General features: G+C 43.0%; 47 protein-coding genes. 21 read left to right on the top strand and 26 right to left on the bottom strand.

The window, feature by feature from the left end:
• Window positions 1-435 precede the first annotated feature (435 nt).
• From FTU90_RS13585 to ftsY, 4 genes are all read right to left on the bottom strand, one after another.
• Entirely contained in the window at window positions 436-1089 is a 654-nt protein-coding gene (locus tag FTU90_RS13585; RefSeq protein ID WP_180072861.1) for a DUF2057 domain-containing protein, read from the bottom strand.
• 199 nt (window positions 1090-1288) lie between these two features.
• Complete coding sequence (locus FTU90_RS13580; protein WP_005097059.1) at window positions 1289-1882, bottom strand: nitroreductase family protein; 594 nt, start codon at window positions 1880-1882, stop codon at window positions 1289-1291.
• Between the two features lie 191 nt (window positions 1883-2073).
• The gene (locus FTU90_RS13575) at window positions 2074-2763 is read right to left on the bottom strand and encodes a nitroreductase family protein (RefSeq protein WP_180072859.1); all 690 of its coding nucleotides are present in this window, start codon (window positions 2761-2763) and stop codon (window positions 2074-2076) included.
• Window positions 2764-2936: 173 nt separating this feature from the next.
• Window positions 2937-4043, bottom strand: a complete 1107-nt coding sequence (gene ftsY, locus FTU90_RS13570; protein WP_005097061.1) for a signal recognition particle-docking protein FtsY — start codon at window positions 4041-4043, stop codon at window positions 2937-2939.
• A 178-nt stretch (window positions 4044-4221) separates the two neighbouring features.
• Between ftsY and FTU90_RS13565 the strand changes: the two genes are divergently transcribed.
• Both FTU90_RS13565 and FTU90_RS13560 read left to right on the top strand, forming a co-directional pair.
• On the top strand, window positions 4222-5616 hold the full coding sequence (locus FTU90_RS13565) for a pitrilysin family protein (RefSeq protein ID WP_180072857.1): 1395 nt from the start codon (window positions 4222-4224) through the stop codon (window positions 5614-5616).
• An 11-nt stretch (window positions 5617-5627) separates the two neighbouring features.
• Entirely contained in the window at window positions 5628-7205 is a 1578-nt protein-coding gene (locus tag FTU90_RS13560) for a pitrilysin family protein (protein ID WP_180072855.1), read from the top strand.
• Here FTU90_RS13560 and FTU90_RS13555 read toward each other — a convergent pair.
• Together FTU90_RS13555 and FTU90_RS13550 are read right to left on the bottom strand one after the other, a co-directional pair.
• Entirely contained in the window at window positions 7129-7452 is a 324-nt protein-coding gene (locus FTU90_RS13555; protein WP_005097067.1) for a hypothetical protein, read from the bottom strand. The genes FTU90_RS13560 and FTU90_RS13555 overlap by 77 nt on opposite strands.
• 97 nt (window positions 7453-7549) lie before the next feature.
• The gene (locus tag FTU90_RS13550; protein WP_035337940.1) at window positions 7550-7909 is read right to left on the bottom strand and encodes a hypothetical protein; all 360 of its coding nucleotides are present in this window, start codon (window positions 7907-7909) and stop codon (window positions 7550-7552) included.
• A 224-nt stretch (window positions 7910-8133) separates the two neighbouring features.
• Between FTU90_RS13550 and FTU90_RS13545 the strand changes: the two genes are divergently transcribed.
• The 3 genes from FTU90_RS13545 to FTU90_RS13535 all read left to right on the top strand — a co-directional run bounded on the left by FTU90_RS13545 (window position 8134) and on the right by FTU90_RS13535 (window position 9435).
• Window positions 8134-8367, top strand: coding sequence for a hypothetical protein (locus FTU90_RS13545; protein ID WP_005097069.1), 234 nt, complete (start codon window positions 8134-8136; stop codon window positions 8365-8367).
• 151 nt (window positions 8368-8518) lie between these two features.
• Entirely contained in the window at window positions 8519-8899 is a 381-nt protein-coding gene (locus tag FTU90_RS13540) for a DUF2750 domain-containing protein (RefSeq protein WP_005170652.1), read from the top strand.
• A 104-nt stretch (window positions 8900-9003) separates the two neighbouring features.
• Entirely contained in the window at window positions 9004-9435 is a 432-nt protein-coding gene (locus tag FTU90_RS13535; protein WP_005170650.1) for a CBS domain-containing protein, read from the top strand.
• A 126-nt stretch (window positions 9436-9561) separates the two neighbouring features.
• Here the strand turns inward: FTU90_RS13535 and trpB are convergent, their stop codons facing one another.
• From trpB to FTU90_RS13490, 9 genes are all read right to left on the bottom strand, one after another.
• Window positions 9562-10770, bottom strand: a complete 1209-nt coding sequence (trpB, locus tag FTU90_RS13530) for a tryptophan synthase subunit beta (protein WP_180072853.1) — start codon at window positions 10768-10770, stop codon at window positions 9562-9564.
• Window positions 10771-10878: 108 nt separating this feature from the next.
• Window positions 10879-12066, bottom strand: coding sequence for a VWA domain-containing protein (locus FTU90_RS13525; RefSeq protein WP_180072851.1), 1188 nt, complete (start codon window positions 12064-12066; stop codon window positions 10879-10881).
• 13 nt (window positions 12067-12079) lie between these two features.
• Complete coding sequence (locus tag FTU90_RS13520; protein WP_005097074.1) at window positions 12080-12931, bottom strand: MoxR family ATPase; 852 nt, start codon at window positions 12929-12931, stop codon at window positions 12080-12082.
• 21 nt (window positions 12932-12952) lie between these two features.
• Complete coding sequence (locus tag FTU90_RS13515; protein ID WP_074383190.1) at window positions 12953-13336, bottom strand: hypothetical protein; 384 nt, start codon at window positions 13334-13336, stop codon at window positions 12953-12955.
• A 21-nt stretch (window positions 13337-13357) separates the two neighbouring features.
• Window positions 13358-13663, bottom strand: coding sequence for a YcgL domain-containing protein (locus FTU90_RS13510; RefSeq protein ID WP_005097076.1), 306 nt, complete (start codon window positions 13661-13663; stop codon window positions 13358-13360).
• 130 nt (window positions 13664-13793) lie between these two features.
• A complete protein-coding gene (locus tag FTU90_RS13505) occupies window positions 13794-14936 on the bottom strand; it encodes an HRDC domain-containing protein (RefSeq protein ID WP_074383191.1) in 1143 nt (380 codons plus the stop codon).
• Window positions 14937-15114: 178 nt separating this feature from the next.
• Window positions 15115-15711 (bottom strand): recombination mediator RecR, encoded by a 597-nt coding sequence (gene recR / locus FTU90_RS13500; protein ID WP_004278698.1) that lies wholly within the window; start codon window positions 15709-15711, stop codon window positions 15115-15117.
• A gap of 13 nt (window positions 15712-15724) precedes the next feature.
• Window positions 15725-16054 carry a YbaB/EbfC family nucleoid-associated protein gene (locus tag FTU90_RS13495; protein WP_004731251.1) on the bottom strand — a complete coding sequence of 110 codons (330 nt, stop codon included), beginning with the start codon at window positions 16052-16054 and terminating at the stop codon, window positions 15725-15727.
• A 28-nt stretch (window positions 16055-16082) separates the two neighbouring features.
• Window positions 16083-17270 carry an O-succinylhomoserine sulfhydrylase gene (locus tag FTU90_RS13490; protein ID WP_100329570.1) on the bottom strand — a complete coding sequence of 396 codons (1188 nt, stop codon included), beginning with the start codon at window positions 17268-17270 and terminating at the stop codon, window positions 16083-16085.
• A gap of 142 nt (window positions 17271-17412) precedes the next feature.
• Between FTU90_RS13490 and FTU90_RS13485 the strand changes: the two genes are divergently transcribed.
• The 10 genes from FTU90_RS13485 to FTU90_RS13440 all read left to right on the top strand — a co-directional run bounded on the left by FTU90_RS13485 (window position 17413) and on the right by FTU90_RS13440 (window position 25467).
• Window positions 17413-18510 (top strand): alpha/beta fold hydrolase, encoded by a 1098-nt coding sequence (locus FTU90_RS13485; RefSeq protein ID WP_180072849.1) that lies wholly within the window; start codon window positions 17413-17415, stop codon window positions 18508-18510.
• 62 nt (window positions 18511-18572) lie between these two features.
• Window positions 18573-19445: an NAD(P)-dependent oxidoreductase gene (locus FTU90_RS13480; RefSeq protein WP_005097081.1), complete on the top strand. Its 873-nt coding sequence runs from the start codon at window positions 18573-18575 to the stop codon at window positions 19443-19445.
• An 86-nt stretch (window positions 19446-19531) separates the two neighbouring features.
• Entirely contained in the window at window positions 19532-19801 is a 270-nt protein-coding gene (locus FTU90_RS13475; RefSeq protein WP_074383196.1) for a YARHG domain-containing protein, read from the top strand.
• Window positions 19802-19832: 31 nt separating this feature from the next.
• A complete protein-coding gene (locus FTU90_RS13470) occupies window positions 19833-20246 on the top strand; it encodes an HIT family protein (protein ID WP_005170623.1) in 414 nt (137 codons plus the stop codon).
• Between the two features lie 303 nt (window positions 20247-20549).
• Entirely contained in the window at window positions 20550-21683 is a 1134-nt protein-coding gene (locus FTU90_RS13465; protein ID WP_180072846.1) for a porin, read from the top strand.
• Between the two features lie 434 nt (window positions 21684-22117).
• A complete protein-coding gene (cydP, locus tag FTU90_RS13460; protein WP_004645265.1) occupies window positions 22118-22309 on the top strand; it encodes a cytochrome oxidase putative small subunit CydP in 192 nt (63 codons plus the stop codon).
• Entirely contained in the window at window positions 22309-23892 is a 1584-nt protein-coding gene (locus FTU90_RS13455) for a cytochrome ubiquinol oxidase subunit I (protein ID WP_100535321.1), read from the top strand. Before cydP ends, FTU90_RS13455 begins: the two co-directional genes overlap by 1 nt.
• Window positions 23889-25034 carry a cytochrome d ubiquinol oxidase subunit II gene (cydB, locus tag FTU90_RS13450; RefSeq protein ID WP_074383199.1) on the top strand — a complete coding sequence of 382 codons (1146 nt, stop codon included), beginning with the start codon at window positions 23889-23891 and terminating at the stop codon, window positions 25032-25034. Before FTU90_RS13455 ends, cydB begins: the two co-directional genes overlap by 4 nt.
• Before the next feature lie 25 nt (window positions 25035-25059).
• Window positions 25060-25161, top strand: coding sequence for a cytochrome bd-I oxidase subunit CydX (cydX, locus tag FTU90_RS13445; protein WP_004278713.1), 102 nt, complete (start codon window positions 25060-25062; stop codon window positions 25159-25161).
• 3 nt (window positions 25162-25164) lie between these two features.
• Entirely contained in the window at window positions 25165-25467 is a 303-nt protein-coding gene (locus tag FTU90_RS13440) for a cyd operon YbgE family protein (protein WP_005170606.1), read from the top strand.
• Between the two features lie 198 nt (window positions 25468-25665).
• On the opposite strand, the gene rodA is transcribed toward FTU90_RS13440, so the two are convergent.
• The 6 genes from rodA to FTU90_RS13410 all read right to left on the bottom strand — a co-directional run bounded on the left by rodA (window position 25666) and on the right by FTU90_RS13410 (window position 31877).
• Complete coding sequence (rodA, locus tag FTU90_RS13435; protein WP_005170604.1) at window positions 25666-26805, bottom strand: rod shape-determining protein RodA; 1140 nt, start codon at window positions 26803-26805, stop codon at window positions 25666-25668.
• Between the two features lie 111 nt (window positions 26806-26916).
• Window positions 26917-27630: a 2-C-methyl-D-erythritol 4-phosphate cytidylyltransferase gene (gene ispD, locus FTU90_RS13430; RefSeq protein WP_180072845.1), complete on the bottom strand. Its 714-nt coding sequence runs from the start codon at window positions 27628-27630 to the stop codon at window positions 26917-26919.
• Complete coding sequence (locus FTU90_RS13425) at window positions 27599-27991, bottom strand: septum formation initiator family protein (RefSeq protein ID WP_005097092.1); 393 nt, start codon at window positions 27989-27991, stop codon at window positions 27599-27601. The genes ispD and FTU90_RS13425 overlap by 32 nt, the downstream gene beginning before the upstream one ends.
• A 7-nt stretch (window positions 27992-27998) precedes the next feature.
• Window positions 27999-29288 (bottom strand): phosphopyruvate hydratase, encoded by a 1290-nt coding sequence (eno, locus tag FTU90_RS13420; RefSeq protein ID WP_100329577.1) that lies wholly within the window; start codon window positions 29286-29288, stop codon window positions 27999-28001.
• Window positions 29289-29347: 59 nt separating this feature from the next.
• Entirely contained in the window at window positions 29348-30205 is an 858-nt protein-coding gene (gene kdsA, locus FTU90_RS13415; RefSeq protein ID WP_180072842.1) for a 3-deoxy-8-phosphooctulonate synthase, read from the bottom strand.
• Window positions 30206-30236: 31 nt separating this feature from the next.
• Complete coding sequence (locus FTU90_RS13410; RefSeq protein ID WP_005097095.1) at window positions 30237-31877, bottom strand: CTP synthase; 1641 nt, start codon at window positions 31875-31877, stop codon at window positions 30237-30239.
• A gap of 226 nt (window positions 31878-32103) precedes the next feature.
• Between FTU90_RS13410 and FTU90_RS13405 the strand changes: the two genes are divergently transcribed.
• Window positions 32104-32538 (top strand): hypothetical protein, encoded by a 435-nt coding sequence (locus FTU90_RS13405; RefSeq protein ID WP_005097096.1) that lies wholly within the window; start codon window positions 32104-32106, stop codon window positions 32536-32538.
• Window positions 32539-32594: 56 nt separating this feature from the next.
• On the opposite strand, the gene FTU90_RS13400 is transcribed toward FTU90_RS13405, so the two are convergent.
• The 3 genes from FTU90_RS13400 to FTU90_RS13390 form a co-directional block, all read right to left on the bottom strand.
• The gene (locus FTU90_RS13400) at window positions 32595-33707 is read right to left on the bottom strand and encodes a YheT family hydrolase (protein ID WP_159138297.1); all 1113 of its coding nucleotides are present in this window, start codon (window positions 33705-33707) and stop codon (window positions 32595-32597) included.
• A gap of 69 nt (window positions 33708-33776) precedes the next feature.
• Window positions 33777-34187: a nuclear transport factor 2 family protein gene (locus FTU90_RS13395; RefSeq protein ID WP_005097098.1), complete on the bottom strand. Its 411-nt coding sequence runs from the start codon at window positions 34185-34187 to the stop codon at window positions 33777-33779.
• A gap of 146 nt (window positions 34188-34333) precedes the next feature.
• The gene (locus tag FTU90_RS13390) at window positions 34334-36358 is read right to left on the bottom strand and encodes an NADPH-dependent 2,4-dienoyl-CoA reductase (protein WP_005097099.1); all 2025 of its coding nucleotides are present in this window, start codon (window positions 36356-36358) and stop codon (window positions 34334-34336) included.
• A 164-nt stretch (window positions 36359-36522) separates the two neighbouring features.
• Between FTU90_RS13390 and FTU90_RS13385 the strand changes: the two genes are divergently transcribed.
• Genes FTU90_RS13385 through FTU90_RS13375 form a run of 3 tightly spaced genes read left to right on the top strand, consistent with a single transcriptional unit; the run spans window position 36523 to window position 38739 of the window.
• Window positions 36523-37059, top strand: a complete 537-nt coding sequence (locus FTU90_RS13385; RefSeq protein WP_005097101.1) for a PadR family transcriptional regulator — start codon at window positions 36523-36525, stop codon at window positions 37057-37059.
• A gap of 30 nt (window positions 37060-37089) precedes the next feature.
• Entirely contained in the window at window positions 37090-38022 is a 933-nt protein-coding gene (locus tag FTU90_RS13380) for an alpha/beta fold hydrolase (RefSeq protein ID WP_005097102.1), read from the top strand.
• 18 nt (window positions 38023-38040) lie between these two features.
• Window positions 38041-38739 carry an NAD-dependent deacylase gene (locus FTU90_RS13375; RefSeq protein WP_074383202.1) on the top strand — a complete coding sequence of 233 codons (699 nt, stop codon included), beginning with the start codon at window positions 38041-38043 and terminating at the stop codon, window positions 38737-38739.
• Between the two features lie 159 nt (window positions 38740-38898).
• On the opposite strand, the gene FTU90_RS13370 is transcribed toward FTU90_RS13375, so the two are convergent.
• On the bottom strand, window positions 38899-39807 hold the full coding sequence (locus tag FTU90_RS13370; RefSeq protein ID WP_180049041.1) for a polysaccharide deacetylase family protein: 909 nt from the start codon (window positions 39805-39807) through the stop codon (window positions 38899-38901).
• A gap of 310 nt (window positions 39808-40117) precedes the next feature.
• On the opposite strand from FTU90_RS13370, the gene FTU90_RS13365 reads away from it, so the two are divergent.
• Window positions 40118-41017 carry a LysR substrate-binding domain-containing protein gene (locus FTU90_RS13365; RefSeq protein ID WP_180072840.1) on the top strand — a complete coding sequence of 300 codons (900 nt, stop codon included), beginning with the start codon at window positions 40118-40120 and terminating at the stop codon, window positions 41015-41017.
• 232 nt (window positions 41018-41249) lie between these two features.
• Here FTU90_RS13365 and map read toward each other — a convergent pair whose 3' ends face one another.
• A complete protein-coding gene (map, locus tag FTU90_RS13360) occupies window positions 41250-42044 on the bottom strand; it encodes a type I methionyl aminopeptidase (protein ID WP_074383204.1) in 795 nt (264 codons plus the stop codon).
• A gap of 350 nt (window positions 42045-42394) precedes the next feature.
• On the opposite strand from map, the gene brnQ reads away from it, so the two are divergent.
• On the top strand, window positions 42395-43681 hold the full coding sequence (gene brnQ / locus FTU90_RS13355) for a branched-chain amino acid transport system II carrier protein (RefSeq protein ID WP_159138303.1): 1287 nt from the start codon (window positions 42395-42397) through the stop codon (window positions 43679-43681).
• Window positions 43682-44007 lie beyond the last annotated feature (326 nt).

The raw sequence follows: 44007 nt of genomic DNA, 5'->3' as shown, positions 1-44007 counted from the left end.
AATTTTCTGACAAATATTTCTCAAATAAACTTCGAGTCATTTCTACCATCAATCAATGAAAATAATTTCGATCGATCAACCAGTAAAAATCCACACAAGTTGTTCTTCATAATCTCTTAATGATCTTCTTGCTCTTCGTCAGAAACAAGTTACTAGGCAACTCACACAACAACCTAACTTAATCAGCTAAGTTCGTTTTGCTGTATCGCCTTGATGCAGCGTATTCTATACACTTTAGAAACAAGCGCAAGGGCTTTTCTCAAAAAGATTCAAAAAAGTGACGTGTACGTTTATTTTTTAATCTAAAATGTTATTTTTAGCCTTTTTGAGAAATTTTCCAGATTTTTTGCATTAAAAGTATAACCAAATATTAATCTCTGCGCTCTACCCTATTAAAAAAGCATCAATACCATTTGATCCTTTATACTTGATCTTTTAATTCGTCTGTTCAGCCAACCAAGTCATAAATTTTTGACGTTCAGCTTTGGATGCCTTTTGCCATAATTGAATGAGTTGTTGATCATTCTGCCCGACGAATTGAGTTTGAGGGGTGGCGACCGTAGCTACACTAGCTGCCTGAGCATATACAGGTGCTGGTTGATTAAGTGATGTTGCTGACTTGCTACTCATCTCGACTGTTTTGGTCAATACATTATTTGCAAACCATGTTCTCGCTGCATCTTTAGCGCCCGCTTGCTGAACAAGCAGCTGATTTTTTGCATCATATAAGCCAATGATGGGCTGATCCTGGTACTTTTTAGCTTCGTCAAAATTCTGAGGTGCATTAATTAACGCTAAACGATAGGTTTCACCATCTTTAAGCTCTGGAGTTTTTACAGTAAGCACTCCCGACTTTAAAATGTCATGTGAATTATCAGAGTGCTGAAAAAACTCATTATAGCGGACGCTGATATTATTCATTCCAGCATCCAGTTTATAAGTTGAATTAGAACGTAATAGATTTGATTTTATTTCCTGATTATTTACCGCAACGATCTTAATTTCTTCAGGTACTGTAATAGTCACCGCTGAAAAAACCGAGGTACTAAACAACAGTGCCCCTACAGTTGCCGCAATACGAAAATCCATATCATCTACTCATTTCAAGTTAATTATTAAAGTTGAGCTGCACTATGCCGCGTCGAAATGACAATTTTATGACAAAAACTTCTCTTATTTCACCTGAACTTTTAGCACCTATTTTACTGGCAATTTTAAATTATCTGCTATTAGCCAGTACAAATAAAAAAAGAAGCACAAAAGTACTTCTTTTTAGCTGAAACCCGATTTATGCAAAGGTTTTAAAACGCTCCGCATCATCCATAAAGGTTTTTTCGCCTGCGGGTGCTTCAATAGAACCAAAAACTAATTGTGCGCGAAGCTTCCAGTGCGATGGGACTTCAAAAGTTTGTGCAACTTCTTCATCAATAATTGGATTGTAATGCTGCAACGAGGCACCGATATTCTTCTCTGCCAAAGCCGTCCAGGTTGCAAACTGCGCAATGGCTGAAGAATGCTCTGACCAGACCGGAAAGTTATCGGCATAGAGTGCAAACTGTTCTTGCATCGATTTCACCACATTCTGGTCTTCATAAAACAATGCGGTGCCATAACCTGCTGCAAAACCATTAATTTTATTATTGGTTGCTTCAAATGCATCTGTCGAAACAAGATCACGCAAGGTTTCACGCACAATATGCCAGAAAGTATCATGTGATTGACCAAATAAAATTACCACACGAGAAGTTTGCGAGTTAAAAGATGATGGGCTGTGTTTAACTGCATCTTTAATGAGATTTTCAATTTCAGCCTGCTCCAGGCTCACATTTTTCCCAATGGTATAAATGCTTCGGCGCTGTTTGATTTGATCTAAAAATGCCATAAATTCACCTCTATGTATTTTGATTATTAAAAACTGATAAAGTCATACTACGTGTTTTGAGCACTTAAAACAGGTGCATTCCCATAACAATGTGTTTTATTTATAGAACAATCAGACTTAGATCTGAATAGAATATTTGTATTAGATTTCATTCGCAGCATCCATGCTGCTATACCGTCCTTCATCGGTTTTTAACTCAATACTTTAAAAAAGTGCTGATCTTGCTGTTCTAATTTTTCTTTTGCTGCCTGCTCAATCGAGCCAAAGCAAAGTTGGGCACGTAACAACCAGCTCTTTTCAATGTCAAAATGCTCGGCGACTAAAGTGTCGATCTGCGGATTATAATGCTGTAAAGATGCACCTAAACCCGAATCTGCCAATGCAGTCCATACGGCAAATTGCGCCATTCCTGATGTCTGTTCAGACCAGATCGGGAAATCTTCTGCATTGAGTGGCATTTTCTTTTGTAGTTGCTGAATCACGGCTTGATCTTCGTAAAATAAAATCGTGCCATATGCCGCGGCACACTGATTCAACTTGATCTCTGCACCTTCGTAAATATGTGTGGGCACATGCTGGCGTTGAACCTGTTTGACAAGCTCCCAAAACTTATAATGAGAATCCGCAAATAACACTACAATCCGCGTACTTTGGGAATTATAGGCTGAAGGACAACTGCGGACTGCTGCCTGAAGCATTTCACTCAGATACGCCTGACTATAATGTACGCGCTTGCCAAGTTCATAAATACTACGGCGCTTTTTCAACTGATCAACAAAAGTCAGTTTCAAATCATCATCGGATTTGTTTTTTTTCGAAAATTTAAAGTCCTTGGTTATATCACTTGTTAATACCTGACCAATTTTATTTAGCAATGCCATTTCTTCCCCCCACAAAACCCAGCTAAAACAGCTCGAATAATCCCATACAAGTATAATGGCTTTATTACGGTAGATAGATCTGGTTCATATTTTCTAGCTGATTTTTAAAGCATTCAAACCCCTCAAAAACAACAAACTCCGCACTTAGCGGAGTTTGTGTGAATTATCACGCATTATTTATTTTCAGTTTCAAACAATGCAGCAACAAAAGATTTGGCAGAGAAAGGACGCAAGTCATCAATTTTCTCACCCACACCAATAAAGCGAATCGGCACATGAGTACGACTGGCAATATTAAACAGTACGCCACCTTTGGCAGTCCCATCGAGTTTGGTAATGGTCAAACCGGTTAGGCCTACCGCCTCATCAAACATTTCGACCTGGTTAATGGCATTCTGACCTGTTCCGGCATCGACAACCAACATCACTTCATGTGGTGCAGTCGCATCAATTTTCTGCATGACACGTTTTACTTTGGTCAACTCTTGCATCAAATGACCTTTGTTATGCAAACGACCAGCTGTATCAGCAATTAATACATCTACGCCTTTGGCACGCGCACTTTCAAAAGCATCGAAAATGACTGAAGCCGAGTCTGCACCATTGCCTTGAGCCACGACCGCAATATTATTACGCTCACCCCAGATCTGTAGCTGCTCCGTTGCAGCTGCACGGAAAGTATCACCTGCCGCCAGCATGACAGTCTTGCCTTCACCTTGCAGACGTTTGGCTAGTTTGCCAATCGTGGTGGTTTTACCTACACCATTTACACCGACCACTAAAATCACATAAGGCGATTTATTCGGATCAATGTGTAGCGGTTTTACCCGGGGTGCCAATAAAGCCACCAGTTCTTCCTGAAGCGCCTTATACAGTGAATGCGAGTAGATCAAGTCACCACGTTCGGTACGCTCGGTCAGGTTAGCAATGATGGTCTTGGTGGCTTCCACACCAATATCGGCCACCAGCAGCTGCTCTTCGACTTCTTCTAATAATTCATCATCAATTTCTTTACCACCGATCAGGATATTGACCATCCCATCGGCAAGGTTTTTACGGGTTTTGGTTAAACCCTCTTTCATACGGCTAAAGAAGCCACCTTTCGCCGCAGAATCTTCATTTTCAGTTTCTGTTACGACAGGTGCAGAAACTACAGCTGCTTCGCTTGGCGTTTCTACGATAGGCACATTGACCGCAGGTAAGCTCGGTAATGTGACATCATCATCTCCGATATCAGCATCAATCAAAAATTTGTTTTGCCCATTAGATTGCTGTTGCATGCCGAATCCTTGAAAAGCATTGCGTTAAAAACCCAGATTCTACCATAACTTGCCTGCTTTGCAGCTAGCAATGCAAATGCTGGACAAACATACCAAAAAGCTACAGCTCTTGGTTGCTTTCATCTCCGCATTTATTAAAAATAACCCTAAATACAAATGCCTATTTTTGGGAGATCTAGTGTCCGCCACCTTTTTGACTGTCTCCTCTTTTTCCAGAATGATTAAACAAACGCTTTATCCACTTGGTGTCCTATTGCTGGGATTAAGTATTAATCAGGCCCAAGCCCAGACTCGCAGTGAATTATCACGCACCACTTTTGAAACGACTTTAAGCAATGGATTAAAAGTCATTATTCGGGAAGACCATCGTGCGCCCATGGTGATGACCCAGATCTGGTATAAAGTCGGCAGCAGTGATGAATCTGGCAATATTCTGGGGGTATCGCATGCACTTGAACATATGATGTTCAAAGGTACGCATAAAGTTCCAAATGACGAATTTACCCGTCTGAGCCGGATTTATGGCGGCAGCATCAACGCCGCCACCTTTACCAATTACACCAATTATTATCAGCTCTATCCTAAAGCCTATTTCCCCATGGCACTGGAACTTGAATCTGACCGCATGAGCAATTTATTACTGCGGCAGCAGGACTTTGCGCCAGAAATTAAAGTGGTGATGGAAGAACGGCGCCAGCGTACCGATGACAACCCGCGCGCTCAGGCATTTGAACGCTTTAAATGGATCAGTTATCCGACCAGCCATTATCGCCAACCGGTGATTGGACATATGAAAACTCTAAATAATATTCAGTTAAATGATATCAAAAAATGGTATCGGGATTGGTATAGCCCCAATAATGCCATTCTGGTAATTGTTGGAAATGTGGAATCGGAAGCGGCTTTAGCGCAAGTGCAAAAATATTTTGGAGATATCCCTGCGCGTCCAACACCGCCACGTAATGATGTGCTGGAGTTTGAGCGCTTAGGCTATCGGCATATGGAAATTAACAGTAATGTTCAGGTGCCCAATCTGTACATGACCTGGAATGTGAAATCCCTCGGCACTGCCAAAAACCCACAAGATGCGTATGCCTTGACCATTATTCGCAGTCTTTTGGACAGCGGCATTTCTTCACGCCTGCAAGACCGTCTGGTGCGTGATCGTAAAATTCTGACCTCTGTCAGCGTTTCTTATGATCCTTATAATCGTGGTGACAGCCTGTTTGGCATTTCTGCCTTACCTGCGTCAGGCGTATCTTTGCAAGAGGCACAACAAGCGATTCAGGATGAAGTGGATGTACTCAAAACCACCGCCATGACCCAGCAGGAAGTAGATCGTATCAGCACCCGCTTTATCTCCAGTTTGATTTATAGTCAGGATGATATTGCCGGCCAGGCCAAAATGATTGGCAATCTGGAAGTCAATGGACTGAGTTATCGGCTGATGGATGAACTACCCAAACATTTTGAAAGTGTTAGTGTTCAGGATATCCAGCGTGTCGCCAATGCCTATTTCGTCCGAGACAATCTCAGCACACTTTATCTCTCACCTGAACAAAAAGCCCAATAATGGGGATTGCAATGCGTCATCATCTTCGTCCTTTTTTACTTATTTTTATTTTAAGTTTTACTTCTGCTGTTCATGCAGAAAATTATCTGGATCCTCAACCCGATCAAAACGATAATCCGAGTCAGTTACAGTCTATCCCTCTGTTGCAAAGCCTGAAAAATCTCAATCCGCAGCGTGAATTTCAGGCACCGTATATTCACGACCTGAACAATCGCTATCAGGTACGTACGCTATTTGTTGAAACCCAAGATCTTCCAATGGTGGATATCCAGCTGACTTTTAATGCCGGCTCGGCGCGTGATCAGGAAATTACTAAAGGACTCTATGGCCTGTCCAGTATGGCAGCCAAGTTGATGCGTGAAGGCACAGACAGATATAGTGCGAATCAGGTCGCGGCAATTTTTGACCAGACTGGAGCACAATTTAGCGTACAGGCCTATCGGGACATGTTTGTGGTTCGGCTGCGTACGCTTTCAGATCCAAATAAATTGGAACCGGCACTCGGAATGATGATGGAAGTTCTAAAGAATGCGTCATTTAAACCCGCCAGTATTAATCTGGCTTTAAGCAATACCCAAGTGGGACAAAAGCAATTACAGGAAAATCCAAGCCGGCTGATGGATATTCGTTTTTATCGTACTCTATATGGTCAGCATCCTTATGCAGAGCCAATTAGTGGCACCCAAGGCAGTACCAAGAAAATTAATGCCGAATTATTAAAACAATTCCGTGATCAGTTTCTGGTGGCGCAAAATATGAATATTGCTATTACCGGTAAACTCAGCCCCAAACAGGCGCTGGAACTGTCAGAACGGATTGCCGGCAATTTAACTCAAGGTCAAAAAGCAGCTGCATTACCACCGCCTGAAATTAAATATGGTTTTGAAGTGGTGCATTTACCTTATAACTCGTCTCAGGCGCATATCACCTTTGGACATATAGGGCCATCACGCTTTACTGAAGACCGACTGGCCCTAGAAGTCGCCAACCGCATGTTTGGCGGGAGTGGATTTAATGCGGTACTGATGCAGGAACTGCGGGTCAAACGTGGTTTTAGCTACGGCGCTTATAGCTCATTCAGCTTTAGTCAGGCACCCGGAGTATTCAGCTTTAAATATTCTACACGGCAGGATCAGCTACTAGAGAGTATTCAGATTGCACATCAGGCATTTATCAATTTTGTCAGCCAACCGATTGACACTCAACGTCTGGAAGAAACCAAAGCAGGCATGCTGCGCGCCTTCCCTAACAATTACAGCAGCAATGCCACCATTAATGCCCAGTTAGGCAATATGGGCTTTTATAGTGAGCAAAATGATTATTTATCCAGTTATCCGGAACGTCTAGCCAGAATTAGCGCAAAGGATGTGCAAAATGCAATACGCAAACATTTACATCCAGACCGCCTAACGCTGGTCGTGGTCAATAAAGAACTGGATAAAGATGCCTTGAAAATGCGTTTGGAGCAGAATTTAATGGATGCCAATTTCAATTTGCCAGCAAACCCTGTGCCTAAGGCATCTCCACCGAGAGCGGTGGCAGCTGACGCGCCCGCAAAGACTCCTGCTGATAAGCCTGCATCAATTTAAGATACTGCCCACGACGGATGTGCTGCTGCTCTAACAGAGCCAGTGCCAGATCCTGAGTTTGGGGCAAATTTTGCTGTTCAGAAAGTTGCCGAATCTGGGTGATTTGAGAGATGCTAAGCGGACGATAGAGAGCCAATGCGGCTAAAAATAAAATTACCACAACCATAAAAATGACAACAATATTATAAATCTGTTCCAGCTTGATTCTGCTGAACCATTGAATTAACTTTTCTGTATCTATAGACATACACTACCTCAAGTTAAAGGTAGTGTATGGTTAGGTTTATATAAGTTCAAGTCAGTAGCGCCATATTTAGCAGGGCTAAAACCCACGACTCTGCGGATTAGCTCATCATTCTGCTCAGAATAGTTGAATACAGCACCAATGCTACAATCACCAATACCAGTGCAACAGCAAATTTACTTAACCCCGCTTCTGCTTCAGGGGGATGCAGGCGATCTTCATCTGCAATTCGAACCAACTCGCCATTATAGAGTTTATAGAACTGCTCACGCTGATTGACATCCAGAGCACGGGTAAAGTCATACACCTCTTTACGTTGTGCCAGCCCATAATTACCCAGATGCGTATATTTACTAAATATAGCGTCATCCAGTTTTTTGCGATGCAAATGTGCAAGTTCCAGGATTTGCCCAGCAGTTGGTGGCATATCAAAGTTCACACCATCTAAAGTTCTTGTCATCATGGCTTTCTCCTTATTGTTTGATCTCTATTTACAATTTATCTTAATAATATTTATAAGTGTGTATAGTTTAGTCATGTAAACTATAACTAAAGTAAACGAATAAAATCGAATAGTTGACTTTTCCATTATTTTGTAATATTAGTTTAACAATACTAAGTTATATTTGTATTTAGACTGATTAGTCTGTCCTGTAATCATAATTAAAATTAAGGAGTTTTTATATGATACAACAACTCTCTCAACACGATCTGGAACATCTGTATGCAGATGCCGTGAATACCATCCAATCCCAAATGAACTTTGTGGATGCGGTAAAACAGCTTGAAGATGCAGCTCGTGCAGGTCATGGTAAAGCAGCGCTTTTTTTAGCAGAACTTTATTATCAAGGTTTCCGTGTAGAACGGGATTCACTCAAAGCGCAGTACTGGCAAAACATGGCCACCCTGCAAGCATGATGAAACGTCACCTAGGTGGCGTTTTTTTCCGCTCTTTTTTCGATAAATAGCAATAAATACATATTCTCTTACGAAATCTTGCAAAGCTGAAACAGTAATTTCATACAAAGTTCCTAGAATAGAGCCAGACACTTAATTGCACTTTATTCTAATGAAACCACGAAAAATTATTCAAATTGATCCGATCTGTAAAGAGTCTCTTTTCAAGATCACCATGCTGAAATCCCTAAGGAATTGTGGCGAGCTATGGGGCGCATATCATCAAGGCTGGGCCATGATGCGCGATCAGGAAGACTGTATTTTTCCCTTTTGGCTGAATCCACTGGATGCCAAAAACTACGCCAAGCAGCATTGGCCGGATTATATCCCGCGTAAAATCAACTCTGAAGATTTTGAAAATGCATTATTGCCGACCCTGTCACGACTGAATGTTACGCCAGCCCTGTGTAATACCAATGGCACCAGACTCAAACTGACTGCTGCACAAATGCGTCATCTATTTTTTTCTGAACAAAGACTGCACATTGCTTAAATAACATGTTATTTATAAAGACTAAAACCTAAACACTTAGAGATGTTCAGGTTGAATGCATACTCTAGGATTAATAATAAATTGACCAGTAAGGATGATTAAGCATGACCAATGTGGCACAGGTGCTCAATGAAAAAATGCATCAAGCTATTTATACCATCCGTCCAGATTCTACAGTTCTAGAAGCCATCACCTTGATGGCCGACAAAGGAATCGGGGCGCTTGTGGTAACCCATGAAGACAATGTAGTCGGTATTCTGTCAGAGCGAGATTACACCCGTAAAATTGCCCTGATGCAAAGAACCTCATTCGACACCACGGTTAACGAGATCATGACCTCTAAAGTGATTACCGTAACCACATCTACCACCGTAGAAGACTGTTTATCGCTGATGACTGAACGTCACCTGCGGCACTTACCAGTAGTGGAGAATGAAAAACTGATCGGTTTGATTTCAATCGGAGATCTGGTCAAGGCAGCAATGGATGATCAACGCAAACTCATTGAACAGCTGCAGCAGTATATTTCAGGTTAAAAGCATCTCTGGCTTTCTCTCCAATATTTGAAGCGCATTTAAATAACTGAAGATCAAGCTTCGATTGAATGTATAAAAAATCCCGGTATATAACCGGGATTTTTTATACTCGTGTTTTGGATAAAATCAGTTTAGACCTAATTTTTCTGCCACATAATCCGAGTCTTTATCACCACGACCAGAAAGATTGACCACGATCTTGACTTCTTTTGGCAATTTGCCTGCTTCACGAATTGCCCAGGCCACTGCATGTGAACTTTCTAAAGCCGGCACAATACCTTCTACACGCGACAAGGTCATGAAAGCATCCAGACATTCCTGATCGGTGGCGGTGGTGTACTCGACCCGGCCCAAATCCTTAAGCAGACTATGTTGCGGCCCCACACCAGGATAATCCAGGCCAGAAGCAATCGAATGTACCGGTAAAGGTTCACCCTGCTCATCTTCCAGCACATAGCAGGCCATACCATGCAATTGACTTGGTTTACCCAGTGTTAAGGTCGCCGAATGCATATCGGTGTCCAGGCCATGACCTCCCGGCTCTACGCCCACCAGCTTTACTTCCGGTTCATTTAAAAACGCGGTAAATGCACCCACTGCATTTGAACCACCACCCACACAGGCAACGACATAGTCAGGATTTGCACCAAAACGCTCATTGGTTTGAACCTTGATTTCATCACCAATAATGGACTGGAAATCACGCACCATCTTTGGAAATGGATGTGGACCGACCACTGAACCAATCGCATAGATAAAGTTTTTTGGATCTTTTAAATATTCTTCGAAGGCACTGTCAACTGCATCTTTCAACGTTGCCGTTCCACGCGTAACGGAAATCAGCTTAGCACCCAGAATCTTCATTTTCACGACATTTGGATGTTCTTTTTCGATATCCACCTGGCCCATATGAATTTCACAGGGAATACCAACCAAGGCACAGGCCGTTGCCAATGCTACTCCATGCTGCCCCGCACCCGTTTCTGCAATGACTTTGGTTTTGCCCATGTATTTGGCCAGCAAAGCTTCACCGAGACAGTGATTGATCTTGTGTGCACCGGTATGGTTCAGATCTTCACGTTTTAAGTAAATCTGTGCGCCGCCCAATTTTTCAGACAGACGTTTGGCATGAAATAGTGGACTCGGGCGACCGACATAGTGGGCAAACAAGTCTTTCAGCTCGTTTTGAAATTCCGGAGTATGGCGAATTTCCTGATATGCAACATTAATATCATCCATCGCCTGTTTAAGATCAGGCGGAATGAACTGACCGCCATAATTACCAAAGAAACCTGCTTCATTCGGTAATGCAATACCATTAATTTGATGATCCATAGCGATCCCTGAAAACTGGATTTAAAATAGAAATTGTGACTTCATCTTAAAGCGATTTTCATTAAAGCACTAATAACAATAGATAAAGTCACTGATAGAAAAATGGAATTAACGTGCCAAATATTTGGTCATATCCTCTATGCCTTTTAAGGTCATTGGAAACATATGGTTCTCAAAGATTTGCTTAATCAAACCAATGCTATGCGTGTAATGCCAATAATTTTCTTCTTCGGGATTGAGCCATGCGGTTTTATCAAAATGCTGACGTAGACGCTGCAACCAGACCTGTCCTGCTTCATCATTCATATATTCAACCGAACCACCGACCGAGGTGATTTCATAAGGCGCCATACTGGCATCACCAACCACAATCACCCGGTAATCACGGCCATAGGTATTGAATAAATCCCAGGTATTCATGCGCGAGCTGGAACGGCGGATATTGTCTTTCCAGACATAGTCATACAGGCAGTTATGGAAATAAAAATAGTCCAGGGTTTTAAATTCGGTTTTGGCTGCGCTAAACAGCTTTTCACACTGGGCAATATGCGAGTCCATCGAACCGCCGACATCAAACAGCATCAAGACTTTAATGCGGTTACGGCGTTCAGGCACCAGCTGTATGTCTAAAATACCCTGCTTGGCGGTTTCACGAATCGTGCCATCGATATCCAGCTCTTCGGCTGCTCCTTGACGCGCGAATTTACGCAAACGGCGCAGTGCCATTTGCATCTGGCGACTTCCCAGAATCTGCTCATCATCGAGGTTGCGATATTGACGCTGCTCCCAGACTTTTACCGCAGAGCGTTTCCGTCCCGGTCCACCAATACGCACCCCTTCCGGATGATCGCCATAAGCACCGAAAGGCGAAGTGCCGCCGGTACCAATCATCTTGTTGCCACCCTGATGTTTTTTATGCTGTTCGCGCAAGCGCTCTTCCAGCATTTTCATCAGTTCTTCTAATGATCCGGCTTTTTTCAGCTCTTCGCGCTGTTCAGGAGTCAAATGCTTTTCAAGCAGTTCAAGATCGAACCAGTCTTTGGGCAGCTTATGCACCTGATTCAGCAGTTCATCAATATCAAAGCTCTGAATACCATCAAAATAGTCTTTCATGGCGCGATCGAATTTGTCGAAATAGCGCTCATCCTTAACCATTACAGTTTTGGCCAGCTGATAGAACTCGTCCTGATCGGCAAAGACCAGACCTGCAGCAACTGCCTGATTCAGGTCAATCAATTCGCGGGTCGATACCGGTACACCGTATTTGCGTAAGGTATAAAACAGTCGCACAAACATGCGTGTTTCTCCCTTAACGACGTGACATAAAGGCTAGACGTTCAAGCAACTGTACATCTTGCTCATTTTTGATCAAGGCGCCGTACAAGGGTGGAATCGCTTTGGATTTATCGGTATTGCGCAAAATATCTTCCGGCATGTCGTCAGCCATAAGCAGGCTGAGCCAGTCAATCAGCTCAGACGTTGATGGGGGTTTCTTTAAGCCCGGAATCTGGCGCAATTTAAAGAAAACCTGCAAGGCTTCATTGACCAATGTGGCAGAGATATTCTCGAAATGTACATCGATGATTTCGCGCATGGTCGCTTCATCCGGAAATTCGATATAGTGGAAGAAACAACGGCGCAGGAATGCATCGGGCAATTCTTTTTCATTATTTGAGGTAATGATGACGATTGGACGCTGGGTTGCGGTAATGGTTTCCCCGGTCTCGTACACATAGAACGACATTTTATCGAGTTCATGTAGCAAGTCATTCGGAAACTCGATATCTGCCTTATCAATTTCATCAATCAGCAAGACACAACGTTCTTCGCTGGTAAATGCTTCCCACAGTTTACCCGGCTTGATGTAGTTCTTGATGTCATAGACACGGTCATCACCAAGCTGACTATCACGCAGGCGCGACACCGCATCGTATTCATACAGGCCTTGCTGTGCTTTGGTGGTGGACTTGATATGCCAGGTGATCAGTTTTAGGCCCAGGCTTTCTGCTACCTGCTCAGCCAATAAAGTTTTCCCTGTACCAGGCTCACCTTTGACCAATAACGGCTTTTGTAAACTACGGGCAGCTTTAACCGCCAACTTTAAACTGTCAGTCGCAATGTACTGAGCTGTACCTGAAAATTGTTGATGATCAGCAGACATGATTTAACCTTATTTTTTTACTTACAACGGTGAACTTTTCTTGTGAACACGAAGATTGCCCTTGTTCGACACATAGGTCGACCAGCAATAGCCAATCACAGATCCAATCCCAATGACAAATAAAATAAGTGACGCATTAATCCAAATCAGAGCTTGCTCTTTGGTCAACACACCAAACAGCAAGCCAAAGATTGCAGGTGCGATAGAGGCATTCGGCCCCTCGGATACCGTCGGTGTCAATAGAATGGCAAAGCCTAAAATCCACAAAAAACCACCTAGCGGCTTAGGCAGTCGCTTGGTTACGCCATACCAGCACCATAAAGCAATCAGGCTGCCCAGCAGATAAACCGCAACAGCAATGCTCTGTTCAGGAATTGAGTCTAAGACAGCAACATAACCATTCATTTCACAACTCCTGAATTAACATTAAGCGCCACGCAATCCTTCTGGAGCGACTGCATTCGGATCAATCAAGCCTTCTGGCGGCATTTGCAAAAAGAAACCACGTGTAGCAATAGAATCCATCACATGCAATACATTGGCACGTGCCAGTTTACGCGATTCGCTCAGTTCAAGATGCATGACAAAAGTCGCACGTCCAAATGCGGCTTGTACGGGCTCAGACAATACGCTGAGTGGCTCGAATGTTTCAGCTTCGCTTTCATCCGCAGGACGCGCCACATACAGATACATTTCACTTTTTTTGCTGGATTTGTAGATAGACACTTGCATGTTTCAAACGACTTTTCTGGAAAAACATCCGCAAGGATACATCAAAAAAAAGACAGAAACATTAGCCACGTCTCATGCATCAGTCGTGATTTTGTATAATTGCTCTATCTTTAACCAATCCTGCAAGCGATCACTCGCTGACTTTCATCTGGGTCGATAAATAAGATTCATCCTGATGCAGCACCTGAATCAGTGGCTGGGTTAACAGTTCATAGCGCCAGCCCAGCAGATAATCCGGCAGATCCTGCTCATCCTTCTGAAAGACCACATGCTGATACAAGGCATTCAGCCATTTTTTACGCATCAGCACTTCTTTTGGAATTGAAGTTTCATCGACTACATTTTGAATGATGTTATCGATCTTTTCGCCGATATCTTTGGAGGAATGACGGATTGGACGCGCCAGACGTAACGGCCAGCTTTCCGGTTCCGGCAAGAATTTCAATAAATCTAAAATAGTTTTACCATGTTCACGAACCACATTTGAACGGATATCTTTGACTTGACTCAACTGGAAGTTATTGCGCGGGAACTTCTCGACCAGATCAATCATACTGACATTCTTTAAGATAAAACTACGTGGCTGATTCAGTGCTTTGGCAATCTGATCGCGCCAGACCATCAATTGCTGTAATTGCATCAGCTGACGGCGTGAATGGCGATAATTCCCCACATCCTGATATAACAAGGCCGTTGGTGTATCTTCACCAATTTCCTGAGTCAAGAAACGACAGTCTTGCAAGGCAAAATCCAGTAGGTATTTCGTATCCAGCTCTTGTTTGATTTTGTCAGACAGCTTGACCAGATAATGCACATCATTGGCCGCATAAAGTAATTGTTCTGAACTTAAAGGACGTGCCAGCCAGTTAGAACGGGTCTGGTCTTTTTCGATATCGACTTCCAGCATCTGTTTGAGCGCATTCTGATAGCTGACTTGCAGACCATGCCCCAGAAAAGACATACCGACCTGGGTATCAAACACATTGGTCAGTGATTTCTTTTGGGTATAGTGATAAAGCAGATCTATATCTTCGCTACAAGCATGAAAAATATTCTGCTGGGCGTTAAAAACTTTATTGAAGAACTCAGTCAGATCCAGGGTGGTTCCATCCAGCAAATAGACCTTGTTGTCTACATTGATCTGAAACACACCCAGTTTCGGCCACAAAGTATCGACCTTGATAAATTCGGTATCCAGCCCGTAAACAGAACTCTGATCCATCAGGTTCAGCACAGGGTATAAATCGTTTTGATGTTGAATAAATTGAAACATAAAGACTGAGTCTAAAATTAGATTCTCGATAGATCCATATTAACTGATCTATAGAATTTTTGTATAAAAAATAACGCTAATTCTGCTCTATCTAGCAAAAATACCCCTTATTTATTAGGCTCTGGATTTTAAATAATATCTTTTTTATATTAAAACTAACAAGATTTTTAAGTCTATCTTACTTCATGCGCATCCGGTTATGTACGGCCTGACTCAAGGTATGACTATCGACATATTCCAGTTCACCACCCTGTGGTACACCTTGGGCAATTCGAGTCATCTGGATCGGCAAATGCTTGCTGGCTTCCACCAGATAATGTGCCGTGGCCTGACCTTCTACCGTCGCATTAGTAGCGAGAATGACTTCCTTCACCTGACCATTGGCCAAACGGTGCAACAAATACGGAATGCCAATTTCTTCAGGACCAATCCCATCGAGCGGTGACAAATGCCCGCCCAGTACATGGTATTTCCCTCTAAAGCTGCCACTTTGCTCAATCGCCATAACATCTGCAGGTGATTCCACCACACAGAGCAATTCATCATCACGATCTAGCGACGTACAGATATTGCACACTTCATCTTCAGTCAATGAATGACAGACTGAGCATTCATGAATGTAGTTGGTCGCCTCAGTCAACGCATGCGCCAGACCAATTGCACCTTCACGATTTTTCATGATCATATGCAATGCCATACGTTGAGCCGATTTCGGCCCAACGCTTGGCAAAATGCGTAATGCTTGAACCAGTTGATCAAAACGATCACTAAACATTGCGCATTCTTCCTTAGAACATACCTGCCAGACCCGGTGGTAAACCCATACCCGAGTTTGCTGCTTTCATTCTTTCATCAGAGACCAATTCTGCCTGACGCGCAGCATCATTCATTGCAGCAGCAATCAGATCTTCGATCATGTCTGGATCATCCTGAAGTAATTCAGGGTTGATTTCGATACGCTTCACCACATTGCGGCAAGTCATGGTGACTTTGACCAAACCACCGCCCGCTTCGGCATGCACTTCAGTTTGTGCCAGCTCTTCTTTGGCTTTTTTTACATTGTTTTCAACTTCTTTTTGCATGCGCTGAGCTTGCTGCATCAACATATTAATGTTCATAAATATCTCCGAACATAAATTTATAAAATTAGATAAGATCTAAACCACGAGTAATATCACGAATAATATCACCAATCTCTTCTAAACCAACAGAAACACGAATTAAACCTTCGCGAATACCTGCTGCTTCTTTGGCTTCAGGCGATAATTTACCGTGTGTGGTGGTTGCCGGATGGGTAATGGTTGATTTCGCATCCCCCAGGTTACCGGTGATCGAGATAAACCGGGTATTGTCAATGACTGTCCAAGCGGCTTCACGACCGCCTTTCACCTCAAAAGACACAATGCCACCAAAACCCGTCTGCTGTTTCACTGCCAGCGCATGACCGATATGCGCAGGCAGACCGGCATAATAAACCTTCTCTACCTTTGGATGCTGATCCAGAAATTCAGCCAGTTGCTGCGCACTTGCTGAATGCTCACGCATACGTAAACGTAACGTTTCCAAGCCTTTCAGGAATACCCATGCATTAAACGGACTCATTGAAGGACCTGTGGTACGCACATAACCAAAGATTTCTTCCAGCAGTTTATGGTTTCCAACCACAGCTCCACCTAAGGCACGGCCCTGACCATCCAGATATTTAGTCGCAGAATACACCACCAGGTCTGCACCAAATTTGAGGGGTTGTTGTAACACTGGTGTACAGAAACTATTGTCAATTGCCAGTAAAGCATCATTGGCATGGGCAATATCAGCCAGTGCCTGAATGTCAGCCACTTCTGCAAGCGGGTTTGATGGAGATTCAACAAACAGTAATCTGGTTTCAGGCTGGATGGCATTTTTCCATGCATCAAGATCGGTCAAATCTACAAAATCGACACTAACCCCAAATTTTGCGACATATTTTTCAAATAGCGAAACAGTCGAACCAAAGACTGCACGTGAGCAGATGACGTGATCACCTGCTTTCAAAAAAGCCATGGTCACTGCCATAATGGCAGCCATACCTGAACTGGTAGCAACGGCGCGCTCTGCACCTTCGAGTGCCGCCAGACGTTTTTCAAACATGGCAACGGTTGGGTTGGTAAAGCGAGAATAGATATTGCCCGGTTCCTGACCTGAAAATTTCGCAGCAGCTTCGGCGGCATTTTCATAAACAAATGACGATGTTAGAAAAATGGGTTCAGCATGCTCACCCTCAAAGCTACGGGTATGACCTGTACGGATGGCTAAAGTTTCTAATTGATATGAAATATCGTCTTGCTGGCTCATCGCTCTACCTCAGCCCTAAGGCTGCCTTTTGTAAAAAATTGCCAACATTTTGAGCGCCTATGCTATTTCAGGTCAAGGCATAATAAGCAATTATTGCTTAGACTTCGATCAATCCTTCCCCGGATACGGATATTTTATTTACATGATTCAGTTAAAACAAAACTTTCAGCGCCAGCAAAAAAAATTGAAACATTTCAGTGCCCGGATGTTTAATGCCTCCTCTCTGATTCTGTCGCAAAAAACGCCTTTTGAATATATTGCCAGCACCGAGTTTTGCAAGATTCGCTATTACGCCTCACCCGAGAAGAAATATAGGGAGCCGCTGGTATTTGTCGCCCCTCTCGCCATCAATATGGATATCTATGATCTGTATCCCTATCGTTCGCTGGTCAAACATTTTCAGCATAGCGGTTTTGATGTCTATCTGGTGGAATGGAAACGTTTTAACTTTAAGCATCGTCATTTAAACTTTTTGTCTTTTATTGATGCAGCCATTCCTCAATCTATTGAAACCATCTGCAAGCATTCGGACAGTCAGTTCATTTCCCTACACGGCTGGAGTATGGCTGGGGTATTTGTCACGCTTTATACCGCCTTGCATTCGCCTGAACATGTCAAAAATTTGATGGTCGTTGGCAGCCCCATCGACAGTTATGCATCAGGACGGGTCGGCAAACTGTTTTCGACCACCAATAAACTGATTTCTAAAAATAAAAATCTGCAACAGGCCATTCATCAGGGTCATATTCCAAAGCAATATATTCATACGCCCGGCATTGTGAATGCCTTGGGCTTTAAATTACTGGATCCGATCGGCTGGCTAAAAAGCCAGAAGCAGTTTTTGCTGAATCTGGATCATGTCGAAAATGTCTATGAACATGCCACCATGGGAAATTTTCTGAATAAGATGATTGATTATCCGGGCGGGATTAATCAGGACATGGTCTTACATCTGTGGCTGCAAAATCCTTTAAAACAAGGTTCAATCACCTTAAATGGTCTTACTGTTGACCTTAAGAATATCAGCTGCTCGCTGTTGGTCGGTGCCGGCCAAACCGATCAGATTGTCACAGAACAGTCAGCTAAGCCTTTGATAGAATTGACAAGTAGCCAGGATAAGACGTTTACTCTGATTCCGGGTGGTCATCTGGGCCTGATGTCCAACCAGAAAACAGCCAATACGTTCTGGCCCAAAATGACGACCTGGCTGGCGCAGCGCTCTACACGTCTTGATGCTTAGCGCATCTGCGTCAGCATCGCCAAAAAACATTAAAATTTATTTACATATTCAGAGGATACAGCATGATTCAGTCAGTAGCATTTATCGGTTTAGGTGCCATGGGTTATCGTATGGCGGCACATTTACCCAAGCAGTTTGATACCGTCTATGTCTGGAACCGCAATTTTGACAAAGCAGAGCAACATGCTGCTGAATATGGCACTCAAGCCGTTACGCTAGAACAGGCCGTTCAGGCAGATATTATCTTTTCATGTTTGCCGACCAGTGCCGATGTAGCACAACTTCTGGAAAATTTGTCGCTTAAATCCGGCTCAGTCTGGGTCGACTGTACCAGTGGTGTACCGGATTCCGCGCAAACACTGGCAGCACAACTGGCTGAACGTGGGGCGATCTTTCTGGATGCACCGGTCAGCGGTCAAACCATTGGTGCTGAAAATGGCACCTTGACAGTGATGGTAGGCGGCGATGTCCAAGGTTTTGAAAAAGCCCTTCCTGCGATGCAGGCTTTTGGCACACTGATTAAGCATGTCGGTGAATCTGGCGCAGGTTTTGCAGTGAAAGCCGTGAATAATATGTTAATGGCTGTAAACCTGTGTGCGGTCGCAGAAGGCTTTACTACGCTGAAAGCACATGGAGTCAACCTGAATGAAGCACTGGATTGTATTAATGCTTCAAGTGGTAAAAGCATGGTGACCGAAACCGTATTACCACAGCGTATTTTAAATCGCAGTTTTCCTGTAACCTTTGCCCTGCCACTCTTGGCCAAAGATACCGGCATCGCAATCGATCTGGCGCGTGAGGCTAAACTGTCTGCGCCTGTGCTATCATTAACCCAGAATCTAATTCAGGCGGCCAGTGATCTATCGGATAAAAACAGTGATTTTTCCAGTGCCGTGAAAATGTATGAATCATGGAGTAATATTACCATCGAGTAATATCTCGCCATTGAATAATGATAACAAAACCTCATATTGTGACTAGTAGGCAGGCACATATAGTGGATAACCCAGAGGAAACTCGCATGAAGAAATTTTCTGTTGCAGCATTAGTTGGCTTTGCAACTTTGTTCGGGGCTTCAACATCGGTTCTTGCATCTGAACAGGAATGCAAAAAATTGAAAAATGATCATGACGTGATTTATGCGTCTAAAGGATTCTGTTTTAAAGATCCAGAAGCAAAAGCGAAGTTCGGCAATGACAATTGCTATACAACCAAGCCAAAATTCTCGGAAAAAGAGCAACAGCGTCTTGACGTGATCAAAGATCGTCAGAAAGAATTGAACTGTAAATAATTCAATTCAATAACGCTCAAGGAATGTACTTATGACTTATGATGATCAGAATATTTTTGCACGAATTCTACGCGGTGAACTTCCTGCGATTAAAGTGTATGAAGATGACCAGGTTCTTGCATTTATGGACATCATGCCGCAAGCAGATGGTCATACTCTGGTCGTTCCGAAAGCACCAGCCATCACTTTACTAGATCTAGATCCTGAAGCTGCGGCCTATACGATTCAAATTGTACAGAAGGTTGCGAAAGCAATTGAAAAAGGTTTGGGCGTTGATGGCATTGTCCTGATGCAATTATCAGGTGCTGCTGCTGGTCAGACTGTACCGCATATTCATTTTCATCTAGTGCCGACTTCTCTGCACAACTTGGGTAAACATGCTGCCCAGATGGGTGATCAGGAAAAAATTAAAGCGCTGGCTGAAAAAATCAAAGCTGCACTTTAAGTTTAACTGAATAAAAAAATGGAGCTTCGGCTCCATTTTTTTATTCTACTTAAAGCATAAAACTTTAGAAATAAATGCGAATCATTAAGATAATAGCAACCAAATTATCTTTAAATACAAAAAATTGAATGTGTAATATTACAAAACTTATAAAATACAACATTTAACAGATTTGAAATATTTCCTTAATCTTACTGTCTTATTTGTAATCGATACTTGGCACCAATAGAGCGGTACATGTTTCAACACATGACTGAAACTTGTTTTAAGACGATGAATAAAAAGTCTTTATTGGAGCAACACATGAAAAAAACGTTATCTGCATTAGCAATTGGGGCAACAATTTTAACACCAGTCATGGCAGCTGCTGCTGACGTTAAAATTTATGGTCGTGCACACGTTTCTTTAGATTATCTGGATGATGGCCAGGATTATAACGAAGTAGGTCTTTCTTCAAACTCTTCACGCCTAGGCTTTAAAGCTGAACAAAAATTAGAAAACGGTATGACCATATTTGGTCAAATCGAACAGGAAATTAACTTTGCAAGTGGTTCTGCAAATGATGATGTTGAATTTGCAACTCGCGATACTTTTGTTGGTTTAAAAGGTGATTTCGGTCAAGCGCGTATCGGTCGTTTTGACAGCCCATTCAAAGTAGCACGTGGCCCGGTCAACTTCTTTGGCGATATGGTTGGTGATGTTCGTAATGTCACGCGTGCTGGCAACTTACGTTTTGATGAACGTAATAACAATACCATTGAATATAAATCACCTAAGTTTGGCGGCGGCTTTAATGTTTTAGCAGCACTTTCTTTACACGAAGGTAATAGCCCTGATAGCGTGTCAACATCTTCACCAAAAACTACTGTAATTGAAACTGTGAATGGTCCAGTAACAGTAGTCGTACCGGGAACCACAACTACTACCAATAAAGATAATCGCGATGATAAAGCATACGACCTCGCTTTAACCTATAAAGAAGGTAAAGTTGATTTTGCTGCTGCCTATGAACATTATGAAGAAGATGCAGGTCGTGGTGAGCGCGATGGTTTCCGTATCGCAGGTGCTTACAAAATCACACCTGAGTTCAACTTGGGCGGTTTATACCAATTCCTTCAACATGATAATTCTGAAGCAAACCCAGATGCTCAAGTATTTGGAGTAGCAGCTGACTATAAATTTGCACCAAAAACGTATCTACGTGGTCAAGTGTTCCACCGCGATGTCGATGCAGATGATGCAAATGCAACATTATTGGCACTTGGTGTTGAACACCGTTTAGACAAAACAGTACGTGTATATGCAAACCTGGCAACTGTCCTAAATGATGAAAATTCAAATGTTACACCATGGGCACAAGCACGTACAAATAACGTAGGTGGTACACGCGGTGAAGATGCAACTGGTCTATCTCTAGGCATGCGTTACGACTTCTAAGTCTAGCCACCCTCACCAAGCTTAAAAAGAACATGTTTCCAGCATGTTCTTTTTTGGCGTGTTTTTTATCAATATAAAATGATGAGAAAGATTGTGACACTGATATTCAACCCTTATAAAACCAACCAAAATAGTTTGATTAATTTTATTCTTTATTTTAAAACCAAGCATTTTAATCAGATTAAAAAGCATTAATCCAACTAAAACAATCTACATTCAAATATATAAATATAAGCATTTTAGTCGGATTTAAAAAAACAATAAAATTACATAAAATAATAAAAAATATTTAGAATAAATTTTAACTAATAAAAATATATACCTTTTATTATCATACATTTAAAAATATATATTTATTTAAATTGTATCGTCTATTTATTTTTTAGTTACAATAGATTAATAATATACAACAAGTCACAGACAGGCTTAGTCGAATGAGCTTAGTTCCCAAAAATCTAAACCAGAGAGTGGTGAGAGAAATAACCGCTATTTTAATTATCAAAGTTATTTTACTGATGATCATTAAAAATATCTGGTTTGATGCGCCTACGATTCCTAAAAATTTTGATAACCAAGTCGCCGAGCGTATCGCCGGCAATCCTTCCCAAATCCAGGAGACACGTTGATGATTTCTGAAAGCGTGGTCGATCTCTCGCGGTTCCAGTTCGCCATGACCGCGATGTATCACTTTATTTTTGTTCCACTGACTTTAGGCCTGGCTTTTCTGCTTGCCATTATGGAAACCACCTATGTGATTTCCGGCAAAGAAATCTATAAAGACATGACCAAGTTCTGGGGAAAACTGTTTGGTATTAACTTTGCCTTAGGGGTAACCACAGGCCTGACCATGGAGTTCCAGTTCGGAACCAACTGGGCTTATTACTCGCATTATGTCGGTGATATTTTTGGTGCACCGCTGGCGATTGAAGGTTTGATGGCCTTCTTCCTTGAATCGACCTTTATTGGCTTGTTCTTCTTTGGCTGGGATCGCCTGTCCAAAGTGCAACATCTGGCAGTTACCTGGCTGGTAGCTTTAGGTTCGAACATGTCTGCGCTGTGGATTCTGATCGCCAATGGCTGGATGCAAAACCCGGTTGGTTCTGTATTCAACTACGAAACCATGCGTATGGAAATGGTGGACTTTGCCGCACTGATCTTTAACCCGGTTGCTCAGGTAAAATTCGTACATACAGTGTCTGCAGGTTATGTCACAGGTGCTATTTTTGTACTGGCCATTTCAAGTTATTACATGCTGAAAAAACGTGACTTGCCGTTTGCACGCCGTTCTTTTGCCATTGCAGCCATCTTCGGGCTTGCGTCTACACTTTCAGTGATTTTACTGGGTGATGAATCAGGTTATGAGCTGGGCGATGTCCAAAAAACCAAACTTGCGGCGATTGAAGCAGAATGGGATACGCATCCTGCACCAGCAGCATTCACCTTATTTGGGATTCCAAATGCAGAAACCCAAACCACTGACTATGCGATCAAGATTCCTTATGCGATGGGTCTGATTGCAACCCGTTCCACCACTGAACAAGTGACCGGAATTAAAGATCTGATTACTCAGCACGAACAGCGGATCCGTAACGGTATGGTGGCGTATGAACAGTTAGAGCTGCTCCGTGCAGGAGATAAATCACCTGAGCTTAAAGCGGCTTTTGATGAATCACAAAAAGACCTCGGTTATGGCTTGCTGCTGAAGAAATATACGCCAAATGTGGTGGATGCGACTGAAGCACAAATTAAAGCTGCGGCGGCAGACACCATTCCACATGTACCAAGCCTGTTCTGGGCATTCCGCGCCATGGTGGGTTCTGGTTTCTTGATGCTGCTTCTCTTCATTCTGGCAACTGTTGCAGTCGCAAAACGCAATGCTGAAAACAAACCTTGGTTATTAAAATTTGCCTTATTTGCACTGCCTTTACCTTGGGTGGCTGCACAAACTGGCTGGTATGTAGCAGAAGTCGGTCGTCAGCCTTGGACGATTGGTGAAGTCTTACCGACGCATCTTTCAGCCTCCAGCTTAAGTACTGGCGATGTATGGGGTTCAATCCTGGCATTGGCAGCCTTCTACACGGTGTTATTGATTATCGAGATGTATCTGATGATCAAATTCTCACGCCTTGGTCCAAGTTCCCTGCATACCGGTAAATACCACTTTGAAAAGCTTGCAGCAGAAAAGGCAAATGGGGAGACTCAAGCATGATCGAATATGAATTACTCAAAATAATTTGGTGGGTGCTGGTCGGCGTATTGCTGATTGGCTTCGCCCTCACCGATGGCTTCGATATGGGCTCTATGGCGATCATGCCATTTGTGGGCAAAAATGATAACGAGCGCCGTGCTGCAATCAATACCATTGCCCCGCATTGGGATGGTAACCAGGTCTGGTTCATTACTGCCGGGGGGGCTTTATTTGCTGCCTGGCCAATGGTTTATGCAACAGCCTTCTCTGGCATGTACTGGGCATTATTACTGGTACTGTTTGCCTTATTCTTACGTCCGGTCGGCTTCGATTACCGCTCTAAACTGGAAAATACCAAATGGCGTACTTCCTGGGACTGGGGCTTGGCGATTGGTGGTGCAGTTCCGGCATTAGTCTTTGGTGTAGCGTTTGGTAATATGTTCCTCGGTGTGCCTTTTACCCTGGATGAAACTGTGCGCTCTACCTACACAGGTAGCTTCTTTGCCCTGCTGAATCCATTTGCGATTGTGTGTGGTCTGGTCAGTTTATCGATGTTATGCGCACATGGTGGTGCATGGCTGATGCTGCGTACTGATGGCGACCTGCGTCAACGTTCTGCCAAAGCGACACAAATCATGGGTCTGGTCTACTTGGCGACTTTCCTTGCTGCGGGTGCATGGTTGTATTTTGGAAACATCCAGGGTTATAGCCTGGTGATGCCTTTTGACACCAATGGTGTTGCCAACCCATTAGCAAAAGAAGTACTGACCAATGCCAATCCGGGCTGGATGAACAACTATTCAACTTATCCAATTACAATGGCAGCTCCAATTGCCGGCATTCTAGGGGGATTAATCATTGTACTGGCTGCAGGTAAAAACAAGGCTGGCTTGAGCTTCCTGGGTTCTTCTCTGGCAGTCGTCGGTGCAATCTTGACTGCCGGTTTTGCCCTGTTCCCGTTCCTGATGCCATCCAGCTTAAATCCGACTGTCAGTCTGACGATGTGGGATGCGGTATCCAGTAAAAATACCTTAACTGTCATGACAGTTGCAGCTTGTATTTTTGTTCCATTGATCCTGATCTATACCACTTGGTGTTATTACAAGATGTGGGGCGTGATTACCAACAAACATATTGAAGACAATTCACACAGCCTGTATTAAGGCTGTGCACTAAGGAGACAAAATTATGTGGTATTTTGCCTGGATTCTGGGTGTACTGATGGCGTGTTTTGCCAGTGTGATTGCTGCAATTTATATGGAACAACACCAAGACCTGGATGAGGAATAAAATATGACCGAAGCTGCGCTTGAGAAAACCGTTGTAGACAAGAAACCAAACAAATTTGCGATGATGATTTCCTGCCTGCTGGCTTTTCCTCTCGCCGCAGTGTTATTGGTTCATCCCTCTGCAATGCTGGATGCCAACGGTGAATATAGCCATAGTGCCATGATGTATATCATGATTGGTATTTCTGGAGGCTTTGTACATGGTGTCGGTTTCGTACCTCGCCACTGGTTCTGGAAATGGCTATTTAGTCCATTTTTGGCTTGGCCTTTGATGATCTGGGGCTATTACACCTGGTTTTTCAGTTAAGTTTTAAGACGAAAGAAGCCCTCGATTGAGGGCTTCTTTATATCGTTTATCCATTTCTGCTTTTTGTTGTACGCTTATATCACTCTGCATTTGGAAGCAATTTCCACATTGAGCATGAATGTAATGAAGATACTTTTCTTTACCCGCATGTCTTAACAATATTTGTAAAACCGGAACACATCCGACTTTTAGAATAATTTATCGATGGGTATGAATCGACATCACAATTCCCATACCTGCGAGCATAGAAATCACCGCCGTTCCGCCATAACTCATGAGCGGCAATGGGTCTCCAGTCACCGGCAAGATACCACTCACCATGCCCGAGTTTAAAAATACAAAGAAGAAAAAGGTCAGTCCAATAGCTCCGGCATATAAACGTCCAAAATTATGAAAACTGTTTAAGCCAATCATCAAACAACGAATAATAATCGCAGTAAATAAACTGAACAGCAGAAACACACCAATAAAACCGAATTCTTCGGCATAGGTCGACATAATAAAGTCGGTATGATGCTCGGGCAGATAACCCAAATGCGATTGGGTCCCCTCAGTATAGCCTTTGCCTGTGGAACCACCTGAACCAATCGCGATTTTGGACTGAATGATATTCCAGCCTGCACCCAATGCATCCGACTCCGGATCAAACATCGTGGTGATACGTTTCTTTTGATACTCTTGTAGTACGAACATCCATAAAACCGGTGCTGCTACAGCCAGTGCTGCGGCCGCACCAACAATCAGACGCCACGACATCCCACTTAAAAACAAGACAAAAACACCCGGAATCACCAAACCAATATTCAAGTCAGGTTGGAGTGCAACCAAAACAAATGGTATAGCCAGTAAAATTAATGCACCGACAATATGTACAAATTTGGGAGGAAATGGCTTACGTGCAAAATACCAGGCCATCATCAAAGGCATGGCAAATTTCATCACCTCACTCGGTTGCATACTCCCAATACCAGGCAAAGTAATCCAACGCGTTGCACCCAGGCGTTTTTCACCAATCACAAACACCAAGAGCAGCATGAATATGCCAAAGGCATACAGGTAGGGACTGATCGCCTGATAGACTTTCGGTGGAATCTGCGCACAGATAAATAGCAGCACAAAACCAATCCCGAAACTGATCGCCTGACGAACAACCATCCCGGAATCTTCAGAGGTCGCGCTATACACCACCATCAACCCCAGGATTGCATTGAGAACCAGAAAGCACAACAACCAGGGATCAAGGTGCAACTTGGTCCACCGGGAGGAATCTTGCGGGTTAATACTACGTCCATCACGCAAAGAATGACGTAAAAACCGATACTGCTGTGAAGGTATCATTGGCCAAAAGGTGAAAAAGAATGATGGCAAAATTATAAGTGAAAGCTATAGGGAATAGATCGCTATAGCCAGATTTATTCTGCTTTTATTCAAATTTTATCGAATATATTTTTAAGCCTGAGCTTGTAAAATCAGCTTGGCCAGTTCCAGATCATCTGGATAGGTAATTTTAATATTATCGGAGCGCCCTTGCACCACACTCACCTGCTCACCGATATGTTCCAGTGCGCTGGCTTCATCGGTAATGTTAGCACCATCCTGCAAAGCCTGTTCAATCGCCCGTTTTAATGTGCCCAGCTTGGCCATTTGCGGCGTTTGTGCCTGCCAGAGCATGGAGCGATCCACCGTTTCCTCAATATCAGAACCGGTGACTACACGCTTAAGTGTATCTCGTACCGGAATCGCCAGAATCGCAGCCCGATCCTGTGCAATTGCCGTATTGACCAACTGTTGAAGACAATCCAGACTGACACAAGGGCGTGCCGCATCATGCACCATGACCCAGTCATCTTCAGAGGCCATTGCAGATAAATAATTTAATGCATTCAGCACCGAATTCACTCGCTCTGCGCCGCCCAAACAAAAATGTGCTTTTTCCAGATCGGAAAATGGCAGCGTTTTTGCGACATTGTCCTGTGTACCAATCGCTAATACATAACCAGTCAAAGGCAATTGATTCAGACGTGCAACGGTATGTTCAAGAACAGTTCGTTGTTGAAGCGTCTGATATTGCTTGAGTTCTGTTTTAGAAAAACGGCTACCTGAACCTGCAGCAGGAAGAATGACCCATAATTTACGGGGTATTTGTTGGCTCAGGTGACTCATTGGTTCGCAGATCTACTTTAGAATTTGGATTAAGATAGATGGGTTTATATTGAGTACTGATCGTGCTCATTTGAATAAAAGTTTCACGTGGCTTAATCAGGCCAAGATCTAAACGCGCATGTTCTTCGATGGCTTCAATACCATTCTTTAAATCGTAGACTTCTGCCGCCAGAACGCGATTACGTTCTTTCAGCTCATCATTCAATTCCATTTGCTGCTGGATTTTCTGGGTCAGCTGCTGATGATCATGATAACCACCTTCACCAAACCAGTATAAATATTGAAACCCTGCGATCAAAATGATCGCAAGGCCCAACAGTACTTTACTCGCAGTCGAGTCGAATACATTTAACATTGACATAAGTCGCTTAGTTCAAACCTTTAAACTCAGCTTTACCGCGATATGCAGCATTAGTCAATTCTTCAATACGAAGTAACTGATTATATTTCGCTACACGGTCAGAACGGCAAAGTGAACCGGTTTTGATTTGACCTGCTGCTGTACCGACTGCAAGATCCGCAATGGTTGAATCTTCAGTTTCACCTGAACGGTGTGAAATCACAGTAGAGTAACCATTTTCTTTGGCAAGATAGATCGCATCTAAAGTTTCAGTCAAGGTACCGATCTGGTTGTATTTGATCAGGATCGAGTTAGCTACTTTTTCGTTGATACCACGTTGCAGGATTTTAGGATTCGTTACGAACAGGTCATCACCCACCAACTGGATCTTGTCGCCAAGAATCGAAGTCAGGTAAGACCAGCCTTCCCAATCCGACTCATCCAAACCATCTTCAATTGAAATAATTGGGTATTGGTTTACAAGGCCAGCCAAATAGTCAGAGAACTGGTTGCTGGTGAACGCTTTGTTGCCTTCGCCCGCAAGAATGTACTGACCATTTTTGTAGAATTCTGAAGATGCACAATCCAGCGCCAGCATAATGTCAGAACCTGCTTTGTAGCCAGTTTGACCAATTGCTTCAAGAATAACCGTGATTGCTTCTTCGTTAGAACGAAGGTTTGGTGCGAAACCACCTTCATCACCCACAGCAGTGTTTAAACCTTTTTTGTTTAAAACTGATTTTAAAGAATGGAAGATTTCAGCGCCAGCGCGTAAAGCTTCAGAGAATGAAGTGAAGCCCACTGGCTCAATCATGAATTCTTGAATATCAACGTTATTGTCTGCATGTGAACCACCATTGATGATGTTCATCATTGGTACAGGCATGGTCAAAATCGAGTTGTTGCGAAGGTCTGCAATATATTGAAAAAGAGGAATTTTCTTTTCATCAGCAGCAGCGCGTGCAGCAGCCAAAGATACAGCTAAAGTTGCGTTTGCACCCAGTTTTTCTTTGTTTTCAGTACCGTCTAAAGCAATCATCGTGTTATCGATGTCTTTTTGTTCGAATACAGATTTACCAAGCAAAGCATCACGGATTAAGGTGTTTACATTATTTACCGCAGTTTTAACACCTTTACCTAAGTAACGTGCTTTATCGCCATCACGAAGTTCTAAAGCTTCACGAGAACCAGTTGAAGCACCAGATGGTGCACATGCACGGCCAACTACGCCAGATGCTAAGATTACGTCTGCTTCGATGGTAGGGTTACCACGAGAGTCCAAAATTTCACGTGCACGAATGTCAACGATTTGGCTCATGAACTATTCCTCAGTTGATTAATATGAGCTGCCTTTAGGGCAGCGCAAGAGTGATAAACTCAGTGTGTATCTAACTTTTCGAAACCTTTGACCAAGGTATCCAATTCTTTTAGCTGTGCCAAGAAAGGCTCAAGTTGAGATATGCGCAATGCACATGGGCCATCACACTTGGCTTTCTCTGGATCAGGATGTGCTTCCAGGAACAAACCTGCAAGACCGGTTGCCATACCTGCACGCGCCAATGTGGTAATCTGGGCGCGGCGTCCGCCAGCAGAATCGGCACGGCCACCTGGAGTTTGCAAGGCATGCGTCACATCAAAGAACACAGGCACATTCATTTCTTTCATGATATCGAAGCCCAGCATGTCTACAACCAGATTGTTATAGCCAAATGCTGAACCACGCTCACAAATGATCAGTTTGTCATTTCCTGCTTCCAGACACTTATGCAAAATATGACGCATTTCGTGTGGTGCAAGGAATTGTGCTTTTTTGATGTTGATGATGGCATCGGTTTTTGCCATGGCTTCCACCAGATCCGTCTGACGACTCAAGAAAGCCGGCAGCTGGATAATGTCCGCCACTTCTGCAACAGGCGCCGCCTGGTACGGCTCGTGTACATCAGTGATGATTGGCACATTAAAGTGTTTTTTAATGTCAGCTAACCACTCGAGACCTTTGTCGAGGCCTGGGCCACGGAACGAGTTCAAGCTTGAACGGTTGGCTTTATCAAAGCTGGCCTTGAACACATAGGGAATACCCAAACGTGTACAAATATCGACATAAGTCTCAGCGATCTCAAAAGCCAAGTCTTTAGATTCAAGTACATTCATTCCGCCGAATAATACAAATGGCAAATGATTTGCCATTTGTATATCGCCCAAACGTACAATTTCTTGTGGTTTTAATTGCGACATTTAAACTTCCTAGTTGTGTCCTACACACCGATTATTGAGTTTTTTGGTACTGCTTTTTCGCAGCATCAATGAAACCGGCAAATAATGGATGACCTTCACGTGGTGAGCTGGTAAATTCCGGGTGGAATTGTACCGCAATAAACCAAGGATGTTGAGGAATTTCAACTGTTTCTACCAGATGCTGTACCGGTGAATAACCAGAAATCTTCATGCCTTTTTCTTCAAGCAATGGGATATAACGGTTGTTCATTTCGTAACGGTGACGGTGACGCTCAATGATTTCTTCAGAACCATAGATTTCAGCTGTTTTTGTGCCTGCAACCAGTTCAGATTTTTGAGCCCCTAGACGCATGGTGCCACCCAAATCAGAGTCAGCAGAACGTTGCTGAACTTCACCGCGCTCATCTAACCATTCAGTGATCAAGCCAATCAATGGAGATTTGGTCGAACGGTTAAATTCAGTCGACGTTGCATCGCTAATTCCCACAACATTACGTGCATATTCGATTACAGCCAACTGCATACCTAAGCAAATACCAAGGAAAGGTACACCGTTTTCACGTGCGAATTGAATCGCCTGCATTTTGCCTTCAGTACCACGTTCACCAAAACCACCTGGAACCAGAATCGCATCGGCATCTTTCAATACTTCGTTCACGTCCTGGCTTTCAAGTTCTTCTGCATTGACATAGTCAATTTGGACTTTAACGCGGTTTTTCACCCCGGCATGTAAAAGTGCTTCGTTCACAGATTTATACGCATCTGGAAGTTCTACATATTTACCGACCATCGCTACACGAACGGTGTATTCTGGGTTCAATAATGCTTCTACCACGTTATCCCAATCGGTTAAATCCGCTTCAGGAAGGTCGTTATAACCAAAACGTTCGCAGATTAAATCATCAACATTCTGTTCGTAGAAAGTACGTGGAATCTGATAGATCGAACGTGCATCTTTACATACCACAACGGCACGTGCTTCAACGTTGGTAAATAATGCAATTTTACGGATAGTATCTGCATCTACATCGTACTCGGTACGGCAGATGAGAATGTCTGGCTGAATACCAATCGACAGAAGTTCTTTAACAGAGTGCTGTGTTGGTTTGGTTTTTAATTCTGCTGCAGACTTAATGTATGGGAGTAACGTTAAGTGCATTAACATGGTACGTTTATGACCAAGTTCAACCATTAGCTGACGTACAGATTCCATGAATGGGAGAGATTCAATGTCACCTACTGTACCGCCGATCTCTACAATCGCAACATCATAGCCTTCGCCTGCACGCAGGACACGCTCTTTGATATTGTCAGTAATGTGTGGAATAACTTGCACAGTACCACCCAGATAGTCACCACGGCGTTCTTTGTTCAGAACATCTTGGTAAACACGACCTGATGTGAAGTTATTCAGTTTGGTCATTTTCGCACGACGCAAGAAACGTTCGTAGTAACCCAAATCTAAGTCTGTTTCAGCACCGTCTTCTGTAACAAAAACTTCACCATGTTGGAATGGGCTCATCGTCCCTGGATCGACATTAATGTATGGATCCATTTTTACCATGGTCACTTTTAAACCACGAGCTTCTAAAAGTGCAGCAACAGAAGCAGCTGAAATACCTTTACCTAGTGATGAAACTACACCACCAGTAACGAAAATAAAATGGGTCATTGGGTTTCTCGTACAATCGAGCCTAAATCGGCCTGCAATGTTGCGCAATTTTACTTTACCTTGTACCTAGAAAGCAAAGTCAATCCGCATCAATTCAAAGAACAATAAACAATTGACTATTCTAACAGCAATTCCAATAAAAAATTACTGTAAGTTCATATGATTTCTATCTTGTAATTTGCTGCTATAATAGTGTAATCCCCTCCACACTTTTCTGTTTGATGCAATGATGATGAAGAAATTTTTACTCTGTACCGTAATCCTGACTGGCCTGAGCTTGACTGCGTGTGTAAAAAAAGAAGCACCTAAAGAAGAAGAACAAGTTGAGGTTAATCCAGCACCTGAAGTTGTAACGCCTGAACCAGCACAATTTGAACCGCTTGAGCCGGTAGAAGAAGCGGTAATTGAAGAAGTTCCAGAGACAACTGTGGAAATTCAACGTGAACAGACAGCTAACACGACGACTGAAATTCGTCGTGAAGTGAAGAAGCCTGAACCTGTTGAAGCTACACCAGCTCCAACAAGAACGCCGTCAGAAAACAATCCAGCTCCAGAGCCTTCAAAACCTGCAGCAACGCCTAAATCAAACTCTGATTCAAACAAATCTGAAGAAGACGCTGTGGCTGATGCCATTGCAGCAGCGATGCCAGCGCTTGATTAATCAAGAGAATTCATCAAAAAAACCCAGCTTTTGCTGGGTTTTTTTATTACTCTTTTTTAAGCAGATGTCGGTGCAGAATTACGAGACAAGTGCATCAAATAGTCTGCCATTAATCGCGTAGCCCACGATTCTGTTTGCATCAGACCTTGATAAAATCCGCAATGACTGCCTTTTTTGGTGGTAATCACCATGATATTCGACATTGCCCGAATTTTTTCTTTATAAGGTTCCAGATTCTGGATATGACACACCGGATCATCTTCCGCATTTAAAATCATTAATGGAACTTTAATGTTTTCAAATACATAAATTGGATTCGTGGCCTTACTATAACTCTCATAGTCTGAAAAACCGGCCAGTTGATAATAACGCTGTTCAAACTCCGATAAGTCTTTTACCTCCAGCAATTGCTTCCAGGAAGGATAAATTTGCCAGGTTTCCTGATAAGGATGAATAAAGCGTTTGATTAGTTTTTTGGCCATGACTTTGCTATAAAACGGATGTACATGGGCAAATCCGGTTTCGGTGTTATAGCCTGGACATAAGGCAAAAGCCGCTTTTAACGGTGTTTGTGATCCCTCTTCTCCGAGATAACGCACCAGCAAGCCTGTACCCGCAGAAGATCCGACCCCATACAGCTCAGACTGAGGAAATCTATCCTGTATATACAGCAGTTGTTCACGTAGATCTTGGGTCGAGCCGAACAGGTTCATTTTAGCTACAGGCATGGGCAGGTCTGCATGCCCACGGCGCAAACACAAGGCCACTCGCCAACCGGTATGTTTATGCAGATCCTGTACCAGTTCACGCATCGACTCTGGAGAGCCGGTGATGGTATGTAATAAGACAATGGTCGGTCTATTTGCTGGCAAATCCAGCCCATACCAGGCAATACCGGTAATCCCGCCATCCGACATTTTTAGCTGTTCAAGTACATCATATTTAAGTTTAATCGTATGTTTTTTAATAAGATCTAAATATAGAATATGTGCGTGTGCATTGGCTAACCACGGCGTAGGACGATATTTTTGTTGCAGCTGCGGTAAGCGTTCAATGAGTCCTGAAAAAACACCATTTGGATGGTAATACAGGGTCGGTTCATCTGCGCCACTGAAGCGATCCAGATATTCACTGGACAGCTGACCCAATTTTTTAAGCAACATTTTCATCTGTCATCCTCTCTAGTTCGACTAGCTGTGATTTACAAACTTCATGCCGACTTGAATCAATAATTCGAATTAAGTTTTAACTTGGAATGACTGCATCCGTTGGCCCATTTGTACCGCTAAGGCTTCAAGTCCAGACTTAGGCCGGATCATCACTTCAAAATCAATGATCTGACCTTCTTCATTAAACTGAATCATGTCAACTCCCTTGAGTTTTTTATCGCTTACCTGAGCAGAAAACTCAAGTACGACATTGTTACCATCTTCACTTATAAATTCACGGTGATAAGTGAAGTTTTCAAAGACTTGGATCACATTGCTCAGAATAAAAAAGACCACCTGTTTGCCAGGATAAGGATGAAAAGCCACAGGTGAGCGAAATACAACATCCTCAGCAAGTAACTCATTCAAGATCGACATATCGCGGGTTGCTAACATCTCGTGCCAACGATCAATGGATTTTTTTGTAGTTTCGATGCTCATTTGAGGTTCCTTTTTTGTTTTGATATTTTAAATACAGAGCGCTCCCCCTTTATTAAAGGTGAGAAGTACTGCTTCACAAGGGAGATTCTTTCTTATAAATCCTCTCCTTTAATAAAGGAGAGGAAAAAAAGCAGGTTTTAATATTTTTAGATCACCGCTGCCAATTCAGCCCCCTGACGAATGGCACGTTTAGCATCTAACTCACCCGCTTCTTTGGCGCCACCAATCAGGTGTACACTTTTACCAGCAGATTTTAACTCATCAAACATGGCGGTATAAGATTCCTGACCAGCACAAATAATGACATTATCCACTTCCAACACCATTTGCTTATCATTGACGGTGATATGCAAGCCCTGATCATCAATCCTGTCATAGCTGGCACCCGCAATCATTTTCACGTCACGATGTTTAAGCCCTGTGCGGTGAATCCAGCCCGTGGTTTTACCCAGACTAGAACCCACAGAAGCAGCTTTTCGTTGCAATAAGTAAATTTCACGGGATGATTTTTCCAGAACTGGAGTTTTTAAACCACCGACCTGATCATATTTGGTATCGATGCCCCATTCATCATAGAATTTTTCTGGATTGATACTGCCACTTTCCCCTTCATGGCTCAGAAGTTCCGCGGTATCAAAACCAATACCCCCCGCACCAATAATCGCCACACGCTGTCCCACAGCTTTACGCTCTTTTAACACCTCGAGATAAGATAAGACTTTTGGATGATCAATCCCCGGAATATCCAGTTGACGCGGGGTTACCCCTGTTGCCACGACAATCTCATCAAATGCTGACGCTTCAAGTTCTGCAAAACTGGCAGTATGATTCAACTTTAACTTGATGCGTGGCTGCAACTCGATTTGACGTTTAAAGTAGCGCAAGGTTTCATAAAATTCTTCCTTGCCCGGAATGGTTTTGGCAATATTAAATTGTCCCCCAATCTGTGCAGCCGCATCAAATACCGTGACCTGATGACCACGATTCGCTGCATAGACTGCAAAACTTAAACCGGCAGGACCTGCCCCAATCACGGCAATATTTTTCGCTTCGCCAACGTCTTTGAAGATGAGTTCGGTTTCATAACAGGCCCGTGGATTGACCAGACAGGTGGCAATTTTCATCGAGAAAATATGATCCAGACAGGCCTGATTACAACCGATACACGTATTGATCTCATCGCTACGACCCTGTTCAGCTTTAAGCACAAACTCAGAGTCAGCCAGCATTGGACGCGCCATGGAAATCATATCGGCATCACCAGAAGCCAGTACATACTCAGCCATCTCAGGTGTATTGATGCGGTTAGAAGTAATGAGAGGAACTTTTACCAGACCTTTGAGCTTGCGGGTAACCCAGGTAAAGGCTGCACGAGGAACCTTGGTGGCAATTGTCGGAATACGTGCTTCATGCCAGCCGATGCCGGTATTGATAATCGTGGCACCGGCTTTTTCAATGGCTTTAGCCAGTTGTACCACTTCATCTAAAGTTGAGCCACCTTCCACTAGATCCAGCATAGACAGACGATAGATAATAATAAAGTTTTCACCGACCATTTCACGGGTACGGCGCACGATCTCGATCGGGAAACGAATGCGGTTTTCATAGCTGCCGCCCCATTCATCATCACGATGATTGGTTCGCGCTGCAATAAACTCGTTAATCAAATAACCTTCCGACCCCATAATTTCTACGCCATCATAACCGGCATACTGCGCCAGCTTGGCACAATTGGCGAAGTCATCAATAGTTTGCTGAACCTCAGCTGAACTCAAGGCATGCGGCTTGACCGGGTTAATGGGTGCCTGAATCGGAGAGGGTGCAACATTTTCTGCCTGATAGGAATAACGGCCCGTGTGCAAAATTTGCAGGGCAATTTTCCCGCCTGCATCATGCACCGCTTGGGTAATCACTTTATGCTTTTCAGCTTCTTCGACACTGTCAAGCTTGGAGCCGCCCTGAAACGTCACCCCATGATCATTGGGTGAAATACCACCCGTCACGATTAAGGCCACGCCACCTTTGGCACGCTCTGCATAAAAAGCTGCCATCCGCTCATATCCGCCGGGTGCTTCTTCAAGCCCCACGTGCATTGACCCCATCAGCACCCGGTTTTTGAGTGTGGTAAACCCTAAATCAAGCGGGGCAAGTAAATTCGGATATTTAGACATTTCAACTCCTTAGCGTGCTGATGTGCTGGCTATTTTTATTCAGCTGATCAGATATTGCATTTATCGATCAGAATTATGCAACTTGTTGCACTAATATATAAATCAGAATTGATTTTTATGCAACATGTTGCATAATAATCCCGAGTCATTTTTTTGAGACGTTTATGTCTTTATCGCATGTGCTACTGACCAGCCTGATTGAAAAACCCAGTACCGGAATAGAACTGGCGCGGCGCTTTGACCGCTCAATGGGATTCTTCTGGAATGCGACCCACCAGCAAATCTATCGAGAGCTGAACGCCATGTCAAAACAGGGTTGGATTTCAACACTCGAAGAAGAAGATGCACATTCACGTAAAAAAACCTATCAGGTTGAACTGCCCGGTCGTGAAGAATTGGCTCACTGGATGATACAGCAAAGCCCACCGGCACAGTTGCGCGAAGAATTGATGGTACGCTTACGTGCTGAAGCGCAGCTTGGTGGCAACAACACATTAGCGGAACTGGAACGGCATTTAGTCCTGCACAAAGAAAAACTCAACACCTATCAGCAAATTTTTGCCAAAGACTTTGCCCAAGCTAATGAAAATGATCGCACCCTGTATATTCATAAAATGATTTTACAACTCGGCATTGATCAAGAACTTGGCTGGATTCACTGGCTGGAAACCGTTATTCCGCGACTCAAACAGTTTAAATAAACGATCGGGATAAAAATAAGGAGAATATTCATGTCCTTTTATCGCATGCCAGACGGCGAACAGCTGTTTGTACGTGAATACGGTCAGGGTCAACCGGTTTTAGTATTGTCTGGTCTGGGCATGTTGAGCTGGCAATGGGCGGCCTTTTTATCTCCGCATAAAAACAGGTTTCGTTTTATTATTCCAGAATGGCGTGGTTTCGGTGCATCCAAAGACTGTAAAATTCCAGCAAATCTGGATGCGATTAACTGTCATTGGCAGGATGTGCGCTCAGTGGTAGATCAGCTCAAGTTCGATCGAGTCATAGTCATTGCCTACTCTATGGGGGCAACCACACTTATGCATGGTCTGCACTCTGATCATTTTTCTAAACGGATCACGGCTTATTTGCATATTGATCAGACACCCAAAATACCGGTAGATGATACTTGGGCTTTTGGTCTGTTTGGATCAAAACATGACGAATTTAGGGAGATTTTGCAGCAACTGTCTGTTCTCCTCGCTGCACATCCGCAAATTCAATTTATTCGCGATCTAGATCAAACAGTACGCCAACAGATTGGCGCATTATGGCTGCGCTTTATCCAGCTGCAAAACAGTCATCCCTATAGTCTTAAAGCATTTGAGTTTTTACTGCATCAACCTCGCTTTCAAAGTTTATTACTGCCATCCAGCCGTGTGGACTACATGGCCTGGTATATCAACAATTATCTGTATCATCGAGAAGATTACCGTGAAGCATTAACCAAACTTCAATGTCCGGTGACTTTCTTTAGCGGCGCGCAATCCCGGCTCTATCCTTTTGAAGGACAGCGCCTGATTGCAGAAAGCCTGCCTCAAGCCAAACAGGTGATTTTTAAAAAATCCGGTCATACGCCCTTGCTGACTGAACCGCTAAAATTTTCCAGAGAACTCGGTGTCTTCTTGAAAGAGAATTCACAATCGAGTACTTCAGCAGTTTAAATATTCAGGAGAAAAATAATGAAAAAACTGGTGGTCTTTTCAGGTGCGGGTATGAGCGCAGAAAGTGGCATCAATACCTTCCGTGACAGCGATGGTCTTTGGGAACAGTATCGGATTGAAGATGTCGCCACTCCGCAGGCCTGGGCCAGAGATCCGCAACTGGTGCAGTGCTTTTACAATGCACGCCGAAAAAATATTCTGGAGGCAGAGCCAAATACTGCACATCTCCAGATTGCGCAACTGCAACAAGATTATGATGTGCATGTCATTACCCAGAATATCGATGATCTGCATGAACGTGCCGGCAGCAGCAAAGTGATTCATCTTCATGGCAATATCCGACTGGCTAAAACCTCAGGTCCAGATGCACAAAGTACGACCCAATTCTATCCGGTTGAAGAAACTGAATTAGATTTAAACAAGCACTTTTGCACAGCAGGTTATCCATTGCGTCCACACGTGGTCTGGTTTGGCGAAGCCGTTCCTGCCTACGCAGAAGCCCAAAGTTGTGTACAAGATGCCGATATTTTTGTGGTGATTGGCACCAGTCTGCAAGTTTATCCAGTGGCGGGATTGATTCATGACATTCCGGCATCTTGCCAGGCCTATTATATTGACCCCAAAGCAGACCAACAACAATTGCCGGTACAATTTCACAAGATCACCCAAACGGCCACTCACGGTATGCAACAGTTGATCCAGCTCCTAGAAAAATAATTTCATCACAAGACATATGCTGTGTCATGTTCAATGATGATTATTCAGGTATTTAGAAAACGTAGCGACACTTAATCATATTGGTTACAGCCTAAATACATCTAACTCTTACTGTCTATAGCATACACCTCGTGATTTTCTAAAGTGAAATAACCGTATCTAAGGCGCCACACTTAAACCAAATTTTTTCAAATTTGGATATTCATAGGGGGCATCTTCAGCTGGATAACGTAATGACTCGAGCCCATAAATTTGTGCAATATTCCATAAAATACTTTCACCCGCAGGTAGAGTTTGTGGCTGAATTTTATAAATTGAATCCTGATAAGCGCTATCACTATCAACAAATTTCCAGCCCTGTTGCTTAAACAAATCAATAATGTCTTCTAGCCAAGCCGCATTAATGGCTCTTACATGAAGTAAAAGCACATGCTTGGGGGAACGTCCTAATGTTTGTTGTGCTAAATTATCGTAATACTGTGCTCGATCAAGCAAATGAAACAGATAGGCTTGTTTTAATTTATTCAGGTTTTCTTGATCTTGTGCTTGCTGATACTGCAAAAACAGTTGATTGTAATACCAATCACTCGCATCGATGCTAACAGTTCCCGATTGATAATGATGGGTTATCAGCCATTGTCGTACTCCTTCCCTTTTTTCTAGCGTATTTCCCTCTTTAAGAAATGGAAATCGGTAATGTGGTACAAATCCGGGTAATGTAGAAAATATTTGATGTCCTTGCTCTATGTCTTTTAAATAATTTTTCAAGCTAATGTCATCTTTATTTAGGTTAAGATGTAAATTTCCATGATTGCCTATTCGATGCCCCTGTTTCCCCCACTCTGAAATCATCTGCAACCCTTTTTCTGTGCTAATTTTACTGACGCTTGGATAGACAATAGCCAAAATTCGCTTTTGTTTTAGGGTATTTAGAATGTCATTATTGATATGACAAGCATCTGGGTTATTGGCTGGGTCTAGTCCATCATCGAAACTGAGGGCGATCTGTTGAGCAAAAGCCACATGAGAAACACAGAGACATAGGCTTAAGACAATTTTTTTAATCATAAATGAGTGCTAGAGCTTAGAAAATAAATATCTTTTAACCTAATAATTATTCAAACTGATTGAACTTTACATCGACGGCTAATACGAAATTTATTTATTATCTAAGCTTATATATTGAATGGCAATTTTTTTAATGAATCACCACTTAGCTGTGGTGTAATGAGATTCCAGACATTATAAATGAGCGCCTATGTATCACATTATCGAGTGTGTTGGCTTTTAAATTTTAGTAACTTCAATATTTTTTTAATTGACAGAACGTAACAATCAATTTTTAATCAGCAGATTGTTGCATAAATGGAATTTTGGAATGCTGACTGATCTTGATGATTTTTACTGCTTTGCACAGGTGGTGGAACATGGCGGCTTTAGCGCAGCCGAACGTGCAACAGACATCCCTAAATCCAAGCTTAGCCGTCGTGTCCATAACTTGGAAGAACGTCTAGGTGTCCGCCTGATTCAACGCAGCTCGCGTCATTTTGCGGTCACCGATATTGGCATGAACGTTTACCGCCATGCACAAGTCATGTTAAATGCAGCACAGGCAGCACATGATCTGGTCGATCATCTTAGTACCGAACCGCGTGGTACGATTAAAGTCAGTTTGCCGGTTTTAATTGCCCAGAATGAAATCGCCAAAATCCTGCCAAACTTCCTCAAGCAATATCCAGAAATTAAAGTTCAGATGATGATCACCAATCGCCGGGTCGATATCATTAATGAAGGCTGTGATCTGGCACTGCGGGTACGCTCCAGTCTGGATGACGATCCGAATCTGGTCATCCGTCAGTTTGAAAAAATTGAACAGCATCTGTTTGCAAGTCAAGGTTATCTCAATCAGTTTGGTGAGCTAAAAACCCCCGAGCAACTGGCTGAACATAAGATTCTGACTATGGCAGAAGATCATACAGAACAATTTCTGACCTTACAAAACGAGCAGCAAGAACAAAAGAAAATTCGGGTCATTCCAACTGTATTGGGTTCAGACCTCAATATGTTGGCGCAACTTGCGGCTTCAAGCTGCGGGGTGACCTTATTGCCAGATAACGTGGTAGAGCAGTATGTGGCACGTGGCGAACTGGTACGGGTTTTACCTGACTGGAAAGCACCGCATGGTATTTTTCATGCGGTTTATCCCTCACGTCGCGGTCTGCTGCCTGCAGTCCGGGTATTTATTGACTATCTGGTCGCAGAATTAAACCATAGCTAATAAAAATATGGACAAAAAAATAGCTCATTCTTGGGGAAAAATGAGCTAGAGAAACAGGTCACTACAGCACAGTGAATAAAAAAGGAAACTTTGTAACTGATTCTCAGTCTAACCAGACTTCTATTTTCAAACCATTGTTTTGCTGTAGTGTTTTGTATATTTTTGTCAGCAAAAACGATGAACTTGTAAATTTGGCAAGTCAAAAGTTTTTAACAGAAATCCCGTCAAAATTTTAAATTTCCGGATAATCACCCGTGCCTTCAGGCCATGGAGAGAGTAATTCAAATCCGGTTTCGGTCACATAAACCATATGTTCCCATTGTGCAGACCACGATTTATCCGTGGTAACCACAGTCCAGCCATCTTTTAGTTCTTTGACACGAGCTTTACCCATATTTACCATCGGCTCAATGGTAAAGACCATACCCGGCACCAGCTTGATGCCTTGACCCGGCTGTCCATAATGCAAAATATTCGGTTGTTCGTGATAAACCTTGCCGATGCCATGACCGCAATACTCACGCACAATCGAATAGCCTTCACGCTGTGCAACGGTTTGAATTGCATAACCAATATCGCCTAAGGTAGCTCCCGGCTTCACTGCATGAATCCCGGCCAGCATCGCTGCATAGGTGGTATTGACCAGACGTCTGGCTTCTGGAGATGGCGTTCCCACATAATACATCCGGCTGGTATCACCGAAATAACCATCTTTGATGATCGCCACATCAATATTGATAATATCACCATCCTGCAACACGGTTTTTGAGGATGGAATACCGTGACAGACTACTTCATTCGGCGAAATGCAGGTGGTCTTGGTATAACCATAATAGCCAATATTGGCCGGTGTTACTTTTAGAGTATTGATAATAAAATCATGACAGAGATCATCCAGATATTCGGTCGTGACACCTGGCTTGACATGCTCCCCGATCATCGCTAAAACTTCTGCGGCCAAACGCCCAGATATCCGCAATTTTTCTACATCTTGCTCAGTTTTAAGACTAATCGCTGGAGCTCGCATATATCTATCCTCACTATGAATATCTGAATTATAGTCCCTTTTTTGTTACATATGTCACAGTTAGTGGATTTCATCACCGCAATTTTTCTGGAAATCAGAATTTCAACTGTTGCTTATTCATACAAACAATAATCTGAGAATTTTAAAGAAAATTCAGATCAATCCATACAGTGGGCTTAGATCATCTATTTTTTAGCTGATTATCAATCAGATATTTCTACCAAAATTTGAATGAATGGTTATCTGAGCAGCAAAATCAATAGATTCAAGGTCTGCAGCCTTAAAATAAACTCCAAAAAGCTGGACATATACACTAAAATCGCTTTCTTTTGTTCTATTGATCTCCCTTTATGACAAGTCTGCGTACCCGGGATATTGTCGCCCTAGGTTTTATGACCTTTGCACTGTTTATTGGTGCGGGCAACATTATCTTCCCTCCGATTGTGGCTCAACAAGCCGGTGAACATGTATGGCTCGCTGCTTTAGGTTTCCTTATTACTGCAGTCGGCTTACCTGTAATCACCATTATTGCGTTGTCGCGTGTTGAAGGTTCTATTCAGGCACTCAGTTCCCCACTTGGTAAAGCAGCCAGTATTTTACTGACTGTGGTGTGTTACTTAGCTGTTGGCCCTTTATTTGCGACACCACGTACCGCAACCGTTTCCTATGAGATCGGTTTTTCATCTTACTTTGGCAATGAATCTGGCAGCCTGCTCATTTACAGCATCATCTATTTTGCTGTAGTGACCATCGTGTCTTTATATCCGAACAAGATTCTGGATACCGTCGGCTATTTCCTGTCGCCACTTAAAATTATTTCTTTGATCATTTTGGGTGTAGCAGCCGTAATGATTCCTGCCAGCAATCCACCGGCAGCGATCAATAATTACGTTACCAGTCCGGTGACTGAAGGCATCGTCAATGGTTATTTGACCATGGACACTTTAGGTGCTTTGGTTTTCGGGATCGTGATTGTAAAAGCGATTACTTCACGTGGTGTAACCGATAAAAAACTGATTACCAAATATGCGGTGAATGCCGGCATTATTTCCGGTATTGGTTTAACACTGGTGTATTTAAGTCTGTTTAAACTCGGACTCGGTAGCCACGAAATTGCACCGAATGCAGCCAATGGTGCCATTATCCTGCATGCCTATGTACAACATGCCTTTGGTGATATGGGTGCTTATTTCCTGTCTGGCATGATTTTTATTGCCTGTATGGTGACTGCGATTGGCCTGACCTGCGCCTGTGCCGAATATTTCTCCAGTTTGACTAAAATTCCATACAAGATTTTTGTATTTATTCTGGTCGGTTTCTCACTGATTATTTCAAATCTGGGTTTAACCAAACTGATTGCCGTTTCGGTGCCCGTATTGAGCGCGATTTATCCACCTGCAATTAATGTGATTTTATTGAGCTTCTGCGCTAGCTTCTTCAAAAAACCGTCTCATGTGATTGCACCAGTGACGCTAGTGGCCTTTATCTTCGGTATTTTTGATGGAATAAAAGTTGCTGGTTTTGAATTGCCTGCCGTACTACAAAATTTGCCGCTCTCAGAACAGAATCTGGCCTGGTTTATTCCATCCATGATTGTATTGCTAATTGCAGCTGTGATTGACCGTATTAGAAACTAATCTTTCTAGGCTGTCTGATAAAGATCGTATTTTTACCCAAAATCTGGTTTTAGCGTGATCAATAATTGTCAGGTTTTACCCAAACGGACTTTTATTGTTTCTTACAGACAATATCAAATCATCCTGTGTGTCTATTTACTCGTGCTTTTTCCAGAAAGTGTGATTCATAATTAGGCTCGAATGATCCTATTTTTAATATCGCAGATTCAAATCTCAAGTGCGACACATTTGTAGTTAGTTGAAAAAGTTAGGTGTATTCGTAGAATCATTGGACTTTTTCAACTCGCAATTGGAAAGCACACAATGAAGAAATACACCCAACTTTC

It is taken from the genome of Acinetobacter sp. YH12200, assembly GCF_013418175.1.
GTDB classification, from domain to species: domain Bacteria; phylum Pseudomonadota; class Gammaproteobacteria; order Pseudomonadales; family Moraxellaceae; genus Acinetobacter; species Acinetobacter pseudolwoffii.
The sequence above is the reverse complement of the archived record's forward strand: the minus strand, read 5'-3'. Positions and strand labels throughout refer to the sequence as shown.

Coding starts and splice junctions, on each gene's coding strand:
- FTU90_RS13425 (WP_005097092.1), bottom strand. CDS start 27,991: ATGTCAATGTTAAATGTATTCGACTCGACTGCGAGTAAAGTACTGTTG.
- eno (WP_100329577.1), bottom strand. CDS start 29,288: ATGAGCCAAATCGTTGACATTCGTGCACGTGAAATTTTGGACTCTCGT.
- recR (WP_004278698.1), bottom strand. CDS start 15,711: ATGTTTAGTGATCGTTTTGATCAACTGGTTCAAGCATTACGCATTTTG.
- rodA (WP_005170604.1), bottom strand. CDS start 26,805: ATGATACCTTCACAGCAGTATCGGTTTTTACGTCATTCTTTGCGTGAT.
- brnQ (WP_159138303.1), top strand. CDS start 42,395: ATGACAAGTCTGCGTACCCGGGATATTGTCGCCCTAGGTTTTATGACC.
- FTU90_RS13485 (WP_180072849.1), top strand. CDS start 17,413: ATGATTCAGTTAAAACAAAACTTTCAGCGCCAGCAAAAAAAATTGAAA.
- FTU90_RS13455 (WP_100535321.1), top strand. CDS start 22,309: ATGATTTCTGAAAGCGTGGTCGATCTCTCGCGGTTCCAGTTCGCCATG.
- FTU90_RS13475 (WP_074383196.1), top strand. CDS start 19,532: ATGAAGAAATTTTCTGTTGCAGCATTAGTTGGCTTTGCAACTTTGTTC.
- FTU90_RS13470 (WP_005170623.1), top strand. CDS start 19,833: ATGACTTATGATGATCAGAATATTTTTGCACGAATTCTACGCGGTGAA.
- map (WP_074383204.1), bottom strand. CDS start 42,044: ATGCGAGCTCCAGCGATTAGTCTTAAAACTGAGCAAGATGTAGAAAAA.
- FTU90_RS13410 (WP_005097095.1), bottom strand. CDS start 31,877: ATGACCCATTTTATTTTCGTTACTGGTGGTGTAGTTTCATCACTAGGT.
- FTU90_RS13510 (WP_005097076.1), bottom strand. CDS start 13,663: ATGCAAGTGTCTATCTACAAATCCAGCAAAAAAAGTGAAATGTATCTG.
- FTU90_RS13525 (WP_180072851.1), bottom strand. CDS start 12,066: ATGTTTGTGCGACTGTTTTATACCTTACGCAAATACGGTGTACCGGTA.
- FTU90_RS13465 (WP_180072846.1), top strand. CDS start 20,550: ATGAAAAAAACGTTATCTGCATTAGCAATTGGGGCAACAATTTTAACA.
- FTU90_RS13520 (WP_005097074.1), bottom strand. CDS start 12,931: ATGTCTGCTGATCATCAACAATTTTCAGGTACAGCTCAGTACATTGCG.
- FTU90_RS13550 (WP_035337940.1), bottom strand. CDS start 7,909: ATGACAAGAACTTTAGATGGTGTGAACTTTGATATGCCACCAACTGCT.
- FTU90_RS13545 (WP_005097069.1), top strand. CDS start 8,134: ATGATACAACAACTCTCTCAACACGATCTGGAACATCTGTATGCAGAT.
- FTU90_RS13365 (WP_180072840.1), top strand. CDS start 40,118: ATGCTGACTGATCTTGATGATTTTTACTGCTTTGCACAGGTGGTGGAA.
- FTU90_RS13505 (WP_074383191.1), bottom strand. CDS start 14,936: ATGTTTCAATTTATTCAACATCAAAACGATTTATACCCTGTGCTGAAC.
- FTU90_RS13490 (WP_100329570.1), bottom strand. CDS start 17,270: ATGAGCCAGCAAGACGATATTTCATATCAATTAGAAACTTTAGCCATC.
- FTU90_RS13535 (WP_005170650.1), top strand. CDS start 9,004: ATGACCAATGTGGCACAGGTGCTCAATGAAAAAATGCATCAAGCTATT.
- FTU90_RS13370 (WP_180049041.1), bottom strand. CDS start 39,807: ATGATTAAAAAAATTGTCTTAAGCCTATGTCTCTGTGTTTCTCATGTG.
- FTU90_RS13375 (WP_074383202.1), top strand. CDS start 38,041: ATGAAAAAACTGGTGGTCTTTTCAGGTGCGGGTATGAGCGCAGAAAGT.
- FTU90_RS13585 (WP_180072861.1), bottom strand. CDS start 1,089: ATGGATTTTCGTATTGCGGCAACTGTAGGGGCACTGTTGTTTAGTACC.
- FTU90_RS13495 (WP_004731251.1), bottom strand. CDS start 16,054: ATGAACATTAATATGTTGATGCAGCAAGCTCAGCGCATGCAAAAAGAA.
- FTU90_RS13580 (WP_005097059.1), bottom strand. CDS start 1,882: ATGGCATTTTTAGATCAAATCAAACAGCGCCGAAGCATTTATACCATT.
- ftsY (WP_005097061.1), bottom strand. CDS start 4,043: ATGCAACAGCAATCTAATGGGCAAAACAAATTTTTGATTGATGCTGAT.
- FTU90_RS13405 (WP_005097096.1), top strand. CDS start 32,104: ATGATGATGAAGAAATTTTTACTCTGTACCGTAATCCTGACTGGCCTG.
- FTU90_RS13440 (WP_005170606.1), top strand. CDS start 25,165: ATGACCGAAGCTGCGCTTGAGAAAACCGTTGTAGACAAGAAACCAAAC.
- trpB (WP_180072853.1), bottom strand. CDS start 10,770: ATGGATCATCAAATTAATGGTATTGCATTACCGAATGAAGCAGGTTTC.
- FTU90_RS13575 (WP_180072859.1), bottom strand. CDS start 2,763: ATGGCATTGCTAAATAAAATTGGTCAGGTATTAACAAGTGATATAACC.
- FTU90_RS13515 (WP_074383190.1), bottom strand. CDS start 13,336: ATGAATGGTTATGTTGCTGTCTTAGACTCAATTCCTGAACAGAGCATT.
- FTU90_RS13400 (WP_159138297.1), bottom strand. CDS start 33,707: ATGAAAATGTTGCTTAAAAAATTGGGTCAGCTGTCCAGTGAATATCTG.
- FTU90_RS13480 (WP_005097081.1), top strand. CDS start 18,573: ATGATTCAGTCAGTAGCATTTATCGGTTTAGGTGCCATGGGTTATCGT.
- FTU90_RS13555 (WP_005097067.1), bottom strand. CDS start 7,452: ATGTCTATAGATACAGAAAAGTTAATTCAATGGTTCAGCAGAATCAAG.
- FTU90_RS13380 (WP_005097102.1), top strand. CDS start 37,090: ATGTCCTTTTATCGCATGCCAGACGGCGAACAGCTGTTTGTACGTGAA.
- FTU90_RS13390 (WP_005097099.1), bottom strand. CDS start 36,358: ATGTCTAAATATCCGAATTTACTTGCCCCGCTTGATTTAGGGTTTACC.
- FTU90_RS13385 (WP_005097101.1), top strand. CDS start 36,523: ATGTCTTTATCGCATGTGCTACTGACCAGCCTGATTGAAAAACCCAGT.
- FTU90_RS13560 (WP_180072855.1), top strand. CDS start 5,628: ATGCGTCATCATCTTCGTCCTTTTTTACTTATTTTTATTTTAAGTTTT.
- cydP (WP_004645265.1), top strand. CDS start 22,118: ATGAGCTTAGTTCCCAAAAATCTAAACCAGAGAGTGGTGAGAGAAATA.
- FTU90_RS13395 (WP_005097098.1), bottom strand. CDS start 34,187: ATGAGCATCGAAACTACAAAAAAATCCATTGATCGTTGGCACGAGATG.
- kdsA (WP_180072842.1), bottom strand. CDS start 30,205: ATGTCGCAATTAAAACCACAAGAAATTGTACGTTTGGGCGATATACAA.
- cydX (WP_004278713.1), top strand. CDS start 25,060: ATGTGGTATTTTGCCTGGATTCTGGGTGTACTGATGGCGTGTTTTGCC.
- cydB (WP_074383199.1), top strand. CDS start 23,889: ATGATCGAATATGAATTACTCAAAATAATTTGGTGGGTGCTGGTCGGC.
- ispD (WP_180072845.1), bottom strand. CDS start 27,630: ATGAGTCACCTGAGCCAACAAATACCCCGTAAATTATGGGTCATTCTT.
- FTU90_RS13540 (WP_005170652.1), top strand. CDS start 8,519: ATGAAACCACGAAAAATTATTCAAATTGATCCGATCTGTAAAGAGTCT.